This window comes from Nonomuraea sp. NPDC003201, assembly GCF_053590415.1.
Window position 1 is genome coordinate 1 of sequence record NZ_JBSFTC010000067.1, and the last position, 44,239, is coordinate 44,239.

General features: G+C 71.9%; 42 protein-coding genes and 1 pseudogene. 24 read left to right on the forward strand and 19 right to left on the reverse strand.

The genetic code is table 11. From position 1 onward, the window contains the following. The 3 genes from ACWDX9_RS23900 to ACWDX9_RS23910 all read left to right on the forward strand — a co-directional run. Nucleotides 1-1,026: YcaO-like family protein (locus ACWDX9_RS23900; RefSeq protein ID WP_449957445.1), on the forward strand; the 1,026-nt coding region annotated here is incomplete at its 5' end. Between the two features lie 68 nt (nt 1,027-1,094). Continuing rightward, nucleotides 1,095-3,269 (forward strand): NACHT domain-containing protein, encoded by a 2,175-nt coding sequence (locus ACWDX9_RS23905; RefSeq protein WP_449957447.1) that lies wholly within the window; start codon nt 1,095-1,097, stop codon nt 3,267-3,269. A gap of 16 nt (nt 3,270-3,285) precedes the next feature. Then, nucleotides 3,286-4,674 carry an amino acid permease gene (locus ACWDX9_RS23910; RefSeq protein ID WP_449957449.1) on the forward strand — a complete coding sequence of 463 codons (1,389 nt, stop codon included), beginning with the start codon at nt 3,286-3,288 and terminating at the stop codon, nt 4,672-4,674. A gap of 50 nt (nt 4,675-4,724) precedes the next feature. Here ACWDX9_RS23910 and ACWDX9_RS23915 read toward each other — a convergent pair whose 3' ends face one another. After that, complete coding sequence (locus tag ACWDX9_RS23915; RefSeq protein WP_449957451.1) at nt 4,725-6,002, reverse strand: poly(ethylene terephthalate) hydrolase family protein; 1,278 nt, start codon at nt 6,000-6,002, stop codon at nt 4,725-4,727. A gap of 180 nt (nt 6,003-6,182) precedes the next feature. Between ACWDX9_RS23915 and ACWDX9_RS23920 the strand changes: the two genes are divergently transcribed. Then, complete coding sequence (locus tag ACWDX9_RS23920) at nt 6,183-6,602, forward strand: CoA-binding protein (RefSeq protein ID WP_357747268.1); 420 nt, start codon at nt 6,183-6,185, stop codon at nt 6,600-6,602. Between the two features lie 42 nt (nt 6,603-6,644). On the opposite strand, the gene ACWDX9_RS23925 is transcribed toward ACWDX9_RS23920, so the two are convergent. The 3 genes from ACWDX9_RS23925 to ACWDX9_RS23935 are packed head-to-tail and all read right to left on the reverse strand — an operon-like array spanning nt 6,645 to nt 10,614. After that, complete coding sequence (locus ACWDX9_RS23925) at nt 6,645-8,147, reverse strand: carboxyl transferase domain-containing protein (protein ID WP_449957453.1); 1,503 nt, start codon at nt 8,145-8,147, stop codon at nt 6,645-6,647. After that, on the reverse strand, nt 8,132-9,298 hold the full coding sequence (locus ACWDX9_RS23930; RefSeq protein ID WP_449957455.1) for a CaiB/BaiF CoA transferase family protein: 1,167 nt from the start codon (nt 9,296-9,298) through the stop codon (nt 8,132-8,134). Before ACWDX9_RS23930 ends, ACWDX9_RS23925 begins: the two co-directional genes overlap by 16 nt. After that, on the reverse strand, nt 9,295-10,614 hold the full coding sequence (locus ACWDX9_RS23935; protein ID WP_449957456.1) for an SLC13 family permease: 1,320 nt from the start codon (nt 10,612-10,614) through the stop codon (nt 9,295-9,297). Before ACWDX9_RS23935 ends, ACWDX9_RS23930 begins: the two co-directional genes overlap by 4 nt. A gap of 99 nt (nt 10,615-10,713) precedes the next feature. On the opposite strand from ACWDX9_RS23935, the gene ACWDX9_RS23940 reads away from it, so the two are divergent. The 5 genes and pseudogenes from ACWDX9_RS23940 to ACWDX9_RS23960 all read left to right on the forward strand — a co-directional run. Continuing rightward, complete coding sequence (locus ACWDX9_RS23940; RefSeq protein ID WP_449957458.1) at nt 10,714-11,340, forward strand: FadR/GntR family transcriptional regulator; 627 nt, start codon at nt 10,714-10,716, stop codon at nt 11,338-11,340. 120 nt (nt 11,341-11,460) lie between these two features. Then, nucleotides 11,461-12,564: an esterase-like activity of phytase family protein gene (locus ACWDX9_RS23945; RefSeq protein ID WP_449957514.1), complete on the forward strand. Its 1,104-nt coding sequence runs from the start codon at nt 11,461-11,463 to the stop codon at nt 12,562-12,564. Between the two features lie 128 nt (nt 12,565-12,692). After that, nucleotides 12,693-13,580: a DNA-3-methyladenine glycosylase family protein gene (locus ACWDX9_RS23950; RefSeq protein ID WP_449957460.1), complete on the forward strand. Its 888-nt coding sequence runs from the start codon at nt 12,693-12,695 to the stop codon at nt 13,578-13,580. A gap of 65 nt (nt 13,581-13,645) precedes the next feature. Further along, nucleotides 13,646-14,170: an EXLDI protein gene (locus ACWDX9_RS23955; protein WP_185072484.1), complete on the forward strand. Its 525-nt coding sequence runs from the start codon at nt 13,646-13,648 to the stop codon at nt 14,168-14,170. 69 nt (nt 14,171-14,239) lie between these two features. Continuing rightward, nucleotides 14,240-14,640 (forward strand): annotated as a pseudogene (locus tag ACWDX9_RS23960) (ATP-binding cassette domain-containing protein); the annotation flags it as partial. Between the two features lie 140 nt (nt 14,641-14,780). On the opposite strand, the gene ACWDX9_RS23965 reads toward ACWDX9_RS23960, so the two are convergent. Next, nucleotides 14,781-15,341: a TetR/AcrR family transcriptional regulator gene (locus ACWDX9_RS23965; protein WP_449957462.1), complete on the reverse strand. Its 561-nt coding sequence runs from the start codon at nt 15,339-15,341 to the stop codon at nt 14,781-14,783. An 89-nt stretch (nt 15,342-15,430) separates the two neighbouring features. On the opposite strand from ACWDX9_RS23965, the gene ACWDX9_RS23970 reads away from it, so the two are divergent. The 3 genes from ACWDX9_RS23970 (at nt 15,431) to ACWDX9_RS23980 (ending at nt 17,610) form a co-directional block, all read left to right on the forward strand. After that, nucleotides 15,431-16,180: an SDR family NAD(P)-dependent oxidoreductase gene (locus ACWDX9_RS23970; RefSeq protein ID WP_449957463.1), complete on the forward strand. Its 750-nt coding sequence runs from the start codon at nt 15,431-15,433 to the stop codon at nt 16,178-16,180. Between the two features lie 78 nt (nt 16,181-16,258). Then, entirely contained in the window at nt 16,259-16,459 is a 201-nt protein-coding gene (locus ACWDX9_RS23975) for a ferredoxin (RefSeq protein WP_449957465.1), read from the forward strand. Further along, a complete protein-coding gene (locus tag ACWDX9_RS23980) occupies nt 16,456-17,610 on the forward strand; it encodes an NAD(P)/FAD-dependent oxidoreductase (RefSeq protein ID WP_449957467.1) in 1,155 nt (384 codons plus the stop codon). Before ACWDX9_RS23975 ends, ACWDX9_RS23980 begins: the two co-directional genes overlap by 4 nt. Nucleotides 17,611-17,645: 35 nt before the next feature. Here ACWDX9_RS23980 and ACWDX9_RS23985 read toward each other — a convergent pair whose 3' ends face one another. Beyond that, on the reverse strand, nt 17,646-19,094 hold the full coding sequence (locus tag ACWDX9_RS23985) for an MFS transporter (RefSeq protein WP_449957468.1): 1,449 nt from the start codon (nt 19,092-19,094) through the stop codon (nt 17,646-17,648). A gap of 102 nt (nt 19,095-19,196) precedes the next feature. Between ACWDX9_RS23985 and ACWDX9_RS23990 the strand changes: the two genes are divergently transcribed. Further along, a complete protein-coding gene (locus ACWDX9_RS23990; RefSeq protein ID WP_449957470.1) occupies nt 19,197-19,628 on the forward strand; it encodes a MarR family winged helix-turn-helix transcriptional regulator in 432 nt (143 codons plus the stop codon). Between the two features lie 33 nt (nt 19,629-19,661). Here ACWDX9_RS23990 and ACWDX9_RS23995 read toward each other — a convergent pair whose 3' ends face one another. Next, complete coding sequence (locus ACWDX9_RS23995; RefSeq protein ID WP_449957472.1) at nt 19,662-20,714, reverse strand: zinc-binding dehydrogenase; 1,053 nt, start codon at nt 20,712-20,714, stop codon at nt 19,662-19,664. A 46-nt stretch (nt 20,715-20,760) separates the two neighbouring features. Next, the gene (locus ACWDX9_RS24000) at nt 20,761-21,966 is read right to left on the reverse strand and encodes a mandelate racemase/muconate lactonizing enzyme family protein (protein ID WP_449957474.1); all 1,206 of its coding nucleotides are present in this window, start codon (nt 21,964-21,966) and stop codon (nt 20,761-20,763) included. Nucleotides 21,967-22,097: 131 nt separating this feature from the next. Here ACWDX9_RS24000 and ACWDX9_RS24005 point away from each other — a divergent pair, with 131 nt between their 5' ends. The 6 genes from ACWDX9_RS24005 to ACWDX9_RS24030 are packed head-to-tail and all read left to right on the forward strand — an operon-like array spanning nt 22,098 to nt 28,119. Continuing rightward, nucleotides 22,098-23,213 (forward strand): cellulase-like family protein, encoded by a 1,116-nt coding sequence (locus tag ACWDX9_RS24005; RefSeq protein ID WP_449957476.1) that lies wholly within the window; start codon nt 22,098-22,100, stop codon nt 23,211-23,213. Nucleotides 23,214-23,227: 14 nt separating this feature from the next. Next, nucleotides 23,228-24,511, forward strand: coding sequence for an extracellular solute-binding protein (locus ACWDX9_RS24010; RefSeq protein ID WP_449957478.1), 1,284 nt, complete (start codon nt 23,228-23,230; stop codon nt 24,509-24,511). Beyond that, the gene (locus ACWDX9_RS24015; protein ID WP_350740943.1) at nt 24,508-25,377 is read left to right on the forward strand and encodes a carbohydrate ABC transporter permease; all 870 of its coding nucleotides are present in this window, start codon (nt 24,508-24,510) and stop codon (nt 25,375-25,377) included. The genes ACWDX9_RS24010 and ACWDX9_RS24015 overlap by 4 nt, the downstream gene beginning before the upstream one ends. After that, a complete protein-coding gene (locus ACWDX9_RS24020; protein WP_449957481.1) occupies nt 25,374-26,183 on the forward strand; it encodes a carbohydrate ABC transporter permease in 810 nt (269 codons plus the stop codon). The genes ACWDX9_RS24015 and ACWDX9_RS24020 overlap by 4 nt, the downstream gene beginning before the upstream one ends. Next, entirely contained in the window at nt 26,180-27,307 is a 1,128-nt protein-coding gene (locus ACWDX9_RS24025) for an ABC transporter ATP-binding protein (RefSeq protein ID WP_449957483.1), read from the forward strand. Before ACWDX9_RS24020 ends, ACWDX9_RS24025 begins: the two co-directional genes overlap by 4 nt. Beyond that, the gene (locus ACWDX9_RS24030) at nt 27,304-28,119 is read left to right on the forward strand and encodes a FadR/GntR family transcriptional regulator (RefSeq protein WP_449957485.1); all 816 of its coding nucleotides are present in this window, start codon (nt 27,304-27,306) and stop codon (nt 28,117-28,119) included. The genes ACWDX9_RS24025 and ACWDX9_RS24030 overlap by 4 nt, the downstream gene beginning before the upstream one ends. Here the strand turns inward: ACWDX9_RS24030 and ACWDX9_RS24035 are convergent. From ACWDX9_RS24035 to ACWDX9_RS24050, 4 genes are all read right to left on the reverse strand, one after another. Next, a complete protein-coding gene (locus ACWDX9_RS24035; RefSeq protein WP_449957487.1) occupies nt 28,091-28,951 on the reverse strand; it encodes a glycerophosphodiester phosphodiesterase in 861 nt (286 codons plus the stop codon). The two genes, ACWDX9_RS24030 and ACWDX9_RS24035, sit on opposite strands and share 29 nt — an antisense overlap. A gap of 160 nt (nt 28,952-29,111) precedes the next feature. Further along, nucleotides 29,112-29,972 carry a hypothetical protein gene (locus ACWDX9_RS24040; RefSeq protein ID WP_449957488.1) on the reverse strand — a complete coding sequence of 287 codons (861 nt, stop codon included), beginning with the start codon at nt 29,970-29,972 and terminating at the stop codon, nt 29,112-29,114. A 1-nt stretch (nt 29,973) separates the two neighbouring features. Continuing rightward, nucleotides 29,974-30,474 carry a SigE family RNA polymerase sigma factor gene (locus tag ACWDX9_RS24045; protein WP_449957490.1) on the reverse strand — a complete coding sequence of 167 codons (501 nt, stop codon included), beginning with the start codon at nt 30,472-30,474 and terminating at the stop codon, nt 29,974-29,976. Nucleotides 30,475-30,541: 67 nt separating this feature from the next. Next, complete coding sequence (locus ACWDX9_RS24050; protein ID WP_449957491.1) at nt 30,542-31,315, reverse strand: FadR/GntR family transcriptional regulator; 774 nt, start codon at nt 31,313-31,315, stop codon at nt 30,542-30,544. A 124-nt stretch (nt 31,316-31,439) separates the two neighbouring features. On the opposite strand from ACWDX9_RS24050, the gene ACWDX9_RS24055 reads away from it, so the two are divergent. The 4 genes from ACWDX9_RS24055 to ACWDX9_RS24070 are packed head-to-tail and all read left to right on the forward strand — an operon-like array spanning nt 31,440 to nt 36,448. Further along, a complete protein-coding gene (locus tag ACWDX9_RS24055) occupies nt 31,440-32,789 on the forward strand; it encodes an ABC transporter substrate-binding protein (protein WP_449957493.1) in 1,350 nt (449 codons plus the stop codon). After that, nucleotides 32,786-33,658, forward strand: a complete 873-nt coding sequence (locus ACWDX9_RS24060) for a carbohydrate ABC transporter permease (RefSeq protein ID WP_449957495.1) — start codon at nt 32,786-32,788, stop codon at nt 33,656-33,658. Before ACWDX9_RS24055 ends, ACWDX9_RS24060 begins: the two co-directional genes overlap by 4 nt. Further along, a complete protein-coding gene (locus ACWDX9_RS24065) occupies nt 33,645-34,526 on the forward strand; it encodes a carbohydrate ABC transporter permease (protein ID WP_397371071.1) in 882 nt (293 codons plus the stop codon). The genes ACWDX9_RS24060 and ACWDX9_RS24065 overlap by 14 nt, the downstream gene beginning before the upstream one ends. Nucleotides 34,527-34,546: 20 nt before the next feature. After that, nucleotides 34,547-36,448: a hypothetical protein gene (locus ACWDX9_RS24070; RefSeq protein ID WP_449957498.1), complete on the forward strand. Its 1,902-nt coding sequence runs from the start codon at nt 34,547-34,549 to the stop codon at nt 36,446-36,448. 85 nt (nt 36,449-36,533) lie between these two features. On the opposite strand, the gene ACWDX9_RS24075 is transcribed toward ACWDX9_RS24070, so the two are convergent. Then, nucleotides 36,534-37,721: an SGNH/GDSL hydrolase family protein gene (locus tag ACWDX9_RS24075; protein WP_449957499.1), complete on the reverse strand. Its 1,188-nt coding sequence runs from the start codon at nt 37,719-37,721 to the stop codon at nt 36,534-36,536. Between the two features lie 148 nt (nt 37,722-37,869). On the opposite strand from ACWDX9_RS24075, the gene ACWDX9_RS24080 reads away from it, so the two are divergent. Beyond that, nucleotides 37,870-38,793: a TIGR03619 family F420-dependent LLM class oxidoreductase gene (locus ACWDX9_RS24080; RefSeq protein WP_449957501.1), complete on the forward strand. Its 924-nt coding sequence runs from the start codon at nt 37,870-37,872 to the stop codon at nt 38,791-38,793. 10 nt (nt 38,794-38,803) lie between these two features. Here the strand turns inward: ACWDX9_RS24080 and ACWDX9_RS24085 are convergent, their stop codons facing one another. The 6 genes from ACWDX9_RS24085 to ACWDX9_RS24110 form a co-directional block, all read right to left on the reverse strand. Next, a complete protein-coding gene (locus ACWDX9_RS24085; protein WP_449957503.1) occupies nt 38,804-39,175 on the reverse strand; it encodes a winged helix-turn-helix transcriptional regulator in 372 nt (123 codons plus the stop codon). Between the two features lie 98 nt (nt 39,176-39,273). Further along, nucleotides 39,274-39,501, reverse strand: coding sequence for a hypothetical protein (locus ACWDX9_RS24090; protein ID WP_364257113.1), 228 nt, complete (start codon nt 39,499-39,501; stop codon nt 39,274-39,276). A 318-nt stretch (nt 39,502-39,819) separates the two neighbouring features. Beyond that, nucleotides 39,820-40,521: a TetR/AcrR family transcriptional regulator gene (locus tag ACWDX9_RS24095; protein WP_449957506.1), complete on the reverse strand. Its 702-nt coding sequence runs from the start codon at nt 40,519-40,521 to the stop codon at nt 39,820-39,822. A gap of 7 nt (nt 40,522-40,528) precedes the next feature. Next, entirely contained in the window at nt 40,529-41,722 is a 1,194-nt protein-coding gene (locus tag ACWDX9_RS24100) for a cytochrome P450 (RefSeq protein ID WP_449957508.1), read from the reverse strand. Nucleotides 41,723-41,983: 261 nt separating this feature from the next. Continuing rightward, on the reverse strand, nt 41,984-43,486 hold the full coding sequence (locus ACWDX9_RS24105) for a glycoside hydrolase family 43 protein (RefSeq protein WP_449957510.1): 1,503 nt from the start codon (nt 43,484-43,486) through the stop codon (nt 41,984-41,986). Nucleotides 43,487-43,488: 2 nt separating this feature from the next. After that, nucleotides 43,489-44,239, reverse strand: a 751-nt coding sequence (locus ACWDX9_RS24110) for a glycoside hydrolase family 3 C-terminal domain-containing protein (RefSeq protein WP_449957512.1), incomplete at its 5' end; no start/stop codon positions are given.

A 44,239-nucleotide genomic window follows, 5' to 3' on the forward strand; every position in this document is an offset into this window, starting at 1 on the left:
CCCGAGGCGAGGGCGGCGGGCGCGACGGGGCCGCTGCGCGGGGACGCCTGCGCGCTGCTGCTGACCGGGACGCCCGGCCGGCGGATGGCCTGCCTGCGCTATCGCCTCCTCGACGGGCCACCCCTCCCCCACAGGCGCGCCGACGCGCTGGTGCCGCTGTTCCTGTCGGCCCCCTGGTACGCCGAGACCGGCGCCGCGCCGCTGCGCGAGCTGGCCGGGGACGACTGCGACTACGCCGACCTGATGCGCTACAGCTGCAACAGCGGCTCGGCCGTCGGCATCACCGCCGCCGAGGCGCTGCTGCACGCCCTCAACGAGGCCGTGGAGCGGGACGCCCTGTCGCTGCTCCTCGTACGCGCCTTCCTGGGCGGGGACGGCTTCCGGCTCAGGCTGATCGACCCGGGGACGCTTCCGCACGGCCTCGCGCGGGCGTACGCGACGGCGGAGGAGCTGACCGGGTCACCGGTGCACCTGCTGGACATCACCAGCGACCTAGGCGTGCCGACGATGCTGGCGTACACGGCTCCGGACGGCCGCCGTCCGCACCGGCGCGGCGGCGGCACCTCGCTGGACCCGGCGTACGCCGCCTGGCGGGCGCTCACGGAGCTCGTCCAGACCACGCTCGGCGAGGGCCTGCCGCACTCCGGAGCCGTACGCGGCGATCTGGCCGGGCTGGCGGCGCACCCCGCGCTGCACGCGTGCGGGCGCTTCGACCTCACCGACGCCCTGCGAGAGGCGCAGGTGGTCCCCTTTCCGCAGGCCGCCGCGGCGGCCGGGACTCCCGGCGCCCAGCTGCGGAAGGTGGCCGCGACGCTGGCCGCGCGGGGCCACCCGGCCTACCACCGCATGGTGCGCGTCCTCCCCTGCGGGATCACCGCCGTGCACGTGATCGTGCCGGATCTGGAGCGGTTCATGCTGGTCACCGACGGCAATCTCGTCCTGCCCGGCCGCAGGGGGCTGGCCGTCGCGGCCGGACGGGTTTCCGAATCGATGCCACAGGATTGGCGGCCCCCATCAATGAGGTGAATGGTTTTTCCGCTTTATCGACCTTACGTGGAGAATTACCAGCCTCTTTATCCGCACATACTGGATTTATGGGCGCACGATATTGGCAGAATCGCCAGGCCAAGATGTCGGTGGTGCTCGGCGTTCTGCTCCTGGCCCTGGCCACCATGATCCTGACCGTGGCCACCCGATTGCCGAAGGACTGGGGGATCACGGCCGGATCCGCGCAGATCATCGCGGCGGTGACGGGCGCGATAGGGCTGGGCAACGGCCTGGTGCAGTTCCTGTCCTGGTGGCGCAAGCGCGGCGCGGCCACCGCCGCCCCCACCTCGGCCGACGTCGCCACCGCGAAGGACGTCCTCTCCGGGCTGGTCACCCAGCAGTGGCGTGACGAGACGGTCCTGCGCTCTCTGTGCGATCCCGAGCCCATGCCGCTGCCCTGGCACTCGACCGAGCGCCGCGAGCTCGCCGACCGTCCCGAGATCATCGCCAAGGGCACCGTGGCCTTCCCCGGCCTGGACGTGCACATCGCGGACATGGCACGTAACTTCCGCGCCCTGCGCTGCCGCCGGCTGGTCATCCTGGGCGGCCCCGGCACCGGGAAGACGACCCTGGCCGTGCAGCTCGTCCTCGAACTGCTGCGCACGCGGGAGCCGGAGGAGCCCGTCCCGGTGCTGCTGTCGGCCGCGCGCTGGGACGACCGCCTATATGGGCGGCTGCAGGACTGGCTGGCCGCGAGCCTGGCGCTGGACTATCCGGCGCTGCGCGCGGAGGGCCTCGGCACGGACATGCCGGAGACGCTCGTGGCCCGGGGCGAGGTGCTGCCCGTCATCGACGGCCTGGACGAGCTGCCCGACACCGCCCGCGCGGACATGCTGACCGCGCTGAACCGGTCGATGTACGAGACCGACCAGCTCATCCTCACCTGCCGTACCGATCAGTTCGCCGAGTCCGTCGAGGAGATCGGCGACGCCCTCACGGCGGCGGCGGTCATCGAGCCACAGCCCATGTCCCCCGCCGCGTCGGCCGAGTACCTGGAGGCGTGCCTGCCGCCGGTGCCCCACTCCGTGTGGCCCCAGGTCCTGGAGGAGCTGCGCAAGGGCACCGTCCCCGCACTGTCCGAGGTCACCTCGACGTCTCTGGGGCTCTGGCTGGTCCGCGCCACCTACATCGCGCCGCGGGTGGATCCGACGCCGCTGCTGGCGCTCGGGCGCGGCAGCGCGGCGACGTTGCACGACCATCTGTGCGACCAGCTCATCCCCGCTCTGGTGAGCACGCGTACGCCCGCCGAAGGCCCGCCGCAGCCCTTCCGGCCCCAGCACGCCTGGACGCCGGAGCAGGTCGACCGCTGGCTCACGTACCTGTCCCGCCAGCTCGAACGCAACGAGGAGGACCCGCGCGACGTCGCCTGGTGGCACCTGGCCCGCTACACCTCCAGCCGCACGGTCCGGTTCGGGGCCGCCGCCGTGATCGGGGTCGTGGTCGGGCTGGCCTTCGGCCTGCTGACGAAGTCGCTCTTCTTCAGCGCGATGGCCGGCCTGTTCTCCGCGCTCGTGGCCGAGACCCTGATCGGCTCCTGGTTCACCGAGTCGCCGGGCCACGCCGACTTCCACCTGCGCGGCAGGCTCGCCGAGCTCCTTCCCGCCCTCCGGGACGGGCTGATCGTCGGAGCCCTGGGGGCCATCGTCGGCTGGCTCATGGCCTACGCGAGCGGGAAGCCGGTCTTCGCCCTGAGATCCTCGGTGCAGATCGGGCTGCTGTCCTTCGTCGGGTTCGTCGCCCTGCTCAGCCTGATCCGCTGGGTCGAGAGCCCCACCGCCGACCTGACGGCCAGATCCCCGCGCTCGACCTGGCAGGCCGACAGGACCCTGACCGCCATCCGGATCATCGGCGGGCTCGTGGTCGGGCTCGCCACCGCGGGCGTCCTGCTGTATTCGGGGATCCCCCCGGACATGTCGATCCTGGTCGGCCTGGTGCTGGGGCTGCTGTTCGGGCTCGTCCTGGGCCGCCACCACGCCTGGCTGGCCTACAAGCTGACGATCCCCCGCCTGGCCACCCGGGGAAGCCTGCCGCTGCGCGCGATGGACTTCCTGGACGACGCCCACCGGCTGGGCCTGCTGCGCACGGAAGGGCCGTACTACCAGTTCCGGCACGTCGAGCTGCAGCAGCACCTCGCGAACGGGCGGCACGTGGCGCCCGTGACCCCGCCCGCCAGGGCCCCTTCGCATAGGGACGGCCCTGGCGGGCAGGACGGACGCACATAGTCGCATCGGGGGCGTCATGACAACTTCAGGAGGCGTCTTCAGACGCAAACCGGTGGAGCTCATCGCCACCGAGCACGAGGGCGAGCTGGCCAGGTCGCTCGGGTTGTGGCAGCTCACCGCCATCGGCGTGGGCGGCATCATCGGCGCGGGCATCTTCGCCCTGGCCGGCGCGGTCGCCAACCAGACCGCGGGGCCGGCCGTGCTCGTCTCGTTCCTCATCGCGGGCATCGCCAGCGCCGCCGCCGCGTTCTCGTACGCCGAGTTCGCCGGCCTGATCCCGAAGGCCGGGTCCGCCTACACCTACGGGTACGCGGTCCTCGGGGAGATCGTCGGCTGGTGCATCGGCTGGGACCTGCTGCTGGAGTACACCGCCATCGTCGCGGTGGTGGCCATCGGCATCTCCGGCTACTTCGGCTTCCTCGTGGAGCAGCTCGGCTTCACGCTGCCCGCGTGGATGCTCGGCGCGCCCGGCACCGGCGCGGGGCACGTGGTGGACCTGTTCGCGGCGATCCTGTGCCTGTTCATCGCCTTCCTGCTGAATCTCGGGATCCGCGCCGCGGCCAGGTTCGAGACGTCCGTGGTGGGCATCAAGGTCGCCGTCGTGCTGCTGGTGATCGTGGTCGGCTTCTTCTACATCAACCCGTACAACTACACGCCGTTCTTCCCGTTCGGGGTCAGCGGGGCGATCACCGGCGCCGCCACCGTGTTCTTCGCGGTGTTCGGCTACGACGCGATGAGCACCGCGGCCGAGGAGTCACGGGACGCGCAGCGGCACATGCCGAAGGCGATCATCTACTCGCTGGCCATCTCCATGGTCCTGTACGTGCTGGCCACGCTCGTGCTCACCGGCATGCAGAACTACCGGGAGATCGATCCCGAGAGCGGCTTCTCCTCGGCGTTCGCCTCCGTCGGGCTGCCCGGGCTCGCGTCCCTGATCGCGGCGGGGGCCGTGGTGGGCATCCTCACGGTCATGTTCACGTTCATGCTCGGCGTCACCCGGGTCTGGTTCTCGATGAGCCGGGACGGGCTGCTGCCGCACTGGTTCGCCAAGCTGCACCCGGTGCGCCGGGTGCCCACGCGGGTCACCTGGATCGTGGGCGTCGCGTCGGCGCTGATCGCCGGGTTCCTGCCCATCCGGGAGGCGGCCGAGCTGACGAACATCGGGATCCTGCTGGCGTTCGTGGTCGTGTGCGTGGCGGTGATCGTGCTCCGCTACCGGCAGCCCGACCTGCCGCGCCAGTTCCGCCTGCCGGGGATGCCGGTGGTGCCGGGCGTCGGGGCGCTCTTCTCGATCTGGCTGATCACGTTCCTGAATCCGGTGACGTGGCTGCGCTTCGCCGTCTGGTTCCTGATCGGGCTGGTCATCTACTTCGCCTACAGCCGGCGCCACTCGGCGCTCAATTAGCCCGGGCCGGGCACGGCCCCCTCTCGGGAGCCGTGCCCGGGTCTCGTCGTTCAGAACGGGCAGGTGTCCGTCCACTGGGTCACCAGCGAGGTGTTGTTCCGGTCGGCGTCACGCACGCTGCCGCACAGGAACGGGGTGAAGCGGGCGTCGTCGCGCAGCCAGCGGCTGAAGAACGACACGATCCACTTGCCCTGCTTGGCCTTGTTGCCGTAGCCGGTCATCGGGCAGAGGTGGTCGCCGGGGACCTCGATGTACAGCTTCTCGGCCTGCGTCATGCTGTTGTACCAGGGCCTGGCGTACGTGCCGCCGGGCGCGGCGACGTCGCTCGCGCAGGTCAGGAAGAAGGTCGGCTTGGCGACGCCGGCGAAGCTCCCGCTCTGGTGGTAGGGCGCCAGCGGCACGCCCGCCCTGAACCGGGTGTCGTCGCGCAGCGCCACCATCGTGCCGCCGCCGCCCATGGAGTGGCCCGCCGCGCCGAGCACGCCGTTCAGCTTGCCCGAGATGGGGTTGCCGGTGGCGTTGCCGAGGTTGAGCAGCTGGGTGCCGGCCGCCCTGATCTGGGTGCCCCGCTGGTCGGGGCTGTCGGACAGCGTGTTGGTGTCGACGTTGAGGACGACGAAGCCCCAGGACGCCAGGCGCGGGCCGAGCCAGCTCAGGTTCTGCTGGGTGCCCTGGTAGCCCGGCATGAGCACGATGCCCGGGTACGAGCCGCCGGCCGTCGGGTACGTGATCGTGCCCGCCTTGTAGCCGCTGGGGTTGGGGACGGTGTAGGTCGCGGTGGCCAGCGGGCCGGTGGTCGCCTCCAGCGACTGGGTGGTCGGGTCGGGGATGGTGCCCCCTGGAGGTGGCGTGGTGCCGCCCATCGTGCCGTAGACCTGGAACTCGAACAGCGAGTAGCCGTAGGCCGTGCCGCGGGCGGTGCCGTACACCCGTACGTACCGCCCGTTCCCGGTCACGGCGAGGGTCTGCGTCCCGCCGGTGCCGGTGGCGGTCGCGTAGACGGTGGTCCAGGTCAGGCCGTCGGCGGAGGTCTGGATCTGGAACGCCCTGCCGTACGCGGACTCCCAGCTGAGCACCACCTGGCTGATGGCGGCGGCGCCGCCGAGGTCGACCCGCAGCCACTGCGGGTCGCCGAAGGCGCTCGACCAGCGGGTGGCGGCGTTGCCGTCCACGGCCGCCGAGGCGGGCGTGGAGGCGTTCTCGGCGGACGACGCGGTGACGGGCTTGCCCTGCGACAGCAGCGGGTCGGCGACCGCCTGGGCGCTACCCGCGCCGCCGACCAGCGCGGCGGCGAGGGCCAGCGCGACGAAAACGAGAGAAGATCTCATGCTCTACCTCTGTGGAACGGGCGTGGCTTTCGCCAGCACGCGGACAGAAAGGCCGGTCGCGAGAGCGCTCTTCAACGCTCTGGACCATATGCGGCGGTCAACGGCGTTGAAAGCGCGGCAACCGCTGAGCGGAAGATGAATGCGGGAAGTTCCGGCGGGCGCGCCGTGTTGGTGCCGAGCATGGGAAACCGCTTCGCCGACGGCGACGTCATCAAGCGCCTGCTTCACGGGGCGCGGCACTGGGCTTTCGTGGGTCTCAGCGACAACCCGGAGCGCACGGCCTATGACCAGGCCCGGCTGCTCCAGGCCCGCGGCAGACGGGTCATTCCCGTCCATCCGGCCGCCGAGACCGTGCTGGGCGAGCCCGGGTACGCGTCGCTGGCCGAGGTGCCGGACCCGCTGGACGTCGTCGCGGTGTACCGGCGCGCCGAGCTGGCGGGGGAGTCGGTGGACGAGGCGATCGCGGCAGGGGCCAAGGCGATCTGGCTCCCGCTCGGCGTCATCGACGAGGCGGCCGCCGAACGCGCCCTGAGCGCCGGCCTCGACGTCGTCATGGACCGCTGTCCGGGCGTCGAATGGGCCCTGCGCAGGGATGCCTGAACGGGCGCTGCCTGGAGGCGCGCGAATGAGCGGTCGGGGCTTCTAGCTAGCCGCCTGGGCCCGGTCGCGGGTGGTGCCGAGGGCGCGGTAGCGCCGGAGCCGTTCGGTGAGCAGGTCGGGGCGGCGGCGCGGCAGCATCGCGGCGAGCTCCCGCTCCAGCTCGCGCCCGACGCGGCGGCAGAACGCCTCCGGTTCGTCGGCCGCGTCCGGGCGCTCGGGGACGACCCGGTCGGCGATGCCGTCGGCGACCAGGTCGGCGGAGCGCACCCCCTGCGCGGCCGCCAGCTCCGGGGCGTGCTCGACGTCGCGGTGCACGATGGCGCTGGCGCCCTCGGGCGGCAGCGGTGACAGCCAGCCGTGCTGGGCGACGAGCACCCGGTCGCACGGGATCAGCGCGAGCGCGCCGCCGCCGCAGCCCTGGCCGAGCAGGATCGACAGCGTCGGCGCCTCAAGGGTGACAAGCTCGGACAGGCATCGGGCGATCTCCCCGGCCAGCCCGCCCTCCTCCGCCTCGGGGCTGAGCGCCGCGCCGGGGGTGTCGATGACGGTGACGAGCGGCAGGTTCAGCTCGTGCGCCAGGCGGAAGCCGCGCCGGGCCGCGCGCAGGGCCGCCGGGCCCATCGGCCCCACGTCGGTCTGGGTGCGCCGGTCCTGGCCGAGCAGCACGCACGAGACGCCGCCGAAGCGGGCCAGCGCCAGGTACAGCCCCGGGTCCTGCTCTCCCTCGCCGGTCCCGTTCAGCGGCAGGACGTCCGAGGCGGCGTAGCGGAGCAGCTGCCGGACGCCGGGCCGGTCGGCGCGCCTGGAGCGGGTGATCGACTCCCACGCGGGCACGTCCGGCAGCGGCTCCACCGACGGCGCCGCGTGTCCTGCCGGCGGCGCCGGTGGAGCCAGCAGGATGCGCAGCGCGCGGTCGGCGATCCCGGCCAGCGCCTGCGGCGGCAGCACGGCGTCGACCAGGCCGTGCCGGTACAGGTTCTCGGCGACCTGGACGCCCTCCGGGAACGGCTCGCCGTACAGGGACCGGTAGACGCGCGGGCCGAGGAAGCCGATCATCGCGCCGGGTTCGGCGGCCGTGACGTGGCCGAGCGAGCCCCACGAGGCGAGCACGCCGCCGAGGGTGGGGTCGCGCAGGTAGACCAGGTACGGCAGGCCCGCGGCCTTGTGCTGCGTGACCGCGGCCGAGATCTTCACCATCTGCAGGAACGCCACCGTGCCCTCCTGCATCCTCGTACCGCCCGAGGCGGGCGCGGCGAGCAGCGGCAGCCGCTCGGCGGTCGCCCGCTCCACGGCGGTCACCAGGCGTTCGGCGGCGGCGACCCCGATGGATCCGGCGAGAAAGCCGAACTCGCAGGCGACGACGGCCACCCGGCGGCCATGGAGCAGCCCCTCCCCCGTGATCACCGCCTCGTCCAGGCCCGTACGCTGCCTGGCGGCGGTCACGTCGGCGTCCTCCACCGGCCCGAGCGGCCGGTCCCAGCTGCGGAAGGAGCCGTCGTCGAGCGCGAGCTCGACGAGTTCGAGCGCGGTCATCCGGACAGCCACGAGCGGATCTCCTCCTCGTCGGCGTTCAGCACGGGAGGCGCGGCGTGGTCGGTCCTGGTGATCTCGACCTCGCCGTCCGGCCCGGCCGGGTCGAAGAACCGCAGCGGCGGGCCGGGCAGCGTGATCCCGCCGATGCCCGCGTGCTCGACGTCGATGAGCAGGCCCTGCGACCTGGTCTGCGGCCAGTCGTACACCTCGTCCAGGCTGCGCACCCGGCCGGCGGGCACGCCCGCGGCGGCCAGCCGGCGCAGCAGCTCGTCCGCGCCGAAGGGGGCGAAGGCGGCCTCGACCAGCTCGACCAGCCGCCGGCCCGCGGCCACCCGCTCCGCGTTCGTCGCCAGGCCGGGCTCCCGCGGGTCCAGGCCGAACTCGGCGCAGAAGCGCTGCCACAGTCCCTCGCTGCCCACCGCGATCTGCACGTGGCCGTCCCCGCACCGGAACAGCCCGTACGGAGCGATGGACGGGTGGTGGTTGCCCTGGGCGCGCCCGACCTCGCCGGCCACGGTCCAGCGGGTGCCCTGGAAGGCGTGCACGCCGACGATCCCGGCCAGCAGCGAGGTGCGCACGACCTGGCCACGGCCGGTCCGCTCGCGTTCGAGCAGCGCTGAGACCACGCCGTACGCGCCGTACATGCCGGCCAGCAGGTCTCCGATCGGCACGCCGACCCGTTGCGGGTCGTCGGGTCCGGACCCGGTGAGCGACATCAGCCCGGCCTCGCCCTGCGCGATCTGGTCGTAGCCGGCCCGCCCGGCCTCCGGCCCGTCGTGGCCGAACCCGGTGATGGACAGCACGACCAGCCGCAGGTTGAGTTCGAGCAGGCGGGCGGTGGTGAAGCCGAGCCGGTCGAGCACGCCGGCGCGGAAGTTCTCCAGCAGCACGTCCGCATTGCGGATCAGGGCCTCGAGGGTGGCCCGGCCGTCCTCGTCCTTCAGGTCCAGGGCGATCGACTGCTTGTTGCGGTTGCACGACAGGAAGTACGTGGACTCGGAGCCGGCGAACGGCGGGCCCCAGCCCCGGGTGTCGTCGCCGCTCCCGGGCTGCTCCACCTTGATCACCCGCGCGCCCAGGTCGCCGAGCATCATCGCGGCGTGCGGCCCGGCCAGCGCCCTGGTCAGGTCGACGACGACGTAACCGGCGAGCGGGCCGCTCATGACAGGCTCCCCGGCACGACGAGGATCACCCAGCACAGCACCGGCGCGACCACCATGATGGTCATGCCCCAGGTCATCAGGCGCTTGAAGACGTTGTCGCGTTCGGACACGTCCGCGTTCGCCACGACCAGGGCCCCGTTGGTCGAGAACGGGCTGCAGTCGACCACCGAGGAGGAGATCGCCAGCGCCGTGACCAGGCCGACGGCGCCGACCTGACCGGTCTGCAGGAACGGCACGGCGAGCGGGATGAGCGCCCCGAGGATGCCGGTCGTCGAGGCGAAGGCGGAGACCACGGCGCCGATGAGGCAGATCAGGAACGCGGCCACGAGCGGGGCGCCGACGTGGGCGACCCCGTCGCCGAGCCACTTCACCGTGCCCTGGTCCTCCAGCAGGGAGACATAGGTGACGATGCCGCCGACGAGGAGCACCGTACCCCAGCTGATCTTGTCGACGGTGCCGCGGGCCGCGGAGGGGAAGATCAGCGTGAGCGCGACCGCCACCGCCAGGGCGAGGAAGCCGATGTCGAGGTCGAAGACGAGCGCGCCCACGGCGAGCACGAGCAGGCCGACCAGCGTGAGGGAGCGCTGAGCGTCGAGGCGGGGCAGGGCGTCGTCGGCGGGGTCGGGGTCAGCGGCGGAGTCGCCCGCGGATCCGGAGGCGCCTGCGCGCGCGAGGGTCGCGACCTGCTGCTTCGGCGTCTCGCGGTCGCGCTGCAGCAGCTTCGTGCCGCCCAGGGTGAGGAAGCCGACCAGGCTGATCAGCGCGCAGGCGCCCATCGCGCTGAAGAACAGCACGGCCGGGTTGCCCGGAAGGTGGCTCTTGTCCACGACGCCGTTGGTGATCGCGCCGAAGATGCCGATCGGCGAGAAGCTTCCGCCGGTGGCGCCCTGCACCACCATCAGGCCCATCATGACCGGGTTGATCCGGTAGCGGGCGGCGAAGCCCATGGCCACCGGGGCCACGATGGCCACCGCGGCCGGGCTGGCGGCGCCGATCGCCGTGATCGCGGCGCACACCACGAACATCACCCACGGCATCAGCGCGACACGTCCGCGTACCGCCACCACGGCCCGGTGCACGATCCAGTCCACGGTGCCGTTGTTCCTGGCCAGCGCGAACAGGTACGTGACGCCGACCAGGATGACGAACAGGTTGGCCGGGAAGCCGCCGAGGACGTCCGACACCTCCACGCCGAACACCGCGGTGCCCACGACGAACGCCGCCACGAGCGCCAGCGCCCCCATGTTGATGGACCGGACGGTGGCTATCAGGAACACCAACACCAATACAACCAACGCAACGACTTCCGCTGACATCGGCGACTCCTCGGGTCAGGTGACTCTCCGGTTACGTGCGTATTTCCGGATTGGCCTAGCCTCTGCGCCACTGCGCCGGATGTCAATAGACTGTCCCCCGTGACCAAGAAGCGCCCGCAGACCTCCGCGGTTCCCGAGCGGATGGAGCGTCCCCGCCTCTACGTGCAGCTGGCCGACCACATCGCGCGCTTCATCGAGGCCCAGGGGCTCTCCCCCGGCGACCGCCTGCCGCCCGAGCGTCGTCTGGCCGCCGAGCTCGGCGTCAGCCGGGCGACCCTGAGCCGCGCCCTGGTGGCGCTCGAGGTCCAGGGCATGGTCGAGGTCCAGCACGGCAACGGCGCCGTGGTGCTCGCGCCGACGCTGCAGGAGTCGCGGGTGGACCCGGCGTTATCGCTGGCCGAGCGCGACCCGATGGAGCTCGCGCGGGCGCGCGAGGCGATCATGGCGGGGCTGGCGCGCAGCGCGGCGGCGCATCCCGACCGCAGCCTCCGGCTCGCCCTGCTCGACGCCGACGGCCGGCCGGTGCGCTTCTCCGACACCTGGCCCTGCGTGCGCAGGCTCGCGGGGGCCAGCCTGCTGGCCGATCTCGACGACCTGCTCTCGGAGGCCGCGCCGCTGGACGACGCCCGGGTCTCGGCCGAACGCCTGACGACTCTCGCCCGAGCCGTCGTGATCGGTGACGCCGACGCGGCGGCGGCCGCCTGCGCCTCCCTGCTCCGGGTCTGACTCACCTCGTGCTCAGGCGCCGTCACGCGGCGGCGCCTGAGATGCCCGTGCGGTGACGTCAACGCGCGTTCATGTGCGCTTCGGCGGCTGGACATCGAACCTCGCTCCCGAGGGGTCAAGCTGGGCGGCGTCGGCAGCGGCCTGTACCCCGCCGGGCGCGACGGCGAGTACTGGATGGTGACCGACCGCGGCCCGAACGGCGAGCCGAAGGTCAACGGCGAGAAGCGGCGCACGTTCCCGGTGCCGGAGTTCGCGCCCGCGATCGTGCGCGTGGCCGTCCGGCACGGCACGGCGCGCATCGTGCGCGGCATCCCGCTGAAGAAGTCCGACGGCACGCCGATCACCGGCCTGTCCAACCAGTCCGGCCACGACGAGGCCCCCTACACCTGGGACGGCCTGACCACGCTCCCCTACGACCCGAACGGGCTGGACACCGAGGACATCGTCACGGACGGGCGCGGCGGCTTCTGGCTGGTGGACGAGTACTCCCCCTCGCTGCTGCACGTGGCCGGCGACGGGCGGATCCTGACCCGGTACGTGCCCAAGGGGCTCGGCCTGACCGGGGCCGGCTACCCCGTACGCGAGACGCTGCCCGCCATCTTCGCCGGCCGCCAGCAGAACCGCGGCATCGAGGCGCTCGGCGTCTCGCCCTCCGAGCGCGCCCTCTACCTGGCCGTGCAGAGCCCGCTGGCCAACCCCGACAAGAAGACCGGCAAGGCCTCCAGCATCGCCCGCATCCTGCGGGTGGACCTGCGGACCGGGCGGCCCACCGGCGAGTGGGCCTACAAGATGGAGGACGTCGCCACCTTCGAACCGGCCGCCGAGCAGGGTGACATGAAGATCTCCGCGCTCAGCGTGCTGAGGCCCGGCCGCCTGCTGCTCCAGGAGCGCACCGACGCCGTGGCCCGCCTCTACACCGTGGACCTCCGCAAGGCGACCGACCTCCTCGGCGGCCGCCACGACGACCCGGCGACCACGCCGTCGCTGGAGGCGTCCCTTCCCGCGGACGTCACCGTGGCGGCCAAGTCGCTGACCGTGGACCTGGCGGCGATCGACGGGCTGCCCGGCAAGATCGAGGGTGTCGCGGTGCTCGACCCGAGGACCATCGCCATCGCCAACGACAACGACTTCGGCGTCGGCACCTTCGACGCGAACGGCCGCCTGGTGGACACCGGCATCCCCAGCCGCATCCTGACGATCCGCCTCCCCCGCCCGATCGGCTGAGCACCGCGGCCGGCCGTCCCGCTCAGCCCGACGGCCGGCCCGCTCAGCCCGACGGCCGCTCGGCGCGGACGCCTGTCATGCGGCCGCTCCGGTGCGTGACCGTTCTTGCCGGCGCCTACCATTCGCGCATGACCACGCACGGATTCACGCTCGCCGCCGAGGGCCCGTTCGACTTCGACGCCTCGCTGCGCTTCATCGAGGACTGGCCGGCCACCAGCGCGCTGCCCTCCGACGGGCGGGCGATGCGCTTCGCCTACAGCGCGGAATCCGACTGGCTGCCGATCGGCGTCACCGTGACGGGCGCACCGGGCGGTGTCGCCGTGGCCACGACGCGGCCCGCCGGGCCGGGGATCCGGGGCGAGCTGGCGCGGATCCTGTCCCTCGACGTCGACGGCGCCGGCTTCGCCAAGCTCGGCGAGGCCGACCCGGTGCTCGGCGACCTGCAGCGGCGCAGCCCCGGCCTGCGGCCGGTGTGCTTCTGGAGCCCGTGGGAGGCCGCGTGCTGGGCGGTGATCGTGCAGCGTTCGTCGATGCTCATCGCCTCGCGGATCAAGCAGCGCATCGCGGACCGGTACGGCGCGAAGGTCACCGTGGACGGGCAGGAGCAATCGGCCTTCCCCCCGCCCGTGTCGCTGCTGGAGGCCGGGGGCCTCGGGCTGCCGGCGCAGAAGGAGGAGTGGCTGCGCGGCCTGGCGCGGGCGGCGCTCGACGGCGTGCTCACCACCGAGCACCTGCGCGCGCTCGACCCGCAGGATGCCCTGGCCGAACTGCGCGCGCTGCCCGGCGTGGGGCCGTTCTCCGCGGGGCTGATCCTGATCCGCGGCGCGGGCGCGCCGGACGCGTTCCCCGGCGACGAGCCGCGCCTGTTCGCGATCCTGCGCGAGGCGTACGGCCTGCCGGAGGACGCGCCGCCGAGCGCGTACCGGAAGCTGGCCGAGGCGTGGCGGCCCTACCGGTCCTGGGCCTCCTTCCTCTTCAGGGCCTCCTCCTACGGGACCGTCGACGACCGCGACTGAGAGCCCCGTTGCCATCCGCTTCCCGTATACGTAGACTCATACGTATACGGGATGAGGGTGAGACGATGCCGAACAAAACGATCTACGTCTCGGACGAGGATCTGCCGATCTTCCAGCGGGCGCAGGAGCTCGCCGGCGGCAAGCTGTCGACCGCCATCAGCGTGGCACTGCGACGCTACGTCGAGATGGAGGAGGGCCGCCAGGAGGGCTACGAAGAGATCATCGTGCAGGTCGGCCAGGGCGCCGGGCGCAAGCAGCGCTTCTCCGGCGTGCTGCTCGGCGAGTGGGGCCGCACCAGCCGCAGCGGGCGGGTGGAGATGTTCCGGGTGTACCGCTCGCGCAAGGGCAAGTTCGTGCTGCACGTCGACCGCTCGCCCGACTGGGTGAGCGGCTCGGAGTCCGACGACTGGGTGAGCACCTGGCGCGGCTACCTCGGCCTGGGCGAGACGAGATGGGGCTTCGTGCAGGGCGCGGCCACGCTGGACGTCTTCGACACGGTCGAGGAGCTGCGCGGCAAGATCCCTGACGAGTTCTACGACCTGATCGCCGACCTGGCCGAGCGGCCCGCAGTCGAGGACCTGGACATCTAGTACCCGCTGATCGAAGCGGGCGGGCGACCGTCCGCCATCCCGTCATGCCCACAAATCATGGTTACCGCGATGCCCCCCGCCATTCACGCCGAGGGCCTGGTCAAGAAGTACGGCGACGTCGTCGCCCTCGACGAAATGGACCTGTCCGTCCCGGAGGGCACGGTGCTCGGCCTGCTCGGCCCCGACGGCGCAGGAAAGACCACGACCGTACGGATCCTGACCACCCTGGTGAGACCGGACGCCGGACACGCCACCGTCGCCGGCCTGGACGTCGCCACGCAGGCCGACCGGCTGCGCTCGCGCATCGGCGCGTCCGGCCAGTACGCGCGGTCGACGACCACATGACCGGCGCCGAGAACCTGGAGATGGCCGGCCGCCTCTACCACCTGGGCGGCGGGCGCAGCAGGCAGCGCGCCCGGGAGCTGCTGGAGCGCTTCGACCTGACCGGCGCGGCCGACCGCCCGGTGCGGGGTCTGGCCGCTCCAGCACGCGGTGGCGGTGTCGCTGTCCTGGTCGGCGCTGATCCTGGTGGTGTTCGTGCCGCTGGCCACGCGCCTGTACCAGCGGGCGGTCAGCCGGTGACCCCTCCCGGCGACGGGCGCGGGCCCGCTCAGGGCGAGAGGCCCTCGCGCAGCAGCGCCCACACCCGGTCGGCGGTGGCGCGCCGGTCGGGCGCCGGGGTCTTGGCCAGGACCCCGGCGAGCATGCCGATGGCCAGCACCAGGTCGTCGGCCGAGACGCCGTCACGGACGTGCCCCGCGCGCCGGGCGTCGCCGAGCACGCCCGCCAGGACTCCCGCCACGCGATCGCGTACGTCGATGATGCGGGGATCGGGCTCGCTCGGCCGCGTGCTGACCAGCTCGATGAACGCGGTCGAGGTGATGGCCTGCTCGGTCAGCAGCGCCAGCAGGTCGTCGAGCGTGGTGCCGGGCCGGGCCGCCAGCGCCTCCAGCTCCGTGACGCCGTCCTCGAAGACGGCCATCGCGAGGCTGATCCGGTCGGGGAAGTGCCGGTAGAGGCTGCCCTGCCCGACCCCGGCGGCGCGGGCGACCGTGCTCAGCGGCGCGTTGTATCCGGCGCTGGCGAACACCTCACGGGCGGCCGCGACCAGCGCCGCCCGGTTCTCGGCTGCGGCGCTCGGTCCTCTGTTCGGTCGACGTGACTCCGGCACAGCGGGTATCGTAGCAACCGGACAACATCGTCCGGTTGCCGTGCCGGGAGCATGGCGGGCCGGAGGACGGCTGGCGAAAGGACGGGCTCTTGAGCACATTCGACGATCGCGTCGCCCTGATCACAGGCGCGGGGTCCGGAATCGGCCGGGCAATGGCCGTGGCGTTCGCCAAGGCGGGCGCCCGCGTCGTGGCCTGCGACATCGACAAGGAGTCGGCCGGGCGGACCGCCGAGGAGATCGGCGAGGCGGCCGTCGCGGTCGCCGCCGACATCTCCGACGAGGCGTCGGTGGCCGCGCTGACCGAGACGGCGATCGGCGCGTACGGCCGCATCGACGTGCTGTGCAACAACGCCGGGATCATGGACACGATGGCGCTGCCCGCCGACATCCCGGTCGAGCTGTGGGAACGGGTCCTGCGGGTGAACCTGACCGGCACGTTCCTGGTCACCCACGCGGTGCTGCCGCACATGCTGCGCCAGGGCTCCGGCGCGATCGTCAACACCGCCTCGGAGGCCGGCATCCGAGGCGGGGCGGCCGGCGCCGCCTACACCGCGTCCAAGCACGGCGTGGTCGGCCTGACCCGCAGCGTGGCCTGGGCGCACGCCAAGGACGGCATCCGCTGCAACGCCATCCTGCCCGGCCCCACCATGACCAACATCGCCACGAACGCCTCCTTCGACCCCACCGGCGCCGCCCGGCTCGGCCCCGTGCTCGCCCTCGGCGAGCGGCTGGCCCAGCCGGAGCAGATGGCCGACGCCGCGCTCTTCCTCGCCTCGGATGCCGCCTCGTTCATCAACGGGGCGATCGTCCCGGTTGACGGCGGCTGGTCGGCGGCCTGACCGCCGAGGAGCTGAAGCGCCGCGAAGGGCTCGTCGTCGGCGGCCTGCGGCGCCGGTAGAACCGAAAGGAACCCTCTGATGAACGTCACCGTCGACACGGACAAATGTTGTGGGGCAGGCAGCTGCGTGCTGCTCGCCCCCGAGGTGTTCGACCAGGGTGAGGACGACGGCATCGTGATCCTGCTGGACCCGTCGCCGGCCGAGCCCCTGCACGCCGCCGTACGCGAGGCGGCCGCCGTCTGCCCGGCCGCCGCGATCACCCTGGACGGGCAGTCTTGACGGACGTCCTGATCGTGGGCGCCTCCGCCGGCGGCCTGGCCGTCGCGGAGGCGCTGCGCCGCAAGGGCCACCAGGGCGGCCTGACCGTGCTGGGCGCCGAGCCGCACCCGCCCTACGATCGCCCGCCGCTGTCCAAGCAGGTGCTGGCCGGCACGTGGGAGAGCGAGCGGGCGCACCTGCGGGCCGGGACCGAGCTGGACAAGCTGGGCGCGACGTTCATCCTCGGCGACCCCGCGGTGCGGCTGGACCCCGAGGCGCGGGAGGTGTCCGCCGCGTCCGGGCGGACCCTGCGCGCGCAGGCCGTCGTGCTGGCCACCGGGCTGACCCCGTCCCGGCTGCCCGGCCAGGACGGGCTGGCGGGCGTGCACGTTCTGCGCTCGCTGGACGACGCGCTCGCGCTCCGCGCCCACCTGCTCGAAGGACCGCGCCTCGTCGTCGTGGGCGAGGGCGTGCTGGGGGCGGAGGTGGCCGCCACCGCGCGCGGTCTCGGCCTGGACGTCACCCTCGTCGGCCTCGGCCGCGCGGTCCTGGCCGACCAGCTCGGCGACCCGGCCGCCGCGCTGCTCACCAGGAAGCACGCCGAGCACGGCGTCCGGCTGCGGCTCGGCGTCGGGGTCCAGGGCCTGGCCTCCGAGAGCGGCCGGGTGACCGGGGTACGCCTGGCGTCCGGCGAGCTGCTGCCCGCCGACGCGGTGGTGGTGGCGATCGGCTCCCGCCCGGCGACCGGATGGCTCGGCGACAGCGGGCTGGCCCTGCGTGACGGCGTGGAGTGCGACTCCCGCTGCCGCGCCGGCGACGGCGTCTACGCGGTGGGCGACGTGGCCTCCTGGCAGCACGAGGGGCTCGGCCGGCGGCTGCGGCTGGAGAACCGGACCAACGCCGTCGAGCAGGCCCAGGTCGTGGCCGCCAACATCCTCGGCGAGGACCTGGCCTACGCGCCCGTCCCGTACTTCTGGACCGACCAGTACGACGTCAAGCTCCAGGTCCACGGGCTGCCGTCGCCCGAGGCGGAGGTGAGCGTGGTCGAGGGCGACCCCGAGCAGAACCGCTTCGTCGCCCTCTACCGGCTCGACGGCGTGGTCACGGCGGTGCTGGGCTGGAACATGGCCAAGGCCGCCCGCCTGCGCCGCGCTCAGCTGGGCACGACGTAACCCGCGTGGGGTGGCGGCCTGCCACCCCACGTGGGTCAGCGGGTGCGGACCTGCTGGTCGGTGTCGGCGGGCAGGCCGGCCGGCTGCGGCTGCGCGGCGCGGCGGCCGGGGATGGTCAGCACGATGAGCGCCGCCACCAGGGCGACCCCGCCGCCGATGAGGAAACCGGCGCGGAACCCGGCCTCGGACGGCAGCGTCACGGACCCGAACGTGACCGTCAGGTTGGCCAGCACCGCCCCGAGCACGGCACTGGCACAGGACGTGCCGATCGAGCGCATCAGGCTGTTGAGCCCGTTGGCGGCGGCCGTCTCGGTACGCGGCACGGCGCTCATGATGATGGACGGCATGGCCGCGTACGCGAAGCCGATCCCGGCGCTGACCACGGACGAGAAGACCAGGACGCCCCACGCGTGCCCCATCAGGACGAGGGCCAGGAGGTATCCGGAGGCGATGACGATCGTGCCGAGCAGCAGGGACGTCTTGGGCCCGCGAGCCCCCGACAGGCGGGCGGCCACCGGCGAGATCGCCATCATGACCAGCCCGGCCGGGGCCATCCACAGCCCGGCCTCGACCATCGAGCGGCCCAGGCCGTACCCGGTGGCCTCGGGCAGTTGCAGGAGCTGCGGCGTGATCAGCGACATCGCGTACATGCCGAAGCCGATGACGATGGAGGCCAGGTTGGTCAGCAGCACCTGACGGCGCGCGCTGGTGCGCAGGTCGATCAGGGGCGCGGACACGCGCAGCTCCCACCAGCCCCACAGCAGCAGGATCACCGCCGAGGCGGCGAACATGCCGAGCGTGGTGCCGCTCGTCCAGCCCCAGTCGCTGCCCTTGGAGACCGGCAGCAGGAACAGGGCCAGACCGGCCGCCAGCCCCACCGCCCCCACGAAGTCGAAGCGCCCCGGTGACTTGACCGGCGACTCCGGCACGATCATGAAGATCAGCACGCTCATCACCACGCCGAGCGCGGCGGCTCCCCAGAACAGCGCGTGCCAGCTCACGTACTGGGCGACGAACGCGGCGGCGGGCAGGCCGAGCGCTCCGCCCACGCCGAGCGAGGAGCTCATCAGGCCGATGGCCGAGCCGAGCCGCTGCGGCGGCAGCACGTCCCGCATGATGGCGATGCCCAGCGGGATCACGCCCATCCCGAGTCCCTGCAGCGCGCGGCCGATCACCATGGGGGCCAGCGAGTTGGCGGGGGCGCACACCAGGGAGCCGACGGCCAGCAGGACCGCGCTGACGATCATGACGCGGCGCTTGCCGTACAGGTCGCCGAGCCGCCCCGAGACGGGCATGGCGACCGCGCCGGCCAGGAGGGTCGCGGTGATGGCCCAGAAGGCGTTGGCGGTCGTGGTGTGCAGGAGGGTCGGCAGGGTCGCGATCAGCGGCACCATCAGGGTCTGCATCAGCGAGACCGTGATGCCCGCCGCCGCCAGCACGCTGATGATCGCTCCGCTGGACGGTGCGGCACGCGTTGAACTCATGAGTTCTCCCGTATCTCGCAGAATTATATGCACGATGCATATGGTATGTATCCTACACATCACCATATAGAGGGATATTCTGACCGCCGTGGGGAGGTAATCATGCGCGAGGAGATCGTTGACATCGAGCGCGAGCTCATGCTCATCGGCCGATATAAGGAGCTGGCGTCGTCGGCCGCGCCTGCTTCGGAACGCTGCCTGGAGCGTGGCAGCAGCTACATCCTGCTCAGCCGGCTGGAGGCCGAGGGGCCGATGTCGATCGGCCAGCTCGCGCAGGCGTTCAGCCTGGACACCTCCACCGTCAACCGGCAGACCGCCGTCCTGCTCCGCGACGGGCTCGCCGAGCGCATCCCCGACCCCGAGGGCGGGATGGCCCGCAAGCTCCGCATCACCGAGGAAGGGCTGCGGCGGGTCGCTGGGGAGCGCGCGTACCGGATCCATGGGCTCGCCACGGTCCTGAAGGACTGGACCCCGGAGGAGCTGGCCGCGTTCGCCCGGGGCCTGGCCCACTTCAACGCCAGCATCGAACACTGACGGCACCACGCGGGGCGGCGGCGTGCCGTCCGCTCAGGCGCTTGCGAGGGTGACGATGGTCTTCAGGATGTCGCGGGGCGGGTCGGCCAGGCCGCGTCGTACGGCGTCCGGGAGCGGGACGGTCTGGACGGGCAGCCGATCCACCCGGAGGTGACCGGCGTGCAGCAGGGCGACGGCGGCGCGTACGTCGGTGTCCCATCGGTGCGAGGCCGACCCCACGATGCGCTTCTCCCCCAGCACCACGTCCAGCGTGGACAGGACGGCGGGCTCCGGGGTGACGCCGAGCAGGACCGTGGTGCCGCCGCGGCGGCACAGCGACAGCGCGTCCGTCACCGCGGCGGGCGTTCCCGCGCTCTCCACGACCACGTCGGCCCCACGTCCGCCGGTCAGCTCGCGGACGGCGTCCGCCGCCTCGCCGGGCGCCGCGCCGGTGAAGCCGCACGAGCCGGCCAGCGCGCGGCGGCCCGGGTCCGGGTCGACCGCGACGACGGCCGCCGCCCCGCGGCAGACGGCCACCTGGGCGACCAGCAGCCCGATGGCGCCGGACCCGACGACCGCGACCACGGCCCCGGACACGTCACCGGCCTTGTCGAGCGCCCGTACGGCGACCGCCGCGGGCTCGGCGAAGACGGCGACCTCGGCGGGCATGCCCTCGGGCAGCGGGACGCAGCGGCCGGCCGGCGCCACCAGGTACTCGGCCAGCCCTCCGTCGTCCTGCAGTCCGAGCGCCGCCCCGCGTTCGCACAGCGGGTAGTCCCCGCGGGCGCACCACCAGCACCGGCCGCAGCCCAGCACGACGTCCGGGACGACCGGGGTGCCCGGGGCCAGGTCGACGCCGGGGCCGGGGCGGGCGACCACGCCGACGACCTCGTGCCCCAGGGTGAGCGGGGCCGTCCGGCCGGTCAGCGGGTGCGGCGTGACCGGCACGACGATCGGTCCCGCCCGGTACTCCTCGACGTCGCTGCCGCAGATGCCGCAGAGCGTCACCGCGATCAGGACCTCGCCGGGACCTGGGCTGGGGATTTCGGTCTCGACCAGCCGCACGTCGCCACGCCCGTACCAGCGCAACGCCGCCATCCGCGTCATCCCCGCACCCCGCTCGGCCGGGCGCGGTGGCGGCGGTGGGCGCGGCTCATGGGCGGGTGCCGGTCAGGCGGGTCGTGACGCCCGGGCGGGTGGTGAGGCCGTCGGTGAGCTCCACGCCCAGGCCGGGCCGGTCCTCCAGGCGCACCCGGCCGTCCTCCACGAGCGGCAGGCCGGTGGCCAGCTCCCCGTACCAGGTGTGGCGGAAGGCGCGCACGCTCTCCTGCACCAGCGCGTTGGGCTGGCTCAGGGCCAGGTGTACGCACGCCGCGAACGAGATCGGCCCGGTGCAGTCGTGCGGCGCGAACGGCAGGTCGTACGAGTCCGCGAGCGCGGCGATCTTGCGGGCCTCGGTCAGCCCGCCCGTCCAGCCGATGTCCACGATGGCCACCCGGATCCCCGCGCGTTCGAGCAGCCCCCGGAACGCGCGCTGCCCGGTCAGCGTCTCGCCGGTGGCCAGCGGCACCGGCGTCGCGGCCTGCAGCGTGGCGTACGAGGCCTGGCTGTCGGACCGCAGCGGGTCCTCGACCCAGTACGGGGTGAAGCGTTCGAGCTCCCTGACCAGCCCGAGCGCGGCATGCAGGCTCCACAGGCCGTGCAGCTCGACCATGACGTCCATCTCGGGGACGGCGTTCTTGATGTCGTCGAGCACCTTCAGGCCGGCCAGCAGGTCGGCCCGCTCCAGCCGCATGCCGCCGGTGCGCTCGGCCGCCTGGTCGAACGGCCACACCTTCATGGCCCGCAGTCCCTCGTCCCACAGCTCCCCGGCCAGCTCGCCGGGCCGTTCCAGGAAGCCGCGCAGGTCCTCGTACCGCGACGTGTCGGCCAGACCCCAGTTGGAGACGGCCTGGCGCGGCTCGTTCTTGACGTAGGAGGGGCCCGCGCAGGTGTTGTAGACGGGGAGGCTGTCCTGGTAGGGGCCGCCGAGCAGGGTGGCGACGGGCTGCCCGGTGGCCTTGCCGAGCAGGTCCCACACGGCGATGTCGACGGCCCCGTTGCCCCGGGTCTCGACCCCGCTGCCCTGGAAGCCCACGTGGCCGGTGAGCAGCCGGCGCAGCCGCTCGGGGCTGGGCAATGGCGCTCCCACGAGGAGTGGTGCGACGGTCTCGTGCAGGTAGGCCTCGACCGCCTCCGCCCCGAAGAACGACTCGCCGAGGCCGGTGAGGCCGTCGTCGGCGTGCAGCCGCATCAGGAGCACGTTGGGCTGAATCGGGCATCGGATGGTCTCCAGGCCGGCGACGGCTCGGGTGCTCATGGTCCAAGAACGCTAGCTGGTTAGACCAGTAACCCGCAAGGACCACGAAGAGCCTTGACAGTCACGCTTCAGCCAGCCACGATCTACCAATCTGGTAAGACCAACATCGAACGGATGTTGAGACTATGACGTTGACCACCAGTCCCCTAGCGATCACCATGTGGGACTTCTCCTGGCTCGAACGGCGCTGGGACGGCGCCGGCTACCAGGACTGGGACCGCGCGCTCGACGAACTGGCCGAACGGGGCTACGACGCGGTACGCATCGACGCCTTCCCCCACCTGGTGGCGGCCGATCCGGAGCGGACCTGGCGCCTGCTCCCCGTGTGGCACTTCGAGTCCTGGGGCGCCACCGAGCCGGTCTCCGTACGCGTGCTGCCCGGCCTGCTCGACTTCATCCGGGCATGCGCGGACCGCGGGCTGCGGGTCGCGCTGTCCTCGTGGTTCAGGAAGGACGAGCTCGACGTCCGCTCGCGGATCAGGACCCCGGCCGACCTGGCCCGGATCTGGGACGTCACCCTCTCGGCGATCGAGGACGCCGGCCTCGCCGACGCCGTCTACTTCGTCGACCTGGTGAACGAGTGGCCGCTCGCGATGTGGGCGCCCTTCCTGTACGGCAACGACGCGAGCGCCGAGACCCTGTCCCGGGGCGACGCGGCCGTACAGACCTGGGCCAAAGAGGCGATCTCCACCCTGCGCGCCGCCCACCCCCGCCACCGCTACACGCTGTCCGGCTGCACCGAGACCACCGGCGCCCCGGGCGAGGACCTGTCCGACCTGGACCTGCTCGAACCGCACGTGTGGATGACACCGCAGGCCACCACCGACTTCTACGCGGAGATCGGCTACGACCTGCACCACTCCCAGTTCGACCCGCGGGCCTACGAGCCGCTGTCCGGCCCGGCCGAGCGCCTGTACCGGTCCGACCCGCAGCGGTGGGCCGGATGCCTGACCGAGCACATCGGGGAGGTCGCGGCGTGGTCGCGGGCGGCCGGCAAGCCGCTGGTGACCACCGAATGCTGGGGGATCGTGAACTACAAGGACGGCCCCGGCCGCGACTGGGGCTGGGTCAAGGAGCTGTGCGAGATCGGGGTACGGGCCGCGCTGGCCACCGGGCGCTGGGAGGCGCTCGCGACCAGCAACTTCTGCGGCCCCCAGTTCGACGGCATGTGGCGCGACATCGCCTGGCACCGGCGCATGACCGACGCCATCCACGCGGGGGTCACCGACTTCACGACCGTCCCCTGAGAGGAACCGGACACATGAGTGATATCCCCCGTCGAGACCTCCTGCGCGGCGCCGCCCTGCTGAGCCTGGCGACCCCGCTGGCCGCCTGCGGCTCGAGCGGCGCCCCGGTCGGCTCCAAGGAGTCCGGGCCCCAGGGCACGGTCAACGTCTGGATGCACGAGGAGCAGGCGAACACCAAATACTTCAACGCCAAGATCGCCGAGTATCAGCGCCAGTTCCCGAAGGTCACCGTCAAGCCGCTGTACATCCCCATCGCCAACCTCGACACCAAGCTCTCCACCGCGTTCACCACGGGCTCGCCACCGGACCTCATCAAGGTCGGCGCCTGGACCCTCGCCGAGCGGGCGTCCAAGGGGCAGGTCGCGCCGCTGCCGCCGGCGGAGTTCGGAGCCGGCTCCATCGACGAGCTCAAGACCAGGTTCGACACGAACGCCTTCGCCGCCCTCACCTACAAGGACCAGGTCTACGGCGTCCCGATCGACTTCAACTCGGTCCACCTCTGGTACCGCCGCGACCGCTTCGAGCAGGCCGGGCTCGACCCCGACAAGCCTCCGACGACCTGGGAGGAGGTCGAGGAGTTCAACGCCAAGCTCACCACGGGCTCCCAGGTCGGGCTCCAGTGGCAGCTCGCCGACAACATCTGGGCGATGCTGAACTTCATCCCGCTGATCAACGGCCTCGGCGGGAGGATCGTGGACGAGAGCACGGGACGCGGCGGGCTGAACACCCCGGCGGGCCTGCGGGCGCTCGAATACTACGGCCGCCAGGGCAATCCCAAGCTGAACGACCCGGTCGGCGCGTTCGGCCTGTTCGCCAAGGGCACGGCGGCCATGCTGGTGTCCGGCCGGTTCACCTCCAGCCTCATCCCGGCGCTCAATGCCAAGGCCGAGCTGGGCAAGACCTTCGACAGCACCGTCGTGCCGAGCTGGGCGGGCAAGGAGAAGGTGGCCTCCGGCTACTCATGGGGGTGGATGGTCGCCAAAAAGGCGAAAAATCCGTTTACGGCTTGGCATTTCGTTAACTGGCTGTCCACGTCCGAGCATGTCGACCAGCAGCTGGCCGCCACCGGCCTGGTCACCCCGGCGGCCGGCTGGCAGAAGCTGCCGAGCGCCGGCGACAAGGCCAGCCAGCAGTTGGAGGAGCAGCTCCCGTACACCGACTTCGGCCCGGTCCTCCCCCAGTGGACCGAGACGATGAAGGCGCTGCTCGACGCGCTGGAGTCGGTGATCCACAAGCAGCGGTCCGCCCAGGAGGCCGCGGCCGCCTTCGACGCCGCGGTGGGGCGGATTCTCAAATGACCGCTGCACGGCGGGCCACCATGGCCGGGGTCGAGGCCCGCGCGGGCGCGGGCCTCGCCGCCCCGGCGATCGTGTACTTCGTCCTGTTCTGGGCGCTGCCCGCGCTCGCGGCCCTCTACCTGAGCTTCACCTCGTACGACCTGTCGGGCACCCCGCAGTGGGTGGGCCTGGACAACTACCGCGAGATGGCGACCAGCGCGGAGTTCTGGAGCAGCGTGTGGGTGACCGTGCTCTACACGGTCTTCGCGGTGGGCCCGACCATCGTGATCGCGCTGGTCGTGGCCGTGCCGCTGGCCAAGCCCGGCCGGCTGCGGGCCTGGCTGCGCGGCCTGATCTTCGTCCCCGCGGTGATGCCGCTGGTCGGCGCCACCGTGCTGTGGCAGGTCATCTACTCCACCGGCGGGCTCGCCGACACCCTCGTCGGCGCCCGCCCGTGGCTCACCGACTCCGACTACGCCATCTGGGCGCTGCTCGTGATGGTCATCTGGAAGTACGTCGGGCTCTACGTGATCATCTTCGTCGCCGGGCTGCAGGCCCTGCCGGCCAACGTCTTCGAGGCCGCGGCCATCGACGGCGCCCGCACGCTGCGGACGTTCTTCCTGATCACCGTGCCGCTGCTGCGCCGCACCTTCACCTTCGTGATCGTGGTGGCCGTCACCGGGGCCATGCAGTCGTTCGTGCCGGCCTACCTGCTCACCAAGGGCGGGCCCGTCAACGCCACCCAGGTGCTGCCGCTCTACCTGTACAACAACGCGTTCTCCTTCTCCCGGTTCGGCTACGCGTCGGCCATCGCGATCGTGCTGCTCGTGGTGCTGCTGGTCTTCGCCTTCACCCAGTTCAAGCTGATCAGGAGTGACGAGGAATGAGAATCCGCCGCTCGCTCACCCTCGTGGCCCTCGTCGGCTTCGTGGCGCTGATGCTGCTGCCGCTCTACTCCATGGTCGTGCTCGCCTCGGCGCCCGACGACAGCGACCTGTCCGGGCTGCGCTTCCACGGGTTCGCGCTGTTCGACAACCTCGGCGAGATCATGACCGACGGCCGGTTCCCGCGCTACCTGCTGAACAGCCTCGTCATCGCCTCGGCGGTCTCCGTGCTGGACGTGGCGATCTCGGCGGCGGCCGGGTACGCGCTGGCCCGGCTGCGCTTCCCGGGCCGGGCCGCGCTGCTCAACCTGGTGATCATCGCGCTGTCGCTGACCCCGGCGGTCGTCATGATCCCGGTGTTCGTGGCGCTCAGCGAGATCGGCTGGCTCAACAGCTACCAGGGCCTGATCGCGCCGTTCGTGGCCAGCGCGCTCGGCGTCTTCCTGGTCCGGCAGTTCGCGCTGGGCATCCCCGCGCAGATGCTGCACGCCGCGCGGGTGGACGGCGCCGGCGAGCTGCGCATCTTCTTCCTCATCGCCGTCCCGCTGCTGCGCCCGGCCCTGCTCACGGTGCTGCTGCTGCAGTTCCTGGCCCAGTGGGACAACCTCATCTGGCCGCTGATCGCGGCCAGCGAGCAGGAGCTGTGGACGCTGCCGCTCGCGCTGTCGTCCTTCGAGGGGGAGCACGGGATCGTCTACCACCTGCAGACCGCGGCGGCGCTGCTGTCCATCCTGCCGCCGCTCGTCCTGTTCGCCCTGCTGCAGCGCTACTACGTCTCGGGCCTCACCCTCGGAGGAGTCAAGCGATGACCGACGGCATCCGCATCGAGCGGGTCACCAAGCGGTACGGCGGCCAGGTGCTGTTCGCCGACGTCGACCTGCACGTCCGCGACGGGGAGTTCCTGGTGATCGTCGGCCCGTCGGGGTGCGGGAAGTCCACGCTGATGCGCATCGTCGCCGGGATCGAGCCGGTCAGCGCCGGCCGGGTCACGGTCGGCGGCAGGGACGTCACCCACGCCCACCCCGGCGACCGCGGGATCGGCATGGTCTTCCAGGACTACGCCCTCTACCCGCATCTGAGCGTCGAGGGCAACCTGGCGTTCGGGCTGCGCGCCCATCACGTGCCGAAGGACGTCATCCGGCAGCGGATCGAGGACACCAGCCGCGTGCTCGGGCTCGCCGACCAGCTCAGGAAGAAGCCGGGCCAGCTCTCCGGCGGCCAGCGGCAGCGGGTCGCGCTCGGGCGCGCCATGATCCGGGAGCCGGCCGCGTACCTCATGGACGAGCCGCTGTCGAACCTGGACGCCGCGCTGCGTGTGCAGATGCGGGCCGAGCTGATCGAGTTCCACCGCCGCACCAAGGGGACCGTCCTGTACGTGACCCACGACCAGGTCGAGGCCATGACCATGGGCGACAGGGTCGCGGTGCTCAACGAGGGCGAGTTCGCGCAGATCGGCACCCCGACCGAGATCTACGAGCAGCCGGCCACGGTGTTCGTCGCCACGTTCCTCGGCAGCCCGCAGATGAACCTGATCGAGGCCACCGCGCGGGCGGGCGCGGACGGGGTGGAGCTGACCAGCGGCGACCTGCGCTGGCGGCTGCCCCGGCTGCCGGACGAACTGCCGGAGTCGGTGCGCGTCGGGTTCAGACCCGAGTCCGTACGCGTACGGGCCGACGACGGGGCCGCCCTGCCCATCGAGGCGACGCTGTCGTACCGGGAGAACCTCGGCAACGAGAGCATCCTGCACCTGCGCGACGACACGGGCCGGGCGATCGTCGCCCGCGTGCCGCCCCGCACAGGCCCGCGCGACGGAGAACGCGCGACCTTTTATGTGCCGCTGACCGATCTTCACCTGTTCGGCCCGGATGGGCGGGCGTGCTGGCACGGAGCGCGGCTCGGCACCGGCGGCGAGCCGCTACCGTGGTCGGCATGACCGCTGAGCGCGGGAGGAAACCGTCACTCGAGAGCCCCGCCGAACCCAATATCGGAGGGAAGCCGCCGACCAGCCCGGTTGCGCTGATCGCCGTTCTCGAAGACCGGATCCTGACCGGACACTGGGCCCCCGGCGTGCGCCTGCCCTCCGAGCGGGACCTGGCGACCGAGTTCGCGGTCAGCCGCCCGGTCATCCGGGAGGTCCTCAAGGCCCTGCAGGAGCGCGGGCTGATCGAGGTCTCGCCGCAGCGGGGCAGCTTCGTCCGCCACTACACGGCCGAGAACCTGATGCGGCCGATGAACCTCGCGGCCCGCGCCGCCGGGGTGACCGCCCGCCAGCTCATGCGGGCGCGGGTGATGCTGGAGACCGAGGCGGCGAGCCTGGCCGCGGCCAACGCGAGCAAGCGCGACCGTACCGACCTGCTGCGGGTCCACCAGCTCTTCGCCCGGCCGGGCGACGTGCACGCCAGGGCGCGGGTCGATCTCGCCTTCCACGAGACCATCGCCAGGGCCTCGGGCAATCCGGTCATCCACATGATGTTCACCGCGATCCAGGACCTCACCTACGGGCTGATGCTGCGCAGCCTCAGCGACCGCGAGGTCCGGGAGGCCGGCGAGCCCCTGCACACCGTGATCCTGGAGGCCATCCTCGACCGCGACCCCGACGGGGCCCGCGAGGCGATGCGCCGCCACCTCGACCTCGCCGAGGACTTCTACGGGCCCGACATGGACACCGACCTCGCCGACGTCATCGAGCACCGGCTCGCGGCGTCCGGCGACGACCTCATAGCCGACCTCCGCCAGCCCTCATGACCACGCGCATGGCCCGGCGCTTGACGGCGTCGATCTGGTCGGGCCGCCCGGTCATGATGCCGTCCACGCCGTACGTCATGAGGCGGCGGATGACGGCCCGCCGGTCCGTCGTCCACGTGTAGACCCGCATGCCGTGCTCGTGGACCTGCCTGACGTAGGTCGCGGTGAGGCCGCTGTGCGGCACCGTGACCGCGGCGGCGAACCCGGCCAGGTCCTCCAGCCGGGAGGCGTCCGGCTTGCCCATCAACGCGACGGGGAGGTCGGGCATCATCTCGTGCAGGTTCCGCATCGACTCCCAGTTGTACGCCTGCACGGCCAGCCGCCTGCCCTTCCACAGGGATCGGTACTTCCTCAGTTCGGCGGCCACCCGTTCGTCGATGTCCGTGCTGGCCGGATCGTGCTTGATCTCCAGCAGCATCCCGACCCCGCTCTTGCTCATCTCCCGGAGTCCCCGTTCCAGGGTGGGCACCTTCTCGCCCTGGAACTGGGAGGAGAACCACGAGCCGGCGTCCAGGCGCTGGATCTCCGCGAGCGTGAAGTCGGCGACCTTCCACGGGGAGCGGCCGGGGAAGACCTGCTCGACGTTGGTGGTGCGGGCCAGCGACTCGTCGTGCATCAGGATGAGCCGTTGGTCCTTCGTCTGCTGGACGTCGTACTCGCACATGGTGGCCCGCTGGGCCCGGGCCACCTCGCAGGCCACGATGGTGTTCTCGGGCGCGTACCCGGATCCGCCCCGATGCGCGATGTTGTCGACCTCCCACGGCGCGGCAGCGGCGGGCCTCGCCATGACGGCCAGCGCGGTGATGACGACGGCACCCAGCAGACGGTACATGAGCGATCCTCCGGCCCGGCCCTTCTTATCCCCCGAACCCGACACGGACCTCTTATGTCGAGTTACGTCGAAAAGTGCCCACTAATGCCAGCAAAGAGCGGTTCGCTACGGCGTGTCGCGGACGTCCGCACGAACTTTTTGCCGACGACCGCCGACGATCTCAGTAGCCGCTCCCCCGGCCCAGGGGGCCGAACGCCACGTCCTTCTGCCGCCCCAGCACCTGGTCCTGCGAGCCGTACGCGGTGACCGTGACCGGCGGGGAGTCCAGCAGCGTCATCGACCCGTCCTCGGGATCCCGCGCCAGCTTCCCCGGCACCCGGGCGATGAAGAAGCCGCCCGCCAGCCGCGCGTCGGTGCGCCGCCCGTCCGCCCAGTCGATCTCCACCCGGCGCACGCCCGAGGTGACCCGGCCGACGACGACCCGGTACGTGTCGTCGTGCTGGACCCGCTGCGGCCCCGTCGCGTACGAATGCGTGTGCGAGGTGTACGCGTCCACCTGGAGATCCCCCTGGAAGCCGGTCAGGTCCCCGGGCGGCTTGAACCCCCAGTACGTGAAGACCGCCCGCTCCGCCATGTCCTTCTGCGTGGTCGGGGTGCACAGGACGAAGCCGGCGATGCTGCCGACCAGGGCGGTCATGCCCTTCTTGTCCCGGTATTCGGCCAGCACCCGGAAGTCCTCTGCCGAGCCCTGCTCGGGGAGGCGCAGGTTGCCGTCCATGTTGTGGACGGGGCCGCCGTTGGGCATGCACTCGCGTACGACCTGCAACTGCTCGGGGGTGTTCTCCGGCAGCCGGGCGACCTCCGCCGCGGTGTCCGGGCCGGAGTCGCCGGAGGGAAGCACGACGATCACCGCCGTGACCAGGGAGGCGGCCGCCGCGAGCCCGGCGAGCGACCACGTCGCGCGCCGGCGCCGCAGTGCGCCGGTCCGCGCCCGCCGGGCGTGCGCGAGGGCGTCGACGGGCCTGGCCTCGGCGGCCATCCGCCGGAACTCCGCGGCGATCCGCTGTTCGTCGATGGTCATCTCAGGCCTCCAGGGTGACGTTCTCGCCGACCAGCTCGCGCAGCCGGGCGACGGCTTGGTGGGTCTGGCTGCGCACGGTCCCCACCGAGCAGCGCATGATCTTGGCGACCTCGGACTCCGGCAGGTCCTCGTAGTAGCGCAGCACCAGGACGGCCCTCTTGCGCGGCGGCAGGGCGCGCAGCGCCTGATCCAGGGTGAGGCGGGTGTCGACCTCGCCGGTCCGGTCGCCCGTGGCCCGGTCGGGAGGCGCCTCGACCACGCGTTCGCGGCCCCAGCGCGGACTTCGCCACCGCCCGACCTGTTCGTGGTACATGACGCGGCGCACGTACGCCTCCGGGTTGTCCCGGATCCGCCGCCAGTGTCCGGCGGTCTTCGCCAGGGCCGTCTGCAGCAGGTCCTCGGCCGCGTGCTGGTCGTTGGTCAGCACGTACGCGAGCCTGATCAGGCTGTCCGAGCGCGTGGCGACGAACTCGGTGAAATCTCGCTGCTGGTCGGGGTGCAAAAGGCTCTCCTCTGGTCTCACCCGTCCAGATGGAGCCGGACCCGCGGATCTATGGCGTCAGGGCTTATTACGGGCGGCGGCGGTTCCAGGAGTCGGTGATGTGCCTGCGCATCGCGGCCGCCGCCCCCTCCTGGTCGCCGGCCGCGATCGCGTCCTTGATGGCCTGGTGCTCGGCCAGCGTCTGGCGCATCACGGCCTCGTTGTACTCGCCGTGGTAGAGCATGCTCGTACGGGCCTTGTCGTGGATGCTGTTGACGATGGCCCGCCCCAGCCGGTTGCGTGACGCGGCCATGATCATGTCGTGGAAGCGCACGTCGGCGGCGGCGAAGTCGGGCGTGGAGGCGAGGTTGGCCCGCATGACCGCCAGCTCGGCCCCGATGCGCTCCTCGTCGTCGGGGGTGCGCGCCAGGGCGGCGGCCGCGGCCATCTCCGCCTCCAGCGCGGTGCGCACGGACACCAGCTCGTCCAGGAACGTCACGTTCTCGTCGTGCGCGATGACGGCGGTGAGCACGACGTCGTCGAGCAGGTTCCACTGCCGGGGATCGGTGACCTGGGTGCCGCGGCCGTGCTCGATCCTGACCAGGCCCTTCTCCTGGATCACCTTGACCGACTCGCGGATCACCGTCCGGCTGACCCCGAACTCCTCGCAGAGGTCGGCCTCCGGCGGGAGCGCCGTGCCGGGCGGCAGCGCCCCGCGCACGATGTCGTCGACCAGCTGCTCGACCACGGTGGTGCCCAGCTTGGCCCCGCGGACCCGGCGCGGCGGCCGCTTGCCGGCCCGCTCCGGCGGCTGCGGCTCCCGCGTCGAATCCCACGGCCCCGTAGTCGCGTGCTGAGTCAACGCATCCTCCCGTCCGCCTGAACGCCCTTCAGTGTAGGGCATTGTGAATACGTCACACGTATGATGTCATATCCCGAAACACGGCGTTTACGTACCTCAAGCCGCCTTGTCCGAAGGAAGCCCCATGAGACGACGCACCCACCTGGCGGTCACCGCGGCAGCGGCCCTGTTCGCCGTCGCGGCCTGCGCTCCCCCGAACGCCCCGACCCAGGCGAAGCCGACCGGCTCCGCCGGATCGCAGTACGGCTTCGCCGCCGCCGAGCAGAAGGCCGGCAAGCTCCTGGTGTGGGTGGACTCCACCCGGCTCGACGCCGCGAAGGCGTACCAGAAGGCACACCCCGACGTGCAGCTGGACATCGTCACCTACGACGGCAACGCCAACGGCTCCAACACGCTCAAGACCAAGGTGCAGCTGTTCGACCGGGCCGGCGAGGGCTGGCCGGACGTCGTGTTCACCACGGACAACAACACCGCGTCCTGGGCCTCGCAGGGCGACAACGCGTTCGTCGCCCCGCTCAACAAGGGCCTGCTCGACGACGCCACGCTGAGCGGCTTCGCCAAGGGCGCGCTCGACGTGTGCACCGTGGACGGCACGGTCTACTGCCTGCGCAACGACCTGGCCCAGGTGGTGCTCTGGTACAACAAGAAGCTGCTCGACAAGTTCGGCTACACGTTGCCCACCACCTGGGAGGAGTACCAGGCGCTGGGCGAGAAGGTGGCCGCCGAGCACCCCGGCTACATCATCGGCACGGCCGGTGACGCGTGGGCGCCGGAGATCTACATGTGGGGCGGCGAGTGCCCGGCCAACCAGGTCACCGGGCCCAAGGCGATCACCGTCAAGGCGACCGACCCCAAGTGCGTGCGCGCCGCGAAGATGATGGACAAGCTCGTCGCGAACAAGACCATGTCGATGCTGTCCCTGTTCGGCCCCGAGTTCGCCAAGAGCCAGGGCGACAAGGTGCTCATGCTGCCCGGCCCGGCGTGGTACGGCGGCGCGGTCTTCCAGGGCACGCTCAAGACCCCGAAGGGCGAGCTGGCCGTGGGTGACGCCCTGCGCTGGTCCGACCAGAGCACGCCGGTCACCGGCAACGTCGGCGGCGGCACCTGGTGGCTGTCGCGGCACAGCGCGCGCCTCGACGCGGCCAAGGACTTCATCGGCTGGGTCGCGACGGCCGACGCGTACCAGGTCGAGCTCTCCCCCGGCTATCCCGCGTACGCGCCCGCCGCGACCAAGTGGATCAAGAAGCAGCAGGACAGCGGCTACTACGCCGGCGACCTCGCCGGCCCGATCTCGGCCGCGGCCGGGCAGGTGTGGCCCGGCTGGGGCTCGCCCGAGTTCAGCCAGGAGGCGGTCTGGGCCAAGACCGTCATCCCCGGGCAGACCGCGGGCAAGACGGTCGAGTCGCTGCTGCCGGAGTGGCAGACGGCCATCGAGCAGCAGGCCCAGGTCTTCGGCTACCAGGTCACCAAGTGACCGGATCGAGACTGCGGCTCTCCGCCGGGCACGTCTTCGTCTCCGGGTACGTGGTGCTGCTGGTCGCGTTCGGCATCGTGCCCACGGTGTACGCGCTCAATCTGGCCTTCACCGACGCCCGGGGAGTCTTCACCGGTTTCGCCAACTTCGTCAGGACCGCGCAGGACTTCCGGTTCCTGGCCGCCGTCGAGCACGTGGCGACCTACCTCGTGCTCTGGCTGGTCACCCTGACCGTGCTGGTCCTGCTGCTCGCGCTGCTGGTCCACCGGCTCACCGCGGGCTGGTCGCGGGCCGCGCTGCGGTTCGTCTACTACGTCCCCGGCGCGCTGGCGGGCGCGTCGAGCGTGCTGCTCTGGCTGTTCATGCTGGACCCGTCCGTGAGCCCGGTGGACGACCTCGTCCGCGCGCTCTGGGGCGAGACCTTCGTGCAGGTGATCTCGCCCGGTCACCTGCCGTGGATCTTCACCCTGATCGCGTTCTGGACCGGCGCGGGCGGCTGGATCGTGGTCGTGTACGGCGCGCTGAACACGATCCCCCACCAGCTCATGGAGGCCGCCCGGGTGGACGGCGCCGGGCCGGTGAAGATCGCGCTGCGGGTGCAGCTGCCGATGCTGCGCAAGTGGATCGTCTACATGCTGATCCTGTCCCTGGCGGCGGGCACGCAGCTCTTCGTCGAGCCGCAGCTCATCTCCCAGGCCAGCTTCGGCGTGGTGGGCAACGACTACTCGATCAACCAGCTCGCGTACCTGTACGCCTTCAACCAGAACGACTTCAACGGCTCCGCGGCGATCGCCGTCGACCTGCTCATCGTGGCGCTGTGCTGCGCCGGGCTGTTCGTCGCGCGGGGAGGTCTCTTTGACACGGACTGACCCCGCGCGGGCTGTCGCGAAAGTGCTCGTCATCGCGTTCCTGCTGGTCTTCGCGGTGTTCTTCGTCCTCCCCATGCTGTGGCTGGTGCTCGCCTCGACCAAGAGCCCGGCCGACCTGATCCACGGGAACCCGCTGTCACCGGGCTCGCTCGGCTCGCTCGTCACCAACTGGCAGCACCTCATGTCCTTCCAGGACGGCGCCGTGCTGACCTGGATGGGCAACTCCGTCACGTACGCGGCGTTCTCCGTGGCGCTGACCCTGCTGGTCAGCATCCCCGCCGGCTACGCGATGGCGCTCATGAGCTTCACCGGCCGGCGGCTGCTGCTGATCGTCACGCTGGTCGTGATGCTCATGCCGGGGACCGCGCTGGTGCTGCCGATCTTCCTGGAGCTCAGCTACGTCGGCCTGGTCAACCAGGCGGCCTCGGTCGTGCTGCCGATGTCGTTCTTCCCGTTCGGCGTCTACCTGACGTACATCTACTTCTCCACCAGCGTCCCCGGCGAGCTGCTCGACGCGGCGCGGCTGGACGGGTGCGGGGAGAGCGCGACGTTCCTGCGGGTGGCGCTGCCGCTGGCCAAGCCGGTGGTCGCGCTGGTCGCGTTCTTCAGCTTCGTGACGAACTGGAACAACTTCTTCCTGCCGTACGTGATGCTGCCGGACAGCGACAACTACCCCATGCAGGTCGGGCTCACGCAGATGCTGGCCGCGACCCCCACGTTCAACCCCGTCGTCGGCGCCAACGCCGAGGTGCAGCCGCCCGAGCTCATCCTGGCGACCCTGCTGTCCATCGCTCCCGTGCTGCTGGTGTTCCTCTTCTCCCAGCGCTTCCTGGTCGCCGGGCTGACCGCCGGCGCGACCAAGGGATGACCGCCTCTCCTAGGAGTTACATGACCGTCGTGAAAGCCAGCGTCCCCGTCCTCGACCCCCCGGCGTGGGCGCTGGCCCAGCGTGCCCTGCTCGACCTGCTGGACAGCGGGTGGCGGCTGTTCTCCGACCGCTACACCAGGCCGGACGGCTCGCTGCGGTACTCCGGCCGGCTGTCCTCCCGCGACGGCGCGGACGACTTCTTCGAGCCGTTCTTCAACTGGCCGCAGCTCTACCTGCTGGGCGGCGCGGACGACCTGCTCGACGGCAGTGCCCGGCACTGGCACGGCGTCGTCGGGCAGATGACCGAGCTGGGCATGTTCGCCGACGAGTTCGAGATCGGCTACGACTGGTTCCACCAGGGCGAGAGCCTGCTGTTCACGTACTTCCTGACGGCCGCCGACCCGGCGGCCTGGGCCGGGCGGGCGACCAGGTTCGCCGACCTCTACCTCGACCCGGCCAAGGGCAACTACGACCCGGCGCACCACATCATCAAGGCCCCGCACAACGGCAGCCGGGGCGCGCGGGTCGGGGTGTCCGAATCGCCCTCGTACCCGTGGACTCCGGCGGAGGCCGCGCAGTACGGCTACCCGCTGGACTGGCTCGTCCCCGACGGCGAGCCGGTGCCGCCGCTCGCCGAGGACCCCCGCCTGGGCGCCGAGATGCAGCGCCGCCTCGGCCGGGGCGACGCGGTCGGCAACCTCAGCGTGGCCGGCCTGGTCTGCAACGCCTACCTCGTCTCGGGAGACGAGCGGTACGCCGCCTGGCTGCGCGAGTACGTCGGAGCCTGGCGGCGCCGGGCCGAGGAGAACGGCGGCGTCGTCCCCGACAACGTCGGCCTCGACGGCGTGGTCGGCAGCCTGCTCGACGGGCGCTGGTACGGCGGCCACTACGGCTGGACCTGGCCGCACGGCATGTACAGCATCGGCCAGGCGACGGCCGTCGGCGCCCTCAGCGCCGCCCTGGCCACCCGCGACGACGGCTACCTGGACCTCATCAGGTCGCTGCTGGACGCGGTCATCGCCAGGGGCGTGAAGCTGCCGTTCAGCCAGAGCGACTCGGCCAACCAGGGCCGCTGGCGCGCCCACCTCGGCTCCGACGTGGACGTGCCGACGCTGCTGGTCCCCTACCGGCACAGCGACAAGGGCTGGTTCGACTACAACCCGGTCCAGACCTCGGTGCCGCTCGCGCTCTGGCACCACACCGGCGCCCCGGAGGACCGCGCCCGTCTGGACGCGTTGCGCGCCGCGACCGGCTACGACTGGGCCACGGTGCGGCCGTTCCGCGACAAGGAGGAGGCCGGGCACGAGGAGCCCTGGTACGCGTACCTGTGCGGCGACAACCCCGGCTATCCCGAGCAAATCCTTGCCGCCGCGCACGCCCAGGCCCGCCGCCGCATCGCCCTGCTGCTCGACAACGCCGACCGCGACCTGCCCGAGCCGGACATCCACCTCTGGCAGAACGTCAACCCCGTGGTGACCGAGGCCCTCACGCAGCTCATGTGGGGCGGGCCGCAGGTCATCTACAACGGGGGCCTGCAGCAGGCCAGGGTCCGCTACTTCGACGCCGTACGCCGCCGTCCCGGCGTGCCCGAGCAGGTGGCGGCGCTGGTCAGCTCGATCGAGCCCGAGGCCACGGTGGTCACGCTCGTCAACCTCTCCGCCACCGCCGACCGGGTGCTGGTCGTGCAGGCGGGGGCGTTCGGGGAGCACGAGATCGCCGGCGTCACGGCCACGGCGGCCGAGCCGGGCTGGACCGGCCACGACACCGAGTACGTCCATCGCGAGCCGGTGCGGTCGGTCACCGAAACCTCGGTGAACGGCCCGCACCTCACGGTGGAACTGCCCGCCGGCACCACTGTCACCCTCACCCTGCGCCTGCGCCTGCACGCCTGCCAGCCGTCCTACCGGCAACCCTGGGACTGACGCCCCGCTCCCCTCCGTACTTCGGCTGAGGTCCCTTGGAGAGGGGCCGTTCGGAGGGGGGACCGACAGTCGTGGAACGGGGGCGCTACCGCTGCAGCAACCGCGCGGGCACCGCGTCCGCGAGCGCCTTGTAGCCCGTCGGGTTCAGGTGCAGATGGTCGCCCACGTCGAAGGTCGCGAGCATCCGCCGGGGATCGGCCGGGTCCCGCAGCGCCCGGTCGAAGTCGATCACCGCGTCGAACGCGCCACCCGTGCGGATCCAGTCGTTGACCGTCTGCCGGGCCGCCTCGCGATAACCCTGGGCGTCGTCGTAGAAGCTGCCGCCGAAGGGCGTGATCGTGGCCCCGTACACCCGGATGTCCTGCGCGTGAGCGCGCACGACGATCTGGTCGTAGGCGGCGATCAGCTCGTCGGCGATCCTCTTCTGGGCCTCCTGGGTGGCGTCCGCGGTGCCGATGTCGTTGACGCCCTCGAAGAGGATCAGCCACTTCACGCCGCTCTGCGCGAGCACGTCGCGGTCGAGGCGGGCCAGGACGTTGGGGCCCAGGCCGTCGTTGAGCACGCGGTTGCCGCCCGCCGCCTGGTTGGCGAAGGCGACGCCCGCGGTGCGGCGGTCGGCCTGCAGGCGGTCGAAGAGCTGGTCGGGCCAGCGGTTGTTCTGGTTGGTGGTGGAGCCCCTGCCGTCGGTCAGCGAGTCGCCGACCAGGGCCAGCGTCGCCGTGGCGGGCTTGGCCCAGACCTCGAGGCCGCTGAGGAAGTACCAGTGGTCGACGGGGGTGGCGCCGGTGAGGTCCACCGCGTCGGCCTGGTTGCCCCTGGCGAGGTAGGAGGTGGTCCGGGAGCCGGGGTGCGAGGTGACGGCGGTGGAGGCCTGACCGTCGGCCAGGTAGAGGGTCACGGTCAGTACGGTGCCCGCGGCCAGCGTGAGGTCGAGCGGGTCGGACACGACCTGCGCCCCGACCGGCACGACCGCCGAGGTCCGGCCGAAGAACGTCACCGGTCGTACGGTCTCCGGCCGGATCGCGCTCACCCCGGCCTTCCCGCCACCCGGGAGCGCCACGGTGACGCGGGTGACGGGCAGCGGCGCGCCGCCGAACGCGTTGGACAGGCGCAGCCGGAACCGCTGCCCGCCGACCGACACCCGCAGGGTCTGCCGTACGGTGCTGTCGGCCAGGACCAGGTTCTCCTGCGTGTACGGCGCGGGCGGCAGGTTGCCCGGCTCGGTGAGCTGCGGCATCGCCGTCCACGTGGTGACCCAGTGCCCACCGGGCATAGATCCGGCCTCCAGAAAGTTTCGGTCAAGCTTCGAACATTTCGGAGGGAAAGTATGACACGCCGCCCTCGCGCATGAAAGAGCTACAACTCCCGCAGCTCACTCACCACTACCTAGCAAACTACGAAAAATAGAGTACGCTTCGGGCATGGACCTAGGTATCGCCCTGCCCACGTCGGGCCCGCTGGCCGGCCCGGAGAACATCGCCCGCGTCGCACGCGAGGCCGAGCGGCTCGGGTACGACTCGGTGTGGACCTACGAGAGACTGCTGCGGCCAGTCGCGCCCGTCTCGATGGGCGGCGGGGAGCCGCAGCCCGTGCCCGAGGTCTACCGGCAGACCTACGAGCCGCTGGAGACGCTGAGCTACGTGGCCGCGCTCACCTCACGCGTCAAGCTCGGCACCAGCATCATCGACGCCCTGCTGCACCCGGCCGCCGTCCTGGCCAAGCGCTTCGCCACCCTCGACCGGTTCAGTGGCGGGCGGGTGGTCGCCGGGCTCGGCCAGGGGTGGATGCCGCAGGAGTTCGAGGCGGCCGGGGTGCCGATGAGCCGGATCGGGCCCGGCATGGACGAGGTCGTCGCCGCCATGCGGGCCTGCTGGGGGCCGGACCCCGTCTCGTACGACGGGAAGTTCACCCGGATCGCCGAGTCGGAGATCAACCCCAAGCCGGTGCAGGCGCGGGTGCCGATCCTGCTGGGCGCGATGACGCCGGGCGGGGTGCGGCGGGCCGCCCGCATCGCCGACGGGCTCAATCCGGTGGCCGTCTCGCGTGACGCGCTGCTCGGCCTCGGCAAGGCCTTCCGGGCGGCGGTCGAGGAGTTCGGCCGCGACCCGGAGTCGGTCACCGTGGTCGCCAGGGCCAACGTGCCGATCACCGCCGAGCCGATGGGTGACGACCGGCCGTTCCTGGGCGGCTCGCCGCGCCAGATCGCCGACGACCTGGCCGGGCTCGAAGGCACCGGCGTGGACCACGTCCTGTTCGCCACGTCCGGCCGCAGCCCCGAGAGCGAGCCGGGCATCGACGAGACGCTCGGCCTCTACGCCGAGCTCATCGACCTCGCCCGGCGGTGAAGCCCGCCGATCAGGGGGCGCACTGCTCGTGGATGTTGTTGCGGGCGGCCCAGGCGTGCAGCTCCTGGAAGGCGTCGCGCAGGTCCTCGCCGATGGGGGTGAGCCGGTAGAGGACCGCCGTGGTGGGGCCGTCGGCAAGCTGGCGCTCGACGAGGCTCGCCGCCATCAGCTCCCGCAGGCGATCGGACAGGATGCCGTCGGTGATCCCGGAGATCGACTTGGCCAGCTCGCCGAAGCGCGCGGGCCGCTGCATCAGCGCGACGAGGATCATGCCGTTCCAGCGCTTGCCGAGCACCTTGAACACGTCCACGAACTGCACGTCGCACGAGATGCCATGCGGGCTCCCGTCCGTCGCGACGGTCTCGGAGACGTGTTCAGCCATGGTGACCAGCTTACCTCCCGGTACCACCCGGAACCGGGCGCGCTATTGATTCCATAGCACACTAGCTCATTGCGAGCCCAGCTCCGTGACCTGCCCTCTCACGCGCCGCCGCCGCCGAACAGCACCCAGCCGAACACGTACATGACCGACCCGAGCACGGCCAGCGCCGCCCACAGCAGCGCGGACATCAGGCCCCTGAGGTACGGGTTCCCGCGCGGCGCCGTCCGGCCGTCGGCGATCTCGGCCCAGCGGGGTTCGAGCAGCACGGCCACCCGCTCGGCGCGCGCGTTCCCGTCCGCGGTGAGGATGAAAGTCTCGCCTGGCATCTGCGGCCCCTCCCGGGAGACGTCGGATGAGCACCCCGCAGCCCGGCGGGGGTCCGGATGCCCTGCTGGGCGTCCACGGGGCAACGTTAGGCAGACACACTTGTCGCGGACTTCGCGACTTCTTGGACGCGCGCCGAGCCGCGCCCAACCCGCGGCCAAGTCACGGACAAGCGCGCCGCCCAGCCTTGCCCGATGGCCAGCCCTGGACGGCGGCCAGCCCTTGCCCGCTGGTCAACGCCGGACGGGTGGTCGGCCGTGGATCGGGGTCAGCGCGGGTCGAGGGTCAGCGCGGGTCGAGGGTCAGCGCAGGTCGGCCGTTCAGCGCGGGTCGGATCGGAGAGCGCCGAGGAGGCCGCAGACGGCCGTGACGAGGTCGTCGCCCAGCCGCCGCCAGGCCGTCGCGGCGGACGCGGCGGACGCGGCGGTGGCGTGACCGGTGGCCGGATCTCGTCCCAATGCGGTGGTGTCGCCTGCGGCCAGGTCGCGTTCCAGTTCGGCGCACATGTGCACGATGAGCACGCGGGTCATGGCCTCCCGCCGTGCGGCCCGGCCGGGATCGGGCTCGCCCGGCTCCCGCGTGGCGTCGTACAGGCGGCGCAGGGACGGCCGCTCCAGGTGGACGCTGACGGCGTACTCGCGCAGCGCGGGCTCGACGACGACCTGGGCGAGGAAACGGCCGTACCAGGAGGGGACACCCAGGTCGACGTGGCGTTCGATGTGGGGCAGGACGACGCAGCGGATCCGGTCGCGCGCCGACATCTCCCCGGGATCGCCGAGCCGGCTCATCATCGCCAACCGGTGCACCTCCATGGCCTCGGCGTGCTCGGCCAGGATGGCCTTGACGAGTTCGTCACGGGAGGTGAAGTGATACTGCACCGCGGACTTGTTGCGCTGCCCGGCGGCTTCGCCGATCTGCCGGATCGACACCCCGGCGAAGCCTTCGGTGGCGTACAGGCGTTCCGCCGCGCGCATGATCGCGCTCCTGGCGGTCACCGCGCGCGCGGACGCCTGGACGGTCATCGCGAGCTCACCATGTGACCCACACATCCTGGAGCCCGCCCGACAGCAGCCCGGTGCGCAGCTTCAGCTCGTCGGCGCTGTCGCGCAGGCGCAGGGTGGGCAGCCTGCGGGCGAGCGTGCTGAGCACGACCTGCAGCTCCAGCCTGGCCAGCGGCTGGCCGAGGCAGTAGTGCGGGCCCGCGCCGAACGTCAGGTGCTGATTGGCGTTGTCCCTGCGCGGGTCGAACGCGTCCGGATCGGCGAACTTGCGCGGGTCCCGGTTGGCCGCGGGCCGGCACGGGATGACGGTGCTGCCCACGGGCACCGCGGTGCCGGCGAACTCGGAGTCCTGGGTGGCGACCCTGGGGAAGCCGACCACGCTCAGCGTGCTGTCCAGCCGCAGCACCTCCTCGACGGTGCCGGGGATCAGCTCCGGGTCGTCGACGACCGCCTGGTAGCGCTCCGGCTCGGCGAGCAGCATCGCGGCCATGATGGCGATCATGTTGGACGTGGTCTCGTGCCCGGCCAGCAGCAGCGCCATCACGGTGGTGATCAGCTCTTCGTGGCTGAGCCGGCCGTCCTCGCTGTCGGAGATCTGGGTCAGCTCGCTGAGCAGGTCGTCGCCGGGGTCCGTCCGCTTCTCCTCGACGAGGGCGGAGGTGTACGCGCCGAACTCCTCGTACGTCTTCAGCACCTCCTCCTGCGTGTAGCGCGTCAGCGTCAGCATGACCTGGGACCAGTGCGCGAACTTGTCCTGGTCCTCGCTGGGGGCGCCGACGAGGGCGCAGATGACCCGCACCGGCAGCGGCAGGCCCAGCTGGACCGACAGGTTGGCGGGCGAGCCGGACTTGAGCAGGTCGTCGATGAGCTCGTCGGTCATCTGCTGCACCCGGGGACGCCAGGACTCCATCTTGCGGATGGTGAAGGACTTGCTGAGCAGCCGCCGCCACCGCAGGTGGTCCTCGCCCTCCCGCATGCGGGTGGTGCTGCTGCGGGAGAAGATCCCGCCGTCGTCCGTCGTGGACACCCGCGCCGCGCCCTCGCCTCCGCGCTGGAAGCTGGTGTCGGTGAGCAGCGCGCGGACGTCGTCGTAGCGGGTCAGCAGCGTGGCGGCGTCGCCGCTGGGCAGCCGTACGTGGGCCACGGGGCAGCGGTCCTGCAGCTCGGCCCACTCCTTCGGCGGCTCCAGTGCCGTCGTGCGCGGGAAGGGGTAATCGGGCATGGTTTCGGTCATGACGCCCCCATTGTCGTTGACGAGTCGCCCTCAACCCTAAGGCGACTGCCTTAATAAGGGAAGCACCTTAAACGCTTGTCCCACCGCACGGGGTTGCCGTCCTTCCGGGGGGAGATGAGGGGCCGCCGCACGGGGTTGCCGTCCCTCGGGAGGAGAGGGCCCCGTACGGCGTTGCCGTCCTCCGGGGAGCGGAGGCAGCCCGCCTCCGCTGCCCATCACGCCCGAAGCCGTTCCTCCCGAAGGGTCCGGTTAGTGGTCGGCGGGTTGGTAGTCGAACCAGTCGAAGCTCGCGCTCCCCTCCGTCACGTACATCCCGATCACCCGCCCCGTGAACCCCGTGGCCACCTCGGTGGACAGGTAGCGCCCGTCCAGCTCCGCCAGGAGCGTGCCGTCCGCCGAGAAGGCGATGGTGTCCGGCCCCCGGCCGTCCACCCCCACCGGCTCGCCGGCCGGTGAGATGACGGACGGCGGCAGGATGTCGCGGGTACGGATGTCGAGGGCGAGCGTGAGCGGCCCAGGCGGCACCGGACGCTCGGCCAGGCACTGCCGGAGCGGGCCGATGCGCGCGACCACCCGCACCAGCCCCCCTTGGACCTCCAGGTCGTAGTGGTGGGCCTCGTCCATCCGGACCGACACCCCGGCCGTGCCCTCGCCCGGCTCCAGCAAGGCGGTGACGCGGCAGTCGTGGTGCTGCTGGCGGCGGCCGATGAAGGTGTGGCCGGGCCGGTCGAGGGTCGGGCCGGTGGCGTGCAGGGTCAGCCGGCCGGGCCGCTCGGTCAGCGACCAGGAGCCGTCCGGGCGGCCGCGCGGCGAGATCCAGCAGGGCCGTAGCGAGGGCTCGTCGAAGTCGTCGCGGGAGGGCTCGGGCGGGAGCGGGTGCCAGGCGGCGGGCGCCGGGTGACGTTCCTCGACGGGGCCCACGACCGGCCAGCCGTCCTCCCACCGTACGGGCGTGAGGAACGTCTCCCGCCCCAGCACCTGGTACTCGGGGGTGTAGCCGCGCGGGCGGGTGCCGAGCAGGACCATCCACCAGGTCCCGTCGGCGGCCTGCACGAGGTCGGCGTGGCCGGTGCTCTGGATGGGCCGGTCGGTGCCGCGGTGCGTCAGGATCGGGTTGACCGGGCCGGGCTCGAACGGGCCGCGCGGCGAGCGGGCGCGGGCGATCGAGACGGCGTGGCCGCGCTCGGTGCCGCCTTCGGACATGAGCAGGTACCACCAGCCGTCCACCTGGTAGAGGTGCGGCGCTTCCGGATATTTCCCGCCGGTGCCGGACCAGACCTGGTACGGCCCCTCCAGCATCTTGCCCTCGGCCGGATCGACGCGCGCCACCTGCGTGCCGGAGAAGGCGCACCAGCAGGCGCCGTCCTCGTCCCAGGTCAGGTCGGGGTCGATGCCGGGCAGGTCGATCCAGACCGGCTCGGACCAGGGGCCTTCGGGGCGTTCGGCGGTGACGATGAAGTTGCCGCCGGCTCTCACGTTGGTGGTGATCACATAGAAGCGCCCGTCGTGGTGGCGGATGGTGGGCGCGTAGATGCCGCCGGAGGCGGACACGTCCGGCGGCAGGCTCAGTTGCGAGGGCCGGTCGAGGACGTTGCCGATCTGGCGCCAGTGCACGAGGTCGCGGCTGTGGAAGATCGGCACGCCCGGGAAATACTCGAAGCTGGAGCACACCAGGTAGTAGTCCTCGCCGACCCGGCACACGCTGGGGTCCGGGTGGAACCCGGCGACGACGGGGTTGCCGTACGTACGCACGATCAGCCCTCCTTCCCGGGATCGACGACCAGCCGGATGGACGCGCTCAGCGGCAGGTCGGCGGCCGACGGCCCGGAGGACAGCACGATCTCGCCCGGTTCGACGAGCCGCCGCCCGCCGAGCCCGGTGAACGAGAACGCCTCGGCGGGCACCTCCAAGACCACCTCGCGGCTCTCCCCCGCGTCCAGGGGCACGCGGGCGAAGCCGACCAGCCACCGGACGGGCCGGGCGACCTGGGCCACCGGGTCGGTGGCGTAGACCTGCACGACCTCGTCGGCGCGCCGGTCACCGTCGTTGCGCACGGTCACCCGCACGTCGACCACGCCGTCCGTGCCGTATTCCGCCCGCGACGTCCGCATGGCCTCGTACGTGATCGCCGCGTACGACAGCCCGTGCCCGAAGGGGAAGGCCGGGGTCGGGTCGAGCACCGTGATGCCCTCCGCCTTCTGCCCCAGGGGCGGCTGGAGGTAGGTGGACGGGTTCACGAACGGCGAGTGCGGGATCTGCACGGGCAGCCGCCCGGACGGGTTCACCCGGCCGCTGAGCACGCCGGCGACCGCGGCCGCGCCTTCGACCCCGGGGAAGAACGCCTGGACCGCGGCGGCCACCCGGTCCTGGTAGGCGCCGAGCGCGTAAGGCCGCCCCGACACCACGACCAGCACGGTCGGCGTGCCGGTCGCGAGGACCGCCTCGACCAGGTCGGCCTGGCGGCCGGGCAGCCGCAGGTCGGCCGCGTCGCAGCCCTCGCCCGAC

Excerpts from the sequence above, each read along its gene's own strand:
- ACWDX9_RS23905 (WP_449957447.1), top strand. The coding sequence starts at position 1,095 with ATGGGCGCACGATATTGGCAGAATCGCCAGGCCAAGATGTCGGTGGTG.
- ACWDX9_RS23910 (WP_449957449.1), top strand. The coding sequence starts at position 3,286 with ATGACAACTTCAGGAGGCGTCTTCAGACGCAAACCGGTGGAGCTCATC.
- ACWDX9_RS23915 (WP_449957451.1), bottom strand. The coding sequence starts at position 6,002 with ATGAGATCTTCTCTCGTTTTCGTCGCGCTGGCCCTCGCCGCCGCGCTG.
- ACWDX9_RS23920 (WP_357747268.1), top strand. The coding sequence starts at position 6,183 with ATGGGAAACCGCTTCGCCGACGGCGACGTCATCAAGCGCCTGCTTCAC.
- ACWDX9_RS23930 (WP_449957455.1), bottom strand. The coding sequence starts at position 9,298 with ATGAGCGGCCCGCTCGCCGGTTACGTCGTCGTCGACCTGACCAGGGCG.
- ACWDX9_RS23935 (WP_449957456.1), bottom strand. The coding sequence starts at position 10,614 with ATGTCAGCGGAAGTCGTTGCGTTGGTTGTATTGGTGTTGGTGTTCCTG.
- ACWDX9_RS23950 (WP_449957460.1), top strand. The coding sequence starts at position 12,693 with ATGACCACGCACGGATTCACGCTCGCCGCCGAGGGCCCGTTCGACTTC.
- ACWDX9_RS23955 (WP_185072484.1), top strand. The coding sequence starts at position 13,646 with ATGCCGAACAAAACGATCTACGTCTCGGACGAGGATCTGCCGATCTTC.
- ACWDX9_RS23975 (WP_449957465.1), top strand. The coding sequence starts at position 16,259 with ATGAACGTCACCGTCGACACGGACAAATGTTGTGGGGCAGGCAGCTGC.
- ACWDX9_RS23985 (WP_449957468.1), bottom strand. The coding sequence starts at position 19,094 with ATGAGTTCAACGCGTGCCGCACCGTCCAGCGGAGCGATCATCAGCGTG.
- ACWDX9_RS23990 (WP_449957470.1), top strand. The coding sequence starts at position 19,197 with ATGCGCGAGGAGATCGTTGACATCGAGCGCGAGCTCATGCTCATCGGC.
- ACWDX9_RS23995 (WP_449957472.1), bottom strand. The coding sequence starts at position 20,714 with ATGACGCGGATGGCGGCGTTGCGCTGGTACGGGCGTGGCGACGTGCGG.
- ACWDX9_RS24000 (WP_449957474.1), bottom strand. The coding sequence starts at position 21,966 with ATGAGCACCCGAGCCGTCGCCGGCCTGGAGACCATCCGATGCCCGATT.
- ACWDX9_RS24010 (WP_449957478.1), top strand. The coding sequence starts at position 23,228 with ATGAGTGATATCCCCCGTCGAGACCTCCTGCGCGGCGCCGCCCTGCTG.
- ACWDX9_RS24015 (WP_350740943.1), top strand. The coding sequence starts at position 24,508 with ATGACCGCTGCACGGCGGGCCACCATGGCCGGGGTCGAGGCCCGCGCG.
- ACWDX9_RS24020 (WP_449957481.1), top strand. The coding sequence starts at position 25,374 with ATGAGAATCCGCCGCTCGCTCACCCTCGTGGCCCTCGTCGGCTTCGTG.
- ACWDX9_RS24025 (WP_449957483.1), top strand. The coding sequence starts at position 26,180 with ATGACCGACGGCATCCGCATCGAGCGGGTCACCAAGCGGTACGGCGGC.
- ACWDX9_RS24030 (WP_449957485.1), top strand. The coding sequence starts at position 27,304 with ATGACCGCTGAGCGCGGGAGGAAACCGTCACTCGAGAGCCCCGCCGAA.
- ACWDX9_RS24035 (WP_449957487.1), bottom strand. The coding sequence starts at position 28,951 with ATGTACCGTCTGCTGGGTGCCGTCGTCATCACCGCGCTGGCCGTCATG.
- ACWDX9_RS24040 (WP_449957488.1), bottom strand. The coding sequence starts at position 29,972 with ATGACCATCGACGAACAGCGGATCGCCGCGGAGTTCCGGCGGATGGCC.
- ACWDX9_RS24055 (WP_449957493.1), top strand. The coding sequence starts at position 31,440 with ATGAGACGACGCACCCACCTGGCGGTCACCGCGGCAGCGGCCCTGTTC.
- ACWDX9_RS24070 (WP_449957498.1), top strand. The coding sequence starts at position 34,547 with ATGACCGTCGTGAAAGCCAGCGTCCCCGTCCTCGACCCCCCGGCGTGG.
- ACWDX9_RS24075 (WP_449957499.1), bottom strand. The coding sequence starts at position 37,721 with ATGCCCGGTGGGCACTGGGTCACCACGTGGACGGCGATGCCGCAGCTC.
- ACWDX9_RS24080 (WP_449957501.1), top strand. The coding sequence starts at position 37,870 with ATGGACCTAGGTATCGCCCTGCCCACGTCGGGCCCGCTGGCCGGCCCG.
- ACWDX9_RS24085 (WP_449957503.1), bottom strand. The coding sequence starts at position 39,175 with ATGGCTGAACACGTCTCCGAGACCGTCGCGACGGACGGGAGCCCGCAT.
- ACWDX9_RS24090 (WP_364257113.1), bottom strand. The coding sequence starts at position 39,501 with ATGCCAGGCGAGACTTTCATCCTCACCGCGGACGGGAACGCGCGCGCC.
- ACWDX9_RS24095 (WP_449957506.1), bottom strand. The coding sequence starts at position 40,521 with ATGACCGTCCAGGCGTCCGCGCGCGCGGTGACCGCCAGGAGCGCGATC.
- ACWDX9_RS24100 (WP_449957508.1), bottom strand. The coding sequence starts at position 41,722 with ATGCCCGATTACCCCTTCCCGCGCACGACGGCACTGGAGCCGCCGAAG.